The following is a 56680-nucleotide window of genomic DNA, read 5'->3' as shown; positions in this document are numbered from 1 at the left end:
ATTTCCCCGGACAACCGCTGAAGACTCTGGCTCGCCTCGCGCACCAGCCGGTCCCCTTCGTGAATCAAGGAACTGGCCTGCCCCAGGCTGGCCTGGCTTGCATCGACCCGCTGATTGACCTGCACTGTCGCCTGGGTCATCAACTGCATGGCCTGCATTACCTCGCCGGTCTGCCGCCGCTGCGCCCGCACGCCCTGCCCCGTGCGCTCGACCATTCCGGCCAGGGTGCCGGCGGCGACATCCAGTTGGTCCGCATCCCCGCCGATGCGCCCGACCAGATCCCGCAGTGCCTGCAACATCACGCCGATTGCCTCGTTCAATTGCCCCAGTTCATCGCTGCGTCCCAGCCTTGGCAGGCGCCCGTGCAGATCCCCGGCGGCGACCCGCTGTGCCAGCGCCAGCATCTGCCGGACAGGCACGGCGATCGAGCGGCGGATCAACACGCAGGCCGTGATGCTCGACAGCAAGGCCAGCCCGAGCATAAGCGCCAGTTGCAGGTCCAGGTGCCGACGTCGCACTTCCCAGGCCTGGACAGCACGCTCGCGCTCACCATCCAGGGCGGCAATCACCTGCTGAGCCGCGTTGCTCATCGCCGCCTGCTGGCCCAGGGCCTGCTCGCCGCTATCGCTGTAGCGCAGGAACGCCTGGCGGTACTCCTCAAGCGCCGCGGCGGCCTCATCCAGGGCCTGACGACGCTCTCCCTCAAGCCGGGCGGCCAGGCTGCTTAATGCGCTGCCCAGTTCATTGACCCGGTTGATCCAGTCGTCGCGATAGCGCTGCTGCGGATCGAGGGTGAAATACAGCTCGCTGTCACGCAGGTTGGCCAGCCGCTCGCGCAGCGCGGCGGCGTCCTCCAGCAGTTGCATGGCCGCCGTGCCGGGTGACTGGTCCTGCTCCAGCCCGGCATTGATGTCATCCAGCTGATCGAGGAACACCCCGGCAAACCGTTGCCCCGCCCCCTGTGCCAGTTCCTGCATGCGCAGTCGCGCATCCTGGGCTTGCAGGCGGGCCCTGGCATAAGCCTGGAAGCCCTGCAGGTACTCCATGCCAAGCCTGGCGAAATCCCCGTCGACCGACTCGTCGCGCAGCTTCTGCAAGGCCATGGTCACCTGCCCGGCGGACTCGTCAGTGACCAGCAAGGCGAACGCCTTCTCCGCCTGCCGCGCCTCGGCCAGGTGATTCTGCAAACGCTCCAGCTCGCGCAAGCGCTCGCTGTTGGCCTGGCTCACCTGCAACGCGTACCAGGCCGCCAGCCCCATGCCAAGGGTGCATACCAGCACCAGGGCAAAGCCCAGCGACAGCTTGCCGCCCACGCTGAGACGAGCGAACGCGCCGGCGGACGGGATGGTTTCGAACACACTGGAAACGGACAAGGGCATCCTCCTCGCAAAGCCGCGCGTCGTGCGCGGCCGCCCATCCTGCCCGCCTCATTCCCCGCTCCACCAATCGCATCTGGCGATGCGACGCATCGGCCCGCGCCATGTATCGCGTGCCCGGATAGCTGGCATCCGAACAAGCGATTTGTCCGATTCCCGAGGCCCGTGCGAGTTTGCAACGGCTGCCCGAAGGGCGGTCGCCGCGTGCTTCGGCAGATCTGCGCCGCATGCCGGCGACGTGCATAACAAGAAGGAAAACAACCATGTTCCGTTACTTCCCGAGCAACTACGTGTGGAACCTCTCGGTCAACCTGGCCATCGAAATGGGCGCCCGCATCGGCGAAATCGTCGAGATGTGCGAGCCGCTGCAAGAGGCCGCGAAACAGCCTGATGCCGAAGGCACCCGGGCCTTCCGCGAGACCTGGGCGAGGATGGCCGACAAGCTTTGCGAGCTGGCTGCCGAGGACGAAGCCCGCGGCCGGCTGCTGTCCGCCGGTGAGAAATACAACCGTGCGGCCACCTACTACCTGACCTGCGAACGCCTCCAGGCCCACGGTGCCCCCGGGCGCATGGCGCTGTACCAGCGCTTCCTCGATACCTTCGCCCGCGGCATCGCGCTGTCGAAGGAGAATTGCGAACGGGTCGAAATCCCCTACGAGGGCAAGGTGCTCTCCGGCCTCTACGTGCGCGCCGAAGGGGTCAGCGGCCCGGCACCGGTGCTGGTCCAGCTCAACGGCCTGGACTCCACCAAGGAAATGAAATACCGCGTCGGCCTGCCCGCATGGCTGGCCAAGCGTGGCGTGGCCTCGCTGCTGATCGACCAGCCCGGCACCGGCGAAGCCCTGCGCCTGCATGACCTGAAGGCGCGCTACGACGCCGAGCATTGGGCCAGCCGCGTGGTGGACTGGCTGCAGGACCGCGCAGACATCGACCCCAAGCGCATCGGCTGCGAAGGCGTGTCCCTCGGTGGTTACTACTGCCCGCGCGCCGTGGCCTTCGAACCGCGCTTCGCCTGCGGCGTAGTGTGGGGCGCCAACCATGACTGGCGCGATGTGCAGAAACGCCGCCTGGAGCGCGAAGGCAGCTTCCCGGTGCCGCATTACTGGGAGCATGTGCGCTGGGTCTGGGGCGGCAAGGACATCGAGGCGTTCATGCAGATCGCCGAGAACGTCCACCTCGATGGCGTCGTCGAGAAGATCCGCGTGCCCTTCCTGGTCACCCACGGCGAGCAGGACTCGCAGATCCCGCTCAAATGGGCACACCGCACCTACGAGCAACTGGTCAACAGCCCCAAGCGCGAGCTGAAGATCTTCACCTCCCGCGAGGGCGGCGTGCAGCACTCCAGCTTCGACAACTCCATCAATGCGGGCCAGTACATCGCCGACTGGGTCGCCGAAACCCTCGGCGGCCGCACCGCCTGAACCCCGGATAGAACACCATCATGAACATCATCGGACCCGATTACCTGGTCTTCGGCGTGGACAACGTCGCCGACTGCGTGCAGTACATGACCGACTACGGTCTCAAGCCTTGCGATATCGACGAAAGCGGCGGCTGGCTGGAGGCCCTCGATGGCACTGGCGTGCTGATCCGCCCGCGCCACGACCCACGCCTGCCGCCGGCGATGGAAACCGCCACCACCCTGCGCGAAACCGTGTACGGCGTCGCCGACGAAGCCACCCTGCAGGCCATCGAGGCCGAGCTGGGCAAGGACCGCGAAGTGCAGCGCGGCGAGGATGGCGTGCTGCGCTGCGTGGACGACATGGGCTTCGCCCTCGGTTTTCGCATCACCCGGCGCCGAACCCTCGACCTGCCGGGCGAAGCCAGCCATGCCCCGGGCGCGCCGGCAGCGCGTGCGGTCAATGCGCTGGGTGCGAGCAACGACATGCCGGCCTTGCCGCGCAGCCTGTCCCATGTGGTGTATTTCGTGCCGGATCCGGACCGGGCCGAGGCGTTCTACCAGCGCCTGGGCTTCGTCTGCACCGACCGTTTCGCCGACACCGGACCGTTCCTGCGGCCCGGCGGCACCCAGGACCATCACACCCTGTTCCTGATCCAGACCCCGCCGTTCATGAAAGGCATCGAGCACTTCACCTTCCATATGGGCGGGCCGACCGAGGTGCTGGTGGCCGGGACGCGCTTCGTCGAGAAAGGCTATGAGTCGTTCTGGGGCCCGGGACGGCACCAGTTGGGATCGAACTGGTTCTGGTACTTCAACAGCCCCATGGGCTGCCATGTGGAATATGACGCCGACATGGACCTGCACGACGAGCAGTGGACGGCCCGCGTGGCCGCGCCAGGGGCGGATAACTCGCAGTATTTCCTGTTCCACTACCAGGAGAAATGGTTCCCGGGCGGGCCGCCGGCCAAGCATTGAGGGAATGCAAAAAGGGGGGTGTCGGATGACACCCCCCTTTTTTGATGTGTTGCTGATGGCCTCATCGCTGGCAAGCCAGCTCCCACAGGTTACGCGATCCCTGTGGGAGCTGGCTTGCCAGCGATGAGGCCATCAAAAGCAACGTCCATCTTCAGTTCTTCCGCGGCGGCACAACCACCCCAACCTCCTTCGCATACACCTGCCACTGCCGCTTCAAGCGCTCGAACACCTCCGGCTCGCGCGAGGCCAGGTCCTCCAGTTCACCCCGGTCCCGCGCCACATCGAACAGTTGCCAGCGCGTGGGCTGCGGCGCCTGCCCGGGCATCGCCCAGGGGCGCAGCCCGAGCAGCTTCAGGTTGCCTTCGCGGTAATACAGGCTGCCGAACAACTCCCCGGCCAACGGCCGTTCCAGCGCACCCTTGCCCTCCAGCATCGGCAGCATCGAACGCCCGGTGATCGGGTGCTTGCCCTGCTCTTCGGGAACCGCCAGCCCGGCTATCTCGAGGAACGTTGGTGCCAGGTCGTCCACCCGCGCCACGCCATGTTCCACACCCTGGCGCGCCAGCGAGCGAGGCATGTGCACGATCGCCGGCACGCTGATCCCGCCTTCCGCCGTACTGCCCTTGAACAGGCGCAGCGGCGCCGCACTCACCTCGGCCCAGCGCAGCCCGTAGTCGATCTGCGAGCCACGCCGCCCCAGGTTCTCCAGGCTGTTATCGGTATGGGCGCCCGCCGGGTAGAACTGCTCGTGCCGCTCCCCTGCCGCGCCGTTGTCGGACATGAACACCACCAGGGTGTTGTCGTATTGCCCGGTGCTTTTCAGGTAGTCCAGCAGGCGTCCGATGTTGTAGTCGAGGTTGCCGACCATGGCGGCGTAGATCTCCATCTTGCGCGCCTCGACCCGTCGCTGCTGCGGGCTCAATTGTTCCCAGCCCGGCAGGTCCGCCGCCACCGGCAGGCGCTGCGCGGCAACGAAGCCTTCCGGCAGCAGGCCTTTCTCGCGCTGGCGTTCGATGCGCGCCTGGCGGACCTTGTCGTAGCCCTGGTCATACAGCCCGCGAAACTTCTCCAGCCAGGCCTGCGGCGCCTGCAACGGCCAGTGCGGCGCGGTGTAGGCCGCGTAGGCGAAGAACGGCTTGCCGCTGTCCTGGCCCTTGCGCAGGTAGTCGATCAGCTTGTCGGTGTAGAAGTCCGAGGAGTAGAAATTCTCCGGCAACTCCACCGGCTGGCCATTCTCGCGATAGGTAATACGTTCGATCTTCGCCGTCGGTTGCCCCGGTGGCTTGAAGTGCACGCCCCCCCCTTCGAGCAGGGTGAACGACTGCTCGAAACCACGCCGGTCAGGGCCCTGGTCGGGCCCAAGGCCAAGGTGCCACTTGCCGACCATGCTGGTGCGATAACCACCCTCGCGCAGCAGTTCGGCAATCGAATGGGATTGCCGGTTGAGGTAGCCCTCATACCCCGGTTTGCCACGCTGGAACGGCTGGATCGCCTCCTCCATGGTGCCCAGCCCGGCCAGGTGGTTGTCGGTGCCGGACATCAGCATCGCCCGGGTCGGCGAGCAGGTCGGCGCGGCGTACATATGGGTCAGTTGCAGGCCATGGGCGGCCAGTTGGTCGAGGTTGGGCGTGGCGATCTCGCCACCAAACGAACCCAGGTCGGAGTAGCCGAGGTCGTCGGCCAGGATCAGCAGGATATTCGGCCGCTCGGCAGCCACGACAGCGCCGGACACGAGACATGCCAGCGCAGTGAGCAGGAAGGGAAAACGCACGGGAACCTCGCTGTTCTTATTCTTCGAAGATCGCCACGGCGCGAACGAAGCCGGCGGAGGCGTGCTTGATCTTGTACGGGAAGCAGGACACCAGGAAACCGCTGGCCGGCAGGTTGTCGAGATTGGCCAGTTTTTCCATCTGCCCGTAGCCGATATCGCGCCCGGCCTTGTGCCCTTCCCAGATGATCGAAGCATCGCCACTTTCGGCGAAGCGCTGGCGGGTAAAACTGAACGGTGCATCCCAGCTCCAGGCATCGGTACCCACCACCCGCACGCCGCGATCGAGCAGGTACAGGGTGGCCTCGCGGCCCATGCCGACGCCGGCATCCAGGTAGCCCGGCTGGCCGAACAGGCTGCCGGCCCGGGTATTGACCAGAACGATGTCCAGCGGCTGCAGTTCATGGCCGATACGCCGCAACTCGGCTTCGACCTCGGCCGCGCGGACCACATGCCCATCCGGCAGATGACGGAAGTCCAGCTTCACCCCGGGTTGCAGGCACCATTCCAGCGGTAGCTCGTCGATACCGAAGGCCGGCTTGCCGCCGTCGGTGGTCGAGGCGTAGTGCCAGGGCGCGTCCATATGGGTACCGCTGTGGGTAGTGATGGACAGGCGCTCGGCAGCCCAGGACTCGGCGCCCGGCATCTGCTCGATGGCCAGCCCCGGAAACATCGCGGCCATTTCCGGCCAGCCCTGCTGGTGGTCCATGTAGTCGATCTTCGGCAGCAACGGCGGCGGATCGGTGTAAGGGTTGTTGTCCAGGGTCACCGACAGGTCGACCAGGCGGCGTTTGCGACTCGGGGTCATGGGGATTCCTCTCAGGCGGTTGCGGTGAGCGCCCGTGAACCACGGACGCGTTGGGTAAGGTCGAGGGCCTGGCGCACCAGTGCCCTGGCCGTGCCGTCATGCTGGAAACCACGCTGCCGGGCCAGGGGCGTGCGCATCGGCGGGAAGCGTCCGAACAGCGCTTCCAGCGCCGGGTCGGGCTGGTAATCGATCAGGCTGCGGCGTTCCTCACCGAAGACCTGCGCCAGCGCATCCACCACCGCAGCGATGGACAGGTGCAGCACCGGCAGTTGCCACACCCGGCACGGCGCACCAGCGTGCAGTTCGAATTCGGCGGCATGCAGCAGGTTGTCAACGCAGCAGGCCGCCGACATCCACCAGGCCGTGGCCTGGGGCGAGACCGGGCAGGTGTAGCGCTGCCCGGCCGCGAAACGTTGCAACAACTCGCTCATGAACGCCGAACGCAGCCCGGCGCCGTCGCCGGGCCGGGCGACGATGCCGGGCAGGCGCAGGGCGCGGCCATCCACTTCGCCGCGCCGGCCCAGATCGCCGAGCTGCTGTTCGATCATCAGCTTGTGCGCGCCATAGGACAGCGCCGGGCGTGTCGGTTGCTGCTCGTCCATGCGCAACGGCAGGTCAGCGCCGTAGACCGCAACGCTGCTGGCATACACCAGTACCGGCGGGCGTTGCGCATTGCGCAGCAGCTCCAGCAACTGCAGGCTGGCAAGCAGGTTGACCTGGCGGCCGAGCGCGTAGTTTTCCTCGGCCGCGCCGCCCGCGATGCTGACCAGGTGGAAGATCACATCCACCCCGTCGGCCAGCCCCCTGCGCAGCAACGCCGGGTCGGTGATACTGCCGGCCAGATGACGCAGGCGCGGGTCTTCGGCAAAGCCGTCGAGCTGCTGGTCGAGCAAGATCAGCGCCTCGATGCGCCGGCCGCGCAACTGCCCGGCGGCCAACAGGCGCCGGACCAACTGACGCCCCAGGAACCCGCCCGCCCCGGTGACCATTACGCGCATGGCGCACCTGCCTGGACCACCTGCTGGTCGATGGCGCCGAACAGTGGCGAGCCATCCCGGCAGCGGGCCTCCATGCGCACGCGCTCGCCGAAGTGCATGAACGCGGTACGCGGCGAGCCGTGCTCGAGCATTTCCACTGCGCGGCGCTCGGCGATGCAGGCCGAACCGACGCTGCGGTCGGCGTTGGACACCGTGCCCGAACCTATCACGGTGCCGGCGCTAAGACGTCGGGTCAGGGCCGCATGGGCGATCAACTGGTGGAAACCGAAATGCATGGCGCCGCCGTCGGGATGGCCGAACCATTGGCCATTGCGCTGTACATGCAGGGGCAGGTGCACCCGGCCTTCGTGCCAGTCCTCGCCCAGTTCATCCGGGGTGACCGCCACCGGGGCGAAGCTGGAGGACGACTTGGCCTGGACAAAGCCGAAGCCGGTCTTCATTTCCCGGGGCGCCAGGGCACGCAGGCTGACATCGTTGAGCTGCAGGACCAGGCGTACATGCCCGAGCGCCTGTTCGGCGGAGCAGCCCAGGGGCACCTCGTCCACTACTACGGCGAACTCGCCTTCGAAATCGATGCCATGGGCTTCACTGGGCAGCGGGATGTCCTGGCGCGGGCCGAGGAAATCGTCGCCGGCGCCCTGGTACATCAACGGTGTGTCCTCGACGCCTTCGATAGGATCGAGGCGGAAGGCGCGCTGCATCAGCTCGCCATGGCTGAGGAAGCACGAGCCATCCAGCCATTGCCAGGCTCGCGGCAGCGGGGCCATGGCCTGCTGCGGATCGAAGTCGAAGGCAGCGTCCAGCGCGGCGCTGTTCAACGCTTGGTAGCGAGCCAGCAGGCGCGGTTCGAGCTGCGCCCAGTCGTCGATTGCCGCCTGCAAGGTCGCGGCGATATCGCCGGCGTCGACCGCCCGGCGCAAGTCCCGGGATACCAGGTGCAGACGACCGTCGCGGCTGCCATCGGCCAGGGTCGCGAGCTTCATGCCAGCACCTCCTGCAGCGGCTCGGCATAACGCCCGTCGAGGAGGATGAAGACCATCCGCGCCATCGCTTCGGTGCGGTTGCTCCAGGCATGGTTGGTGCCGCGCTGGACCACGATATCGCCGCGCTTGAGGTGCACGTCCTCGTCATCCAGCACCAGCCACACTTCACCTTCGGTGACGATGTCGTAGTCGAGGGTTTCGGTGCGGTGCATCAGCTTGTGGCGGGACTCGCCCGTACCGGTGCCGGCATGGGACTCGCCGATTTCGGCGAACACCGCCGCCGCATCGGCAGCACTGACCTGGTTCTGCACGCTGTCCGGCGGAATATCCACTACGCGGATCAGGCTACCAAGGGCGGACGGGCTGAGCGCCAGCGGCCTGAGGGTCGGGTCCGCGCCATTATCGATCACGGCCGGGCTGGCGTCGCTGCTCCAGACCTCATGGAACACCGTACCGGGCACCGCCTTGAGTTCGAGGCTGGTGGGCACGGCGCCAACCAGTGCCGCCAGGGCCGTGCCGGTGGCGCTATGGCCGGTGACGACACGTTTGAAGGGGGGAAGTGCTTGCATGTGGACTCCGCTATCAGATCTTGTTCGGGGAAGAAGGCAGTGCCGGCATCGGGCTGATGCGCGGCAAGGCCAGGCAGACCAGGGCCAGCAGCAGTTGCGCCAGCGCCACCACGGCCAGGGCACCTGGGAGTGCCTGCGCACTGCCCGAGGTCAGCGCCAGCACCGCCAGCGGGCTAGCGAATTCGCCGGCGAACAGCGCCGCAGTGAAGCCACCGGTGGCGCGCCCGCGCTGGGCCATGCCGGCACGGGACATTACCCAGGTGATCAGGGTCGGCAGCATCAGGCCGATGCCCAGGCCATTTAGGGCGACGGCCGGGGTCAGCCACAGCGCATCCGGCGCCTGGGCCATCAGACCGCCGCCGATGCCCGCGGTAACGAAGGCCAGCGCCAGCACGTGCTGGCGCGCCCAGCCATGCAACAGGCGGAAGCCCAGGGCGCCGAGCATCACGCCCAACTGGTTGGCGCCCATGACCATGCCGATCTGCTGCGGCGATTCGACATGCAGCAAGCCGAGCAGGAAGCCCGCCTGCACCGGCACGATGAACAGGCTGATACCCGCCAGCAGGCTGAACAGGTACAGCGGCAATAGGGCGCCCCACGGAAAGCCGGCGACGTCGCGTTCCAGCCGGACCTCGCTCGCCTCGCCTTCCCAGAGCAGCCAGGCCATCAGCGGCAGCAACAGCAGCCCGACGCCGTACAGCATGTAGGGTGTGCGCCAGCTCTCCTGCCCCAGCGCCCCGCCCACGGCAATGAACAGCGCCGCCGACAACGAGGTGCAGACCATCTGCAAGGCGAACAAGCGTTCGCGCCGGGCGCCCTGGTAGTAATCGCCGATCAGGGTGGTACAGCAGGTCATGATCCCCGCCTCTGCCAGACCCAGGCCGGCACGACTGGCGACGATCGCCGGCAGCGACTCCAGCCACAAGGGCAGCAGGCCGAACAGGCTGTAGAGCAGCATCGAGCCGAGCAGCAGCGGCTTGCGCCCGAGACGGTCGGCGATGATGCCGGCGAAGGGCGCGAGCAAGGCGATCACCAGTGCCGGGATGGTCAGGCTGACCGGGACCAGCACCGAGACCAGCGGATCGTCGCCAAAGTGCGCCTGCATCCGTGGCAACACCGGGGCCAGCAGTACCGCGCCAAGGACCGGCAGGCAACTGCCCAGCAGCAACAACAGGGATTGCGGCAAACCCGCCTGGGCTTCACGACGCATGGGAGACCTCCTGGCGTACGGACGATTCGGTAGGGAGGGACGCCGGACGCACCGGCAGGAGGAAACGCGCCAGGGCCGGCAGCAGCACCAGCGCGCCGACCATGTTCCAGACGAACATGAAGGCCAGCAGCACGCCCATGTCGGCCTGGAACTTGATGGGCGAGAACATCCAGGTGCCGACGCCGATGGCCAGGGTCACGCCGGTCAGCATCACCACCTTGCCGGTGGACACCAGGGCCCGGTAATAGGCCTCGGACAGACTGGCGCCCTGGCGCAGGTGGGCAAGCAGGATGCTCATCACGTACAGCGCGTAATCGACACCGATGCCCACGCCCAGGGCGATCACCGGCAAGGTGGCGACCTTGACCCCGATGCCCAGCCAGACCATCAGCGCTTCGCAGAGGATCGAGGTGAGCATCAGCGGGATCACCGCGCAGAGCGTGGCGCGCCAGGAACGGAAGGTCAGCAGGCACAGCAGGATCACCGCGCCGTAGACCCAGAACAGCATTTCGCGGTTGGCCTCGCGCACAACGATATTGGTCGCCGCCTCGATGCCCGCGTTGCCGGCGGCCAGGAGGAATTTCACCTCGGCGGTGTCATTGGCCGCGACGAAACCCTCCACATGCTGCACCAGCCGGGTCAGGGTCTCGGCCTTGTGATCGGTGAGGTAGACGTACAGCGTCAGCAGGTTGCACGCCTCGTTGTACAAGCCGCGCGGGGCGCTGGCGGTGATCATGTTGAGCATCGCCTGGTTGTTCTGCAGCTCGTACCACTTGGGGTTGCCCTCCGACAACCCGACCAGCATGCGCCGGTTGAGCAGCGCCAGGGAGTTGGTCGAATCCACGCCCGGCAGGCTGCGTAGCTGCCAGTCCAGCTCGTCCACCTTGCGCAGCACGTCGTAGCGCGCACAGGCCCCGGCTGGGGTCTGCACCATGATCGCGAACAGGTCGCTGCTGGCGCCGTAGGCCTGGGTCATGAAGGCGTCGTCACGGTTGTAGCGCGAGTCGGCACGCAGTTCCGGGGCACCGGCGTCGAGGTCACCGATGGCCAGGTGCAGGCTGACCAGGAAACCCAGCACCGCCAGCACCAGGCTGACGCCAATGCACAGGCTTGCCCAGGGCTTGCGGGTGAACAGGTCGAGAAAACGCCAGAACGGATGCCGGGCCTTGCCGCTCTGCTCGGCGCGCTCGCTGCGCAGGCTGATCGCGGCAGCACGGGGGCTGACGCCGACGTACGAGAGCAGCACCGGCAGCAGGATCAGGTTGGTGAAGATCAGCACCGCCACACCGATGCTGGCGATGATGGCCAGGTCCTGGATCACCTTGATCTGGATGATCATCAGCACCGCGAAGCCCACCGCATCGCAGAGCAAGGCGGTGAGGCCGGCGAGGAACAGGCGGCGGAAGGTGAAGCGCGCAGCGACCACACGGTGCATGCCGCGCCCGATGTCCTGCATGATCCCGTTCATCTTCTGCGCGCCATGGCTCATGCCGATGGCGAAGACCAGGAACGGCACCAGCACCGAATAAGGATCGAGCTGGAAATCCAGGAGCGGCAGCAGCCCCAGTTGCCAGACCACCGCAACCAGCGAGCAGATCACCACCAGCAAGGTGCTGCGCACGCAGCGGGTGTAGGCGTAGAGCACCGCCGTGGTGATGAGGATGGCCACGGCGAAGAACACCAGGATCTGTTGCAGGCCATCGATCAGGTCGCCGACTTTCTTGGCGAAGCCGGTGACATGAATAGCGATGCCATCCTTGGCGAACTCGCCGCGCAACGCCTCCAGTTGTCCGGCCAGTACCGCATAGTCCAGCGCCTTGCCGTCCGGGGTGCGGGCCAGCAGCGGGACCTGGATGATGCTGGAGCGCTGGTCGAAGGCCACCAGTTGGCCGATCTCGTTGGACAACTGCACGTTGCGCCGCAGCTCGGCGAGGGACTCGGGGCTGCCGTTGTAGTCGTCGGGGATGACCGGGCCGCCATCGAGTCCGTCCTCGGTCACCGAGACCCAGCGGGTGGCCGGGGTCCATAGCGACTTCATGTAGGCGCGATCGACGCCGGGCAGCAGGTAGATGCGTTCGCTGAGTTTCTGCAGAGTGTCCAGGTAGGCCGTGTCATAGATTTCGCCGCGCGTGTTGGCGACGGCAATGCGCAAGGTATTGCCCAGGCCGGACAGCTCCTTTTGCCGCTCCAGGTAGTTGGCGATATAGGGATGCCCGGTGGGGATCATCTTCTCGAAACTGGCATTGAGCTCCAGGCGCGTGGACTGCCAGCCCAGCACCAGGGTGGTCAGCAGGCACAGCAACAGGACCCAGTGCCGGTGGTTGAACAGGGCCCGCTCGATCAGCGAGCCGGAACGCGGGTCGAACCCGTCCGGGCTGCCCGGGTCGGGATGGCGGCTTGCGCAATTCATGGCGATCACTCCGAAGCGGAAACGGTAGGCGCAGCGACGCGGGACAACCCGGTGAATCCGGCGGTCACCAGGCTGCCGTCGGCGGCCTGGACTACCGCCGCCACCGGCTTGCGCTGCGCGGCAAAGGCGGGCTCCAGGCCACCGACGGCACTGGTGAACAGCCCACCGGACTGATTGCTCAGCAGCACCCGGCCATCGCCGAGGGTAATGGCGTCGCTGAACGACACCGGGGCCAGGGTCGGCAGCGCTTCGGCCTGTTGCGCCCCCGCGGCGAGGACGAAGGCGTTGCCCTTGAGCCCACCGATCAGCAGCGCGCCGTCGGCCCGGGTGGCAAGGGTGAACAGGCTGCCGTGATAAGGACTGGGCAGCGGGTGGAAATGCTCGCCATCGTCGGAACGGGCCAGGTAGCCCTGTTCGCCAGCCAGCACCCAGGACTCGCCCTGGCGCGCCACGGCATACAGATGCAGGCCGTCGGGGTTGTCGATGCGGCCCATCAGCGAGTGCCAACTGGCGCCGCCATCGTCGCTGCGCAGGGCCAGGCCATAGGCACCGACCACCAGCACGCTGCGCTCATCCCTGGCGGCCACGGCGAGGAAGGGTTTGTCCGCGGCTTCGCCGGCGATGCGCTCGGCGGTTTCCAGCCGGGTCACGGCCATCTCGTCATCCGGCGCCTGCTGCGCGGCGCGGCGGGCATCCTCCAGCTCGACGTGCGCGGCACGCTCGCCGTCCAGTTGCAGGCTCCAGCTCTCGCCGCCATCGCGGGTCGCCAGGACCACCCCGGAATGTCCTGTCACCCAGCCGTTTCGGGCATCGGCAAAGGCCACGGCGGTCAGGCCCACCGAGACCGGCACCGCAACCTGGCGCCAGTGCTGGCCGTTGTCGTCGGAGAGCAGGATCAGCCCGCGCTCGCCCACCGCCACCAGCCGCTCGCCGGCCCGGGCCAGGGCGGTGAAGACGGCGCGCTGCGGATGGGCGATCTGCATCGCCGGGCTTTGCAGGACATCGCCGACCGCACGCTGCTGCAGCATGGCCTGGGCCTGGCAAGTGGAAGCCAGCGGCAAGGCGAGGACCAGCAGCAGGCCGCTCGACTGAAGCAATCTGTTCATGTCTACCTCGAAATCCAGTACCGAACGGGAGGGCAGCGCCTGCCCTCCTCCTTCGCGGTCAGCGCACGCCGCGCCCGGCCATTGCCGCCGGGGAGAACTCGGCCGCCTTGTAGCGATCGACCACGGCGTACTGCTGGTCCTTGCCGGCGTAGAGGTTCTGGATGAACCAGGCACCGGAGACCAGGTCGTAGAAGCCCGACGACAACTGGGCCACGGCCGGCAGGTCGGGCATTACCGACGGCAGCGACCACAGGGTCTTGGCCAGTTGGCCGTTGGCATCCCAGCGGTCGCCGAGCATGGCTTGCCAGGTGTCTTCATCGAGGTAGTAGCGGCCCTTGGGCAACTGGTGGCGCTTGCCCGGCGCCAGGTCGGCTTCCACCACCCAGACCCGGTGCAGTTCCCAGCGCACGTAGTCGGGGTTGAGGTGATGCTTGGCGAACAGGTCTTCAGGTTTGGCGGCGGTCTGTACCTTGTTGGTGTTGTAGGGGATGTACATCTCCTGCTTGCCCACCAGCTTCCAGTCGAAGCGGTCCATACGGCCCTGGAACACGCTCAGTTCGTCGAACGACATGACCCCGGCAGTGGCAGGCGTCGGCGTGTCGCAACAGGCGTTGGGCAGCTTGCGCACGCGGCGCTGGCCGGTCAGGTAGACGTGGGCCTGGGACTTGTCGCCGTTGATGTTGGTACGCCCCATGATCTGCTCGCCGGCACGCAGGGCCGGGCCGACGTTGAGCAGGCGGAACAGCCAGTAGTCACCGTCGAAGCTGGCCGCGTTGCCGTCCTGGTAGTAGTAGGGCATCTCCTGCACGGCCTTGCCGTCGGTGGTCATCACCTGGGCGCCGTCGGCGGTCATCAGGTAGTGGCGGAAGTCCATGGCCAGGGACACGCCGCGCCAGTTCAGCAAGTGGTTCCACATGGCCTCGGCACCGTTCTTCGGCAGCGGGAACGGGATGCCGCCATAGGCGCCTTCCGGCACCGGGCCGGCACTGCTCTCTACCAGCTTCGCCTCGCGGGCATTCCTGAGGGTGTTGTCGTAGACCCACTGCGGCGCGGCGGCCGTGCGCCGGGTCGGGTAGACATCGATGCGGTAGCTCTCCGGGTAACGCTTGAACATGGCCTTGGTGCCGTCGCTGAGCCTGGCGGCGTACTGGTCGAGATTCTTCGCGGTGATGCTGTACAGCGGCTTGTCGCCGGCGAACGGATCATTGCGCTTGCCACCCTGTTTGAACGAGGGATCGACCTTGGTGTAGCCGCCGTCCCAGGCCGGGATGCTGCCGTCGGCGTTGCCGGCGCGCTCGGCGCCCAGTGGCGTGAGCTGCTTGCCGAGGTCGTCGGCGCCCGCCGCCACTGCCGGCTGCAGGCCCAGGACTGCGCTGCACAGCAAGGAGGCACAGAAGGTCTTGAGAGCGAAAGGAATGTTCACGGAGATCCCCTCAGAATGTTGTTTTAACCGAGAAGGCCAGGTAGTCCCGGTCTTTCAGTGCTTGTTTGAAGGTGAATCGGGAGAGGGCATCGAGGTTGGTGTCCTCGGGGCCGTAGTAGTGGGTGTAGGTCAGGCCGAAGGTCACCCGGTCGAGGTAGGTGGCGCTGATCCCGACGTTGAAATCGCCGCCGCGGTCCGGGCCGAAGCTGCTGACCACCGCCGACTTGCCCATGGGGAAGTAGCTGATGCCCAGCGGCACGCTGAGGTCGATGCCGGGGAACACCTGGCGGTAGGTCGGGGTGTAGACCAGCTTGAGACCGACCCCGTCGTCGGTGGCACCCGGGTCCAGGGCCGCGCGGTTCTTCGTCACGCTGAGCAGGCGGTTCCAGGCCACCTCGCCGACCAGGCTGGCCTCGTTGGCGACGAAGGACGGGCCCAGCGAGGCGATCATGTTCAGGTTGAGGTGCGCGGTGCGGCCGACGGCATAGAGCGGGTGGTCGTCGTTATCGGCAACCACGCCGGCACCGATGGTCTGGCCATTGGAAACCAGCGGCATGTTCCAGCGCATGGAGGCTTCACCGGCGAAGCTGTATTCATCGATGCTGGTGGCGAAGCTGGCGCCCAGCGCGCGGATGTCTTCCGGATAGACCCAGTAGTACTCGCCGATCTGTCCGCTGGCGTAGTTGGGCCCGCTGGCGCTGGGCTTGAGGTACAGCTTGGGCGACTTGTCGTGGTACTGGATGGCGTACAGGCCGTACTCGACGGTGTCGGCGGTGTAGCGCAACTGCAGGCCGCCCTGCCCCGAGCTTCTCGCGTCCTTGTCCTTGCCGTGGAAGAACGCCGCCGGGCTGTCCGGATTGCCGCCAAGAAACGCCGGGAAGGGTTCGCCGACGATCAGGCGTTCGTTGCCGGTGCCGATGGTGTCGCTGACCGAGAAGTAGCTGCCGGCGCCCGGCAGGCGGGTTTCTTCCCATTCGAACTGGTAGTAGGCGCCGACGGAAAGCGCGTCGGTGAGCTGGTAGGTACCGGACAACTGGCTGACCGGACGGGTGATTTCCTTGAACTGGGTGTTGGGCACCGACACCGCCTTGACCACGTCCACCGGGGCCATGCCGCCGGCAATGCCGTTGGCGCCGAAGAACAGGCTTTCGCCCCAGATCAGGCCGTGGCGACCGAGACGCACCGAGGCGGCGCGGTCGGCGACGTCGCCGTTCCAGTAAACGAAGGCATCCAGCAGTTCGCCGTCGCCGCCGTGCAGATGACGGGTGTCGTCGCTGAACCGGTCGTAGGCCACCGAGCGCACGTTGGCCCGGGACGGGTCGTTGTTGTCGTTGTCCTTCTGGTATTCGGTGTCGTACCAGGCCGCGCCGCTGACCCGGGCGCCGAAGTCGCGGTAGCCGATGTCCAGCTCGGAAAGGATGTCCAGGCGGTTGGAGATCAGGCCCTTGGCGAAGGCACGGTCACCGTCGTCCTGGTTGAGGGCGACCTGGCCGCGGGTGAGCTTGCTGCTCTGGTCCTGGGTGCGCCAGGCGGCGCTGTACTTGAGTGTGTTGTCCCAGCGCAGGCTCAGGTCCGGGTTGCCGGTCTGGATTTCGAATGCCTGGGCGCCGGGAATGCCCATGACCAGCGCCGCAGCGAGCGTCAGGGTGGAAGGCGCACGCCGCGATGCGGCGATGGAGCGAATAGCCATCGAACGAACCCTCTTTTATTGTTTTTGTTGGCATCTTTTCTTGGCCACCACCGGCCGGTAAGGCAGCCGGACCGGTTCTGGGTCGTGTGCCAGGGGTGGCATCGCCCGGCGGGATAGACCGGGCGACGGGCACAGGTTGACCTGCACGGCTGTCTCTGACTAATCGCTTGTCGGGATGCGACCTATCGAGCGGCGCGATACCTCGAAGGCATCGCGCAGGGGGATATCAGGCATCGGCAAAAGCGATACCCGGGCGCATTGACGGCGCGCGAGCGCGACCGGAAGGTATCGGCAAAACAACTACAAGAAGCCCGAGCCATGCGTTTTCACCATCTGGACCTCAACCTGCTGGTTGCCCTGGACGTGCTCCTCGAAGAGCAGAACATCACCCGCACCGCCGAACGCCTGCACATGACCCAGTCCGCCACCAGCGGGGTGCTGGGACGCCTGCGCACCTTCTTCGAAGACGAATTGCTGGTGCAGGTCGGCCGGCGCATGCAGCCGACGCCCTATGCCCTGGAGCTGGCGGGGCCGGTGCGCGAGGTGCTGCTGACGATCAGATCCTCGATCACCGCCAGGCCGGTATTCGACCCGGCCGCCAGCAAGCGGCACTTTCGCCTGGTGACCTCCGATTACCTGATCAGCGTGCTGTTCGCCCAGGTCATTCAACGGATTCACCGGCAAGCGCCAGGGGTTACCTTCGAGATGCTCAGCCCCGGCGACAACAGCTCCGAACTGCTGATCCGCGGCGAGGTGGACCTGATGATCGTGCCCGAGCGCTACCGGATCGACGATCACCCGGCGCAGCTGCTGTTCGAGGAAGACCATGTCTGCGTGGTCTGGCGCGACAACCCGGAGGTCGGCGACAGCCTGAGCCTGGAACAGTACCTGGCCATGGGGCATATCTCGGTGGGCTTCGGCCGCAACCGGCACCTGAGCATCGAGGACTGGATCATGAACCAGTACGGGGTGAAGCGGCGCCTGGAGGTGATCACCAACGACTTCAACACGCTCGCGCAACTGCTGGTCGGCACGCCCCGGCTGGCGACCATGCACCGGCGCCTGGCGCAGCTTTATGCGCGGTACCTGCCGCTGAGGATATTGCCGACACCCATGAAGATTCCGCTGATGGGCGAGTACATGCTGTGGCACCGGAGCATGGACGGGGATCCGATGCTGAAGTGGTTGCGCGGACGGATTCGGGATTGCATTCAGGATATTGATCTGCCGGTGACCTGATGGAGTGACGCGGGCCTGCGCCCACAGGGTCCTGCGCCGACCGCAGAATTCCGGCTCGAACCGATCGACTGTGTGCGGGTTTACCCGCGATGACAGCGGTGAATTCACTACCGCTATCGCTGGCAAGCCAGCTCCCACAGGGTGCTGCGCCGGCCGCAGAATTCCGGCTCGACTCGGTCGACTGTGGGAGCTGGCTTGCCAGCGATTGCAATGGTGAATTCACTGCCGCTATCGCGGGTGAACCCGCACACACAGGGTCCGCGCTGGACCTATCCATCCGGTCAATGCCTAGCCATCGACAGCATCTGATAGTCCCCACCAACACAGCCCCCTAGCCTGCGTCACAAACGACAAGACGAGGCACCACCCCATGACCGCCCTGCACCTGCACTGCGCAACCCTCTTCGACGGCACCAGCCTCGAACCCCGCCAGCACCAGACCCTGATCATCGAAAACGGCCTGGTCCGCCACGTCGGCCCGAGCACCCGGTCCCCGCGCCCGCAACCGGGCGACCGTGAGGTGCACGGCCATTTCGTGATGCCCGGCCTGATAGACGTGCATACCCACCTGGCCTTCGGCAATGCGCAAAGCGAGGAAGACATCGATATCTGGACCAGCGACGAATTCCGCGCCCTGCGGGGCCTGTTCTTCGCCCAGCACGTGCTGGCGGCGGGCGTGACGTCGATGGTCTGCCCCGGCGACAGCGGCCAGCTCAGCATCGCCGTACGCAACACCGTGAACGCCGGCTTGTTCGAAGGGCCACGCATTGCCGCCAGCAGCCGGGTGATCACCAATCGCCAGAGCCTCAACGACTGGTTTCCCAGCCGGGTTGGCGCACCGGAGTACTTCACCGCCGCCCTGGTCACCAGCCGCACCGAGGCCATTGCGCAGATCCGCAAGCAGGCCAAGGACGGCGTGGACCTGATCAAGATCGCCATGGACGGCACTCACCGCCGCGCCAACGGCGAGATCATCGCCGCCTTCACCGCCGACGAGACCCGCGAGATGGTCGAGGAAGCCCACCGCCTCGGCTGCCGGGTGGCGGCCCACGCCTACGGGCGTGAAGCGGTCATGTATGCGGCCAGGGCCGGGGTCGACCTGGTGTTCCATGCCTTCTACATGGACGACGCCTGTATCGAGGCGCTGCTCGAAGCAGGCAGCGTCCTCGCGCCAACCATGACCTTCCCGCAGAACACCGTGGACTTCTGCCAGGCCCATGACCCGGCCATCACCACAGGCTATGCCGGCTACTGCGCCCGCACCCTGGAGTCGGGTACGCCGGTGCTGAAACGGGCCAAGGCCGCCGGTGTCCCGTTCGCCTGCGGCAGTGACAGCGGCTTTGCCGTGACCCCCTATGGCGAGTGGCATGCCCGCGAACTGGAACTGCTGGTACGACGCCTGGACTTCACCCCCGCCGAGGCGCTGTTCGCCGCGACCCATGTCGGCGCGCGCCTGATGCCCCGTGGCGAAACCCTTGGCACCCTGGAATCGGGCAAGCAGGCCGACCTGCTGATCCTCGACGGCTCGCCGCTGGAAGATATCCGTATCCTCCAGGACCGCAGCCGCCTGCTGGCCGTGTACAAGGCCGGCGAACCGGTGAAGTTGCAGCGTACCGCCTACGACCCCAGGCAGGTATCGGACTTCAACTCCCTGAAGTGGACCGATCTCTACACCCGCGACCGCGTGGCCGAGCTGGGCAAATGGAGCCTGTGAACATGAGCATACTCGACGTTGAAACGGCCGCACGGCTGGCGGCGGCCACCCTGCGCCAGGCCCGCGAGCTGGGCATCAAACCCCTGGCTGCGGCGGTACTGGACGCCGCCGGGCATCCACTGGCGGTGCTGCGTGACGAGCAGGCCAGTTTCCTCCGGCCGCGCATCGCCAGCGGCAAGGCCCGCGGCTGCCTGGGCATGGGCGTGGGCGGTCGGGAACTGGCACGACGCGCGCAGGCGATGCCGACGTTCTTCGATGCGATCAACAGCCTCACCGACGGCGAAGTGATTCCGGTGCCCGGCGGGATCCTGCTGCGCGATGCACAGGGGCGGCTGCTCGGGGCGATGGGTGTCAGCGGCGATAGCTCGGATAACGACGAACACTGTGCGCTGCTGGCCATTGCCGCTGTCGGCCTGCGGGGAGACACCGGCGACCCTCAAAGCTGAGCCGCCTGCTCCAGCAACAGCTGACGGAACCAGACGAGCATCGGATCCCCGGCCTGCTGCGGATGCCATTGCAAGGCCTGGGCAGCAGGCGGGAATTCGACAGGCGCCGGTAGCACACGCAACGGGTAACGCTGCGCCAGCGCTTCGGCCTGGCGGCGCAACAGCGTGGCGATACGCGGTGTGCCGACCACGAAATCGGCCATGAGGGCAAAGTTCTGCACGGTGGCCACCACCCTGCGCTCGATGCCGATGTCCCGCAGGTGCTGGGCCTCCAGGGAGAGCGTCTGCCCATCGGCGAACTCGCGCAGAACGTGCTCGCCTTCACGAAAGCGCGCCTCCGTCAGCGCCTGGCCGACCGGCCAATGTGCGGCGCAGACGATGCAGCACAACGCATCGTCGAGCAACGCGGCGTGGGGGTAGGCGGGATTGATCCGGCGTTGCGGCACGATCGCCAGGTCGCTGCGACGGTACTCCAGGGCTTCGGCGACCTGGTCGCCATCACGGGACCGGGACAGCTCGCGCACCACCAACGAAGCGCCGGGCGCGAGACGGCGCAGCGCGCGGCTGACCGCAGGCATCAGGGTCGCCGCCACATAATCCGAGGCCATCAGGGTGAAACGGCGCTCGCAGCGGGCCGGATCGAATTCGGCCGTGGTTTCCACCAGCGCGTCGGTCATCAGCAGCAGTTCGCGGACCCTGGGTGCCAACTGCCGGGCCAGCGCACTGGGCTGCAGACCGCGGCCAACCGGGACCAGCAGCGGATCCTGGAAGTGCTCGCGCAAGCGCCCCAGGGCGGCACTGGTCGCCGACTGACCAAGGTTCAGGCGCTCGGCCGCCCTGCTGACGCTGCTTTCTTCGAGCAGGACATCGAGGGCGACGAGAAGGTTGAGATCGAGGCGGCGATAGCGCATGGACGGGTTATACCTCAACGTTGCCCGCACACGCCCTCGCGTTTAATGCTGGCAGGTATCGCCGTCGGCGATACCTGGCCTGGTTCAGGCCACTGTACCCGGGCCGCTGCCTCTTGCCTCTTCGAGCAACCAATCCACGAAGCCGGAAAGCAGTTGCGTCGGGTCGGCCCGACGCGGGAACAGGGCCACGTATCCGGTCCGGGACACGCTGATGTCCGGCAACGGCGTCATCAGCGTGCCGCGAGCGATGTCGATCTCCAGCATCGGCAGCGGCCCAATGCCGATTCCCAGACCGTCTTCCACGGCCTGGCGGGTCACGAAGAAATGATCGAAGGTTTGCCGCGGATGGCCTTCCAGGTGCTCCAGGCCGGCAGCTTCCAGCCAGCCCAGCCAGTCTCCGGCACGGGTTTCGCTGGCCAGCCAGCGATGCCCTTCGATGTCGCCTGGCTCGCGGATCGGGCGCCGGGAAAACAACGCTGGGCTCATGATCAGCGTGTCGTGGTCTTCCAGCAGTGGCACGACGTGGTGATGCGGCCACAGGTCCGGCCGGGCAGCGCCGCGCCGGATCGCGACGTCGACACCGCCGCGCAGGTCCTCCACCACGCTGGAAACCGTGGTGACCACCACTTCGATGTCCGGATGCCCGGCGTGATAGCGCTCGAGCCTGGGGATCAGCCAGCGCATCGCCAGGCTGGTGGGCGCACTGACCCGAAGGATGCGTCGCACGCTGGGCCTGCCGCAGGCTTCGGCCGCTACGGCGAGGCGATCCAGGGACAGGCCGACTTCAGCGGCAAAGACGCGGGCCATCGGTGTGGCAACCATCCGCCGCCCCTCCTTGATGAACAGGCGCTGGCCCAACCAGTCTTCGAGCGTAGCGATCTGCTGGCTCACGGCCCCTTGGGTCACGCCCAGCTGCAGGGCAGCATCCGCGTAGCTGCCCACCCGGGCCGCCACTTCGAAAACGCGCAATGCGTTGAGGGGTGGAAGACGGCGCATCACTCTTTCCTTTAGAAAATCTAATGTATTCCGTTAGGAGATATGGTTTGTGCAAGTTATTTAACGCATTCACCATCATTGCATGAATACTCAAACCCGGCTTCCAGTGATTCCCAGCGGCACGCCTGCAAAAGCGTCACGCAGCTTGTCGGCAGCCTGCCTGACCCACGCCCTGCATGACGGCTACACCGATGCGCTATATGTGTTCCTGCCGGTCTGGCAAGCGCAGTTCGGCCTCTCCTATGCCGGGCTGGCGGTTATCCGCGCGCTCTATTCCGGAACGATGGGCGGCCTGCAGATACCCGCCGACCGCGCATTGCGCAACTGGTCGCCGCGAGCGGCGCTGATGCTCTCGACCGCACTGGCCTTGGCCGGCCTGCTGCTCATGGCCCTGCCCCTGGGCATGATCGGGCTTTGCGCGGGGCTTGTGCTGGCAGGCATTGGCTCGAGTATCCAGCATCCGCGCAGTTCGATGCTGGTCACCGAAACATACGGGGCAAATTCGCGGCGTCCCTTGGGTATCTACAACTTCTCCGGCGACCTAGGCAAAGCACTGCTGCCTGCGCTGGTGGCGGTGCTGCTACCGGTTATCGACTGGCAAGCGGTGATGGTGCTGATGGCAGCGCTGGGCATCCTGCTGATCATGGCCCTGGCCAGGCTTGCACCGTCGACGCCGATGCAAGCGCAGCGAGCCGCAACGCGTGCCCCGGGGCGCGCCCAGGACGGTCGGGGCTTCGCAATCCTGGCCACGGTCGGCGCCCTGGATACCGCAACGCGCATGGGCTATCTGCTGTTCCTGCCCTTTCTCATCCAGGGCCGCGGTGGCGACTCGCCGACGATCGGGGTCGCCCTGGCCCTGCTCTTCATCGGTGGCGCATTCGGAAAATTCACCTTCGGCTGGCTGGGCGAGCGGATCGGCGTGGTGCGCTGCGTCATGCTCGCCGAGTGCGCAACGGCGCTATTGATCGCGGCGACGCTGGTCACTCCGCTGCTGCCGACACTGCTCCTGCTACCCGTGCTGGGGATCGTGCTCAACGGAACCTCGTCGGTTCTGTACGGCACCGTCCCGGAATTATCGAAAGGCGATACTGGACGCGCTTTCGCGGTGTTCTATACCTGCGTCATCGGCTCCGGCGGTATCGCCCCCATCCTTTTCGGTGCGATCGCCGACCTGAGCAGCCGAGCCACTGCGCTGCTGCTGACCGTGCTCACCGCACTGGCCGTCGTGCCCCTGGTGTCGACGCTGCGCCCGTACCTTCAGACCAGCCCAACTTCGAGGTAAGCATCGATGGACACAACTGCCCATGCACCCGTCATGGTGATCACCGGCGCCAGCCGCGGCATAGGCGCGGCAACGGCCAGACTTGCCGCCACGCGCGGCTACGACGTGGTCATCAGCTACGTTTCCAATGAAGCGGCCGCCCAGGCCGTGGCCCAGGAGGTGCGCGCCGCTGGCAGCCGGGCGCTGCCTGTGCGCGCTGACAGCGCAGACCCGGAACAGGTCGGCCGGCTTTTCGCCGCGGTCGACGAGACCTTTGGTCGACTCGATGTGCTGGTCAACAATGCCGGGATCATTGCCCGGCAGTCACGCCTGGAGGATCTGGATATCGAGCGGATACGACGGATCTTCGCCGTCAACGCCATCGGCCCGATACTCTGCGCGCAGCAAGCGGTCAAGCGCATGTCGCAGCGCCATGGCGGCGCTGGCGGCGTGGTGGTCAATGTATCCTCGGCAGCGGCCAGGCTCGGCAGCCCGAACGAATACATGGACTACGCCGCCTCCAAGGGTGCACTGGAAACCTTCACTACCGGCCTGGCCAAGGAAGTTGCCGGGGAAGGCATTCGCGTCAATTGCGTTCGGGCCGGCCACATCTATACCGAAATGCACGCCAGCGGCGGGGAGCCAGGACGGGTAGACAGGGTCAAGCACACGATTCCGCTAGGCCGGGGTGGCCAGCCGGAAGAGATCGCGCAGGCCATTCTCTGGCTGGCAAGCAGCGAAGCGTCATTCGTGACCGGGGCGTTTCTGGATGCGACAGGGGGGAAATGAAGGGGGTGGTGTCCCAGGGCAGGTTCGAACTGCCAACCTTCCCCTTAGGAGGGGGATGCTCTATCCAATTGAGCTACTGAGACCCTGAGCCGATGACGGGCGTCACGCGGCGGAAGGCGTGCATGTTAACCAGACGGGAGGTATTTGTCATTCCATGGATCGGGCTTTTTGCCTGCCCGAATCCACAAGCTGCGTGCAGGCTTCGTGCAATTTGCAACGGAGCACAAGGCCATCATTGCATGATGCACGGAAGAACCCTGCTCTAATTAACGTAAGTTGTTGATTTTAAAAGATAAAATAAAATTATTCAGATGGCATGCGGCATGCTGGAAGAAATATAACGGAATGTACCCACCCAACAGCCGGATCACGCCCATGACTCACGCCCTGCTCGCCCTGAATGCCCTGGCCCTGACCGCCGTGATCGCCATGGGCCTGTTGCCCGCGAAAACGCCGGTCCATTCGCTGGAATACCGCACTTCGATGCAGGCGCGTCCTGCGGTCATGGGTGAAGCAGAAGGCACGCTGACGCAGGTCAAGGTGAACCAGGAGGAGCGCTACGCTTTCTGAGTCGGCAAGCCAGCTTCGCGCAAGATATCCAAAAGGCGCTGCGCCGCATCGGCCAGGCTGGTGGAGTTATCCAGATCATGCACATCGGCGCCCAGCCCGGCGGAAACCAGGGCGTTGCGCGCCAGACGGGCTTCGATTTCCTCTGCGGATTCCCGCCCGCGATCCTTCAGGCGTCGGGCCAGCACCGCGGCTGAAACGCTGACCAGCACAGGCAGCAGGTGTGGGTATCTGCTGCGGGCCTGTGGCAGGTTGGCCCTAGAGCCGTTGACCACCACCCATTGGCCAGCGGCAAGCCAGCGATCCATCTCAACGGGAATGCCATAACTGAGGCCGTTGGCCTGCCAGTCCAGGGCGAACCCGCCCTGCTCCCGTAGCGCCTGGAATTGCTGAAGCGATACACTGTGCGCCGCTTCGCCCACGGCCTCGGCGGAGCGGGTAATCACCCGCCGCATCACAATCACGCCCAGCGCCTGGAGCGCCGGCCTGGCCTGATCGATGATGCTGTCCTTGCCGGAGCCGGATGGCCCCATCAGGTAGACCAATCTCCCGCCGGCCCTGGGTGGGGTCTCGCCCCTTGCGTCATACTGCATAGCCACTATGCTCATAGATAGGAAAAGCGCAGGTATTTTAGGCGCTTTCCGTTACCTTTTCGCTGGTCAGCGTCGACAGTCAAAAAGGTGGCTGGATCGGGAAGGCGGGAATTGAAACTTTTCAAACCAGTGCTCATTTCTGATAATTGGTACTGGCAAAAAGCCTCCACCCGGTTCAATATTTGTCACAGAATTGACGCCAAGGAACCGGCGACAATGAGGCATTATTGCGACCTCATTCACAATTCAGGTTGAACATTTGACCGTATCGATGGTCCTAGTCTCATCGCGCGGCCAACTTCAAGAACCGCTCCCCCTGAACTAAACCGGTCAATTATATGCGCCCAATGAAACAGGCTATCTACTCAAGCCGAACCGCAGACAAATTCGTCGTCCGCCTGCCAGACGGAATGCGTGAGCGCATTGCCGAGGTTGCGCGTAACCACCACCGCAGCATGAACTCCGAGATCATTGCCCGCCTGGAACAGAGCCTGATCCAGGAAGGTGCACTGGGCGACGAACTGAGCATGCGCCTGGACAGCCCGGAACTGTCCCTGCATGAGCGCGAGCTGCTGCAACGCTTCCGCCAACTGTCCCACCGCCAGCAGAACGCCCTGGTTGCCCTGATCGCCCATGACGTCGAGATGGCCGCGGACGCGTCCTGATCGTCCCGACTGACTTCAGCTCAAAACAAAACGCCCGGCGCAATCGATTGCACCGGGCGTTTTACTTTCTGGATCCGGGGTGTTGCTGAACCCTTTGGGAGCTGGCTTGCCAACGATGAGGCCGGAACAGACAACAAAAAAGCCAGCGCAAAGCTGGCTCTCTTGATTCAACGATGGCTTACAGCAGGAACAGGGTGGCCAGCCCCAGGAAGATGAAGAAGCCACCGCTGTCGGTCACCGCCGTGATCATCACGCTGGAGCCCATTGCCGGGTCGCGACCGAGGCGCGTAAGCGTCATCGGGATAAACACCCCCATGAACGCTGCCAGCAGCAGGTTAAGGGTCATTGCAGCGGTCATCACCACCCCTAGCGACCAACTGCCATAGAGCAGGAAGGCCACCACCCCGATAACGCCACCCCAGATGAGGCCGTTGAGCAGCGATACCGCCAGTTCCTTGCGCATCAACCGGGTAGTGTTGCCCGGAGTGACCTGGTCGAGCGCCATGGCACGGACGATCATGGTGATGGTCTGGTTGCCGGAATTGCCGCCGATACCGGCCACGATCGGCATCAACGCCGCAAGAGCCACCAGTTTCTCGATCGAGCCTTCGAACAGGCCGATCACCCGGGAAGCCACGAAGGCAGTGATAAGGTTGATTGCCAGCCAGGCCCAACGGTTGCGCAGCGAGCGCCAGACCGAGGCGAAGATGTCTTCCTCTTCGCGCAGACCGGCCATGTTCAGCACTTCGGTTTCGCTTTCTTCGCGAATCAGGTCGACCATTTCGTCGATGGTCAGACGACCGATCAGGCGGTCGTTCTTGTCTACTACCGGAGCCGAAACCAGGTCGTAGCGCTCGAACGCCTGGGCTGCGTCGTAGGCGTCCTCGTCAGGATGGAAGCTGACCGGATCGTCGGCCATGACCTCGGCGACCTGCTTGTCCGGGTCATTGACCAACAGACGCTTGATCGGCAGCACGCCTTTGAGGATGCCGTCGTAATCGACGACGAACAGCTTGTCGGTATGGTTGGGCAATTCCTTGAGCCGGCGCAGGTAGCGCAGGACCACTTCGAGGCTGACATCTTCGCGGATGGTGACCATCTCGAAGTCCATCAGCGCACCGACCTGCTCCTCGTCATAGCTCAATGCCGAGCGCACCCGCTCGCGTTGCTGGGCGTCGAGGCTTTCCATCAGTTCGTGGACGACATCCCGGGGCAGCTCGGGAGCAAGGTCGGCCAGTTCGTCGGCGTCCATCTCCTTGGCCGCGGCGAGCAACTCGTGATCGTCCATGTCGGCAATCAGGGTTTCACGCACCGAGTCGGAGACTTCAAGAAGGATATCGCCGTCGCGCTCTGCCTTGACCAACTGCCATACGGTCAGGCGGTCGTCCAGGGGCAAGGCTTCGAGAATATGGGCAACGTCGGCGGAGTGCAGGTCATCGAGCTTGCGTTGCAGCTCGACGAGGTGCTGCCGGTGGACGAAGCTTTCCACGTGATCGTTGTGGGCGCCTTCCTGACGGTGGGTCAGGTCTTCGACCAGGCGCTGGCGCTGCAGCAGCTCGACCACCTGGGCCAGGCGGTCCTGCAGGCTTTCCTGCGTTTTTTTTGCTTCGATTTCAGTCATAGGCGAACTCCACTCCCAGCAGCGGAGCACGCCGGGAGATCAATCAGTCACATCGTGATTGGCAAAACAGGCTTTTAAGTAACTACTGGGTAAGTCCATGGTGGTATTCCACAAGCCCCGGCGGGGCTGACGGGCGCAATCATACACCGCTTGAGCTGCCAGGGGCTGAAAATCTCGGTGAAAACAATCGTTTGCGGAAATGACGAAGGCAAACTCCCGAATCCATCAATGCGACGGCCAGTGCCCGAAAAAGAGCACATCCACTCCCTGAAAAATTAGCACGCGCCGGCGACGCCTGGATGACAAATCATTTATCGGGATCAACAAATTGCGGAAAACAAAAAGCCCGCCATTAAGGCGGGCTCTTCGTCTATATGGTGCACTCGACAGGATTCGAACCTGTGACCGCTCGGTTCGTAGCCGAGTACTCTATCCAGCTGAGCTACGAGTGCAAGGTTGGCGCTTGATGAACCAGATCACCTCTGGTGTATCCGAAACAACTTCCAGAGGAAACGGCTTCTTGGATTATGGTGCACTCGACAGGATTCGAACCTGTGACCGCTCGGTTCGTAGCCGAGTACTCTATCCAGCTGAGCTACGAGTGCAGGGTTGGTACTTGATGGACCAGATCACCTCTGGTTGAAGCCGAAGCAGATTTCAGTGAAACTTGCTTCTTCTATATGGTGCACTCGACAGGATTCGAACCTGTGACCGCTCGGTTCGTAGCCGAGTACTCTATCCAGCTGAGCTACGAGTGCATTTGAAGCCGCGCATTATAGTTCGCTAAATCTTTTTGGCAATCACTTTTTCGTTTAATTTCAACTACTTAGCGATTCATGCCAGATTACAGCGCCCTACATGAATAATGGCGGAGAAGGGGGGATTCGAACCCCCGATACCCTTGTGAGGTATACTCCCTTAGCAGGGGAGCGCCTTCGGCCACTCGGCCACCTCTCCGCAACACGGGGCGTATAATAACCAGAGCCTTCCCCGTTTGCAAACTCTTTTTTGAAAAAAAAACGAGAAAAATTAAAGGGTTGGTTCTTCGTCCTTCTCTTTCTTGATCCGCAGATAGATTTCCTCGCGGTGCACAGCCACTTCCTTCGGTGCGTTGACGCCAATGCGCACCTGGTTTCCTTTGACGCCGAGCACGGTCACGGTAATTTCGCCATCGCCAATAATCAGGCTTTCGGCACACCGACGAGTCAGAATCAGCATACGTTACTCCTCACGGGATTCAGTTCAGGGACAACAGTCTGTAGGTAAAGCGGGCTCGGGACTGCAACCAGGACGGTTGCCGGCCTCTGCCGGAGTATTGACCAGGGTGTGAAGGGGCACACAGGTCGAAAAAAGGAGCGCGGCCTGGCCGCGCCCCCGGGACACCGCTTATTCGCCCGAACGGGCCGGAGCGTCCAGCTCGAAGGCGGTATGCAGAGCGCGTACGGCCAGCTCCAGGTACTTCTCTTCGATTACCACCGAAACCTTGATCTCCGAGGTGGAGATCATCTGGATATTGATGCTCTCCTTGGCCAGGGCTTCGAACATGCGGCTGGCGACGCCCGCGTGGGAGCGCATGCCGACACCGACGATGGAAACCTTGGCGATCTTGGTGTCGCCGATCACTTCCCGGGCACCGATCTGGCTGGCGGTGTTTTCCAGCACCTGCTGCGCCTTGGCGTAGTCGTTGCGGTGCACGGTGAAGGTGAAGTCGGTGGTGTTATCGTGCGAAACGTTCTGCACGATCATGTCGACTTCGATATTGGCGGCGCTGATCGGGCCGAGGATCTTGAAAGCCACGCCCGGAGTGTCCGGTACGCCACGGATGGTCAGCTTGGCTTCATCGCGGTTGAAGGCGATGCCGGAAATGATCGGCTGTTCCATGGATTCCTCTTCATCAATGGTAATGAGGGTACCCGGACCCTCCTGGAAGCTGTGCAGCACGCGCAGCGGAACGTTGTACTTGCCGGCGAACTCGACGGCACGGATCTGCAGGACCTTGGAACCGAGGCTGGCCATTTCCAGCATCTCTTCGAAGGTGATCTTGTCCAGGCGCTGGGCCTGGGATACCACGCGCGGGTCGGTGGTGTAGACACCGTCGACATCGGTGTAGATCTGGCACTCGTCAGCCTTCAGGGCCGCCGCCAGGGCCACGCCGGTGGTGTCGGAACCACCGCGACCGAGGGTGGTGATGTTGCCTTGCTCGTCGACGCCCTGGAAACCGGCGACCACGACCACGCGGCCGGCCTTGAGGTCGCCACGGATCTTCTGGTCGTCGATTTGCAGGATGCGCGCCTTGTTGTGCGCGCTGTCGGTGAGGATCCGCACCTGATTGCCGGTATACGACACCGCCGGGATGCCGCGCTTGATCAGTGCCATGGCGAGCAAGGCAATGGTCACCTGCTCACCGGTGGACACGATCACGTCCAGTTCGCGTGGAACCGGCTGATCGCTGATCTGCTTGGCAAGGTCGATCAGGCGGTTGGTTTCACCGCTCATCGCCGACAGTACAACCACCAGGTCATCGCCGGCTTCGCGGAATTTCTTGACCTTTTCGGCTACCTGCTCGATTCGCTCGATTGTGCCGACCGAGGTACCGCCAAATTTCTGTACGATCAACGCCATTTCAAAGCCGCCTCAGCCCGTGAAGGGCACCCAATAAACAAAACACAACGCCGACGGCCCGCTACTAGACAACGGGCCGTCGGCGCCTCAGACACCCTGCTCTGCGAATGGCACGGCCAGGGCCAGTGCGCCGTCCAGCGCTGCGGCGTCCACGCCACCACCTTGCGCCATGTCCGGACGACCGCCACCCTTGCCACCCACCGCCGCAGCGGCTTGCTTCATCAAATCCCCGGCTTTGAGTTGGCCGGTGAGGTCCTTGGTCACGCCGGCGACCAGTACGACCTTCTCTTCGTGGACACTGCCGAGCAGGATCACTGCGCGGCCGAGCTTGTTCTTCAATTGATCGACCAGGGCCAGCAGGGCCTTGCCGTCCTGGCCGTCCAGGCGTGCAGCCAGGACCTTGACGCCCTTGACGTCCACCGCACTGTTGGCGAGATCGTCGCCGGCGGCGCTGGCAGCCTTGGCCTGCAGTTGCTCCAGCTGTTTTTCCAGCTGGCGGTTGCGCTCCAGCACGGCCGACAGCTTGTCGATCAGGTTGTCACGGCTGCCCTTGACCAGTTGCGCGGCTTCCTTGAGCTGTTCTTCGGCGCCATTGAGGTAGGCCAGTGCCGCAGCACCGGTGACCGCCTCGATACGACGCACGCCGGAGGCCACGCCACCTTCGCTGACGATCTTGAGCAGGCCGATATCACCGGTTCGCTTGGCGTGGATACCACCGCACAGCTCGACCGAGAAGTCGCCCATGCTCAGGACCCGCACGCTGTCGCCGTATTTCTCGCCGAACAGGGCCATGGCGCCCTTCTGCTTGGCGGTGTCGATATCGGTCTCTTCGGTCTGCACCTCGGAGTTCCTGCGGATTTCGCGGTTGACGATCTCTTCCAGGGCCTTGATCTGCTCTGGCTTGACCGCCTCCGGATGGCTGAAGTCGAAACGCAGGCGCTGGCTGTTCACCAGCGAGCCCTTCTGCTGTACGTGCTCGCCCAGGACCTGGCGCAGCGCAGCGTGCAGCAGGTGGGTGGCGGAGTGGTTCAGCGCCGTGGCCTTCTGCACATCGGCATCGACCCTGGCCTCGACCTGGGCACCGACGACGAGCTTGCCGCTGGCGATCACCCCGTGGTGCAGGAAGGCACCGCCGGTCTTGGTGGTGTCGCGCACGTCGAAACGCGCGGCGCCGGCCTGCAGGTAGCCGGTGTCACCGATCTGGCCACCGGACTCCGCGTAGAACGGCGTACGGTCGAGGATCACAACGCCCTCCTCGCCTTCGCCCAGTTGCTCGACCGACTGGCCATCCTTGTACAGGGCGACGATCTTCGCGCTGCCTTCGGTAGCGCTGTAGCCAAGGAACTCGGTGTCCACGTCGACCTTGACCAGGCTGTTGTAGTCCAGGCCGAAGGCGCTGGCAGAGCGGGCGCGCTCGCGCTGCGCTTCCATCTCGCGCTCGAAGCCTTCCTCGTCGATGCTCAGCTCGCGCTCGCGGGCGATGTCGGCGGTCAGGTCCATCGGGAAGCCGTAGGTGTCGTACAGCTTGAAGACCACTTCGCCGGGAATGACGTTGCCCTTGAGGTCGGCCAGGTCCTGTTCGAGGATCTTCAGGCCCTGCTCCAGGGTCTTGGCGAACTGCTCTTCCTCGGTCTTCAGCACACGCTCGATATGCGCCTGCTGGGTTTTCAGCTCGGGGAAGGCGTCGCCCATCTCGGCCACCAGTGCCGCGACGATCTGGTAGAAGAAGCTGCCCTTGGCGCCGAGCTTGTTACCGTGGCGGCAAGCGCGACGAATGATACGGCGCAGCACGTAGCCGCGACCTTCGTTGGACGGCACCACGCCGTCGGCGATCAGGAAGCCGCAGGAACGGATATGGTCGGCCACCACTTTCAGCGAAGGCTGGCCTTCGTCGGTGCAGCCGATGGCCTTGGCCGAAGCGGCCAGCAGGCTCTGGAACAGGTCGATCTCGTAGTTCGAGTGGACGTGCTGCAGGACCGCGCTGATGCGCTCCAGGCCCATGCCGGTGTCCACCGATGGCGCCGGCAGGGGGTGCAGGACACCATCCGCGGTGCGGTTGAACTGCATGAAGACGTTGTTCCAGATCTCGATGTAGCGGTCGCCGTCTTCTTCCGGCGAGCCGGGTGGGCCGCCCCAGATGTCGGCGCCGTGATCGTAGAAGATCTCGGTGCACGGACCGCACGGGCCGGTGTCGCCCATGGTCCAGAAGTTATCGGAGGCGTATGGCGCGCCCTTGTTGTCGCCGATGCGGACCATGCGCTCGGCGGGAACGCCGACTTCCTTGGTCCAGATGTCATAGGCCTCGTCGTCGGTCGCGTAGACGGTGACCCAAAGCTTGTCCTTCGGCAGGTTCAGCCACTTTTCAGAGGTCAGGAAGGTCCAGGCGAAGGTGATCGCATCGCGCTTGAAATAGTCACCGAAGCTGAAGTTGCCCAGCATTTCGAAGAAGGTATGGTGGCGCGCGGTGTAGCCGACGTTTTCCAGGTCGTTGTGCTTGCCGCCGGCACGCACGCATTTCTGGCTGCTCACCGCGCGGGTGTATGCGCGCTTTTCCTGGCCGAGGAAGCAGTCCTTGAACTGGTTCATCCCGGCGTTGGTGAACAGCAGGGTCGGGTCGTTGCCCGGGATCAGGGAGCTGGAGGCGACTCGGGTGTGTCCCTGCTCTTCGAAGAATCGAAGGAAGGCTTCACGGATTTCTGCGCTTTTCATAGGTTCTTCCACGGAAACGGCGGCCTGAGGCAAAAGTGCGCGTCAAAAGACGAAAACGACGGCAAAGGGCCGCATTATAGCCAGCCTGCGTGCCAGTTGTAGTGGGTTTATACGCTGCAAAGGCCCATTCACGGATGAAAAGAAGGTTAATCGAGGCGATTTGCTTAGCAGGCTATGCGTTCATCGGAAAACTGTGTTACAAAAAGCCCGGCCATCACCCATGATGGCAACGTTCTCAGGGCGGGGTGCAATTCCCCACCGGCGGTAATTGCGCCCAGCGCGCATAGCCCGCGAGCGCTTGCAGGCAAGGCTTTGCAAGGTCAGCAGACCCGGTGCGATCCCGGGGCCGACGGTCACAGTCCGGATAAAGAGAGAACGGGATAGGCACCTTGTGTCCGTTCGTCCGCATTTTCGCGAGCGACCATCCCTTTCGATCCAGATGCCCTGTTTCTTATACAAACAGGAGTCCGTTTCAATGCAAGCAACCCCAATCGACAGCAAAGCCCACGGCAACGAGCGTATCGCCTTCGTCCAGGCTTGCTGGCACAAGGATATTGTCGATCAGAGCCGCAAGGGCTTCGTCGAGCAGATGGCCAAGCACGGCTATCAGGCTGGTGATATCGATTTCTACGAAGTCGGCGGCGCCTTCGAGATTCCGCTGCACGCCAAGCTGCTGGCGCGCAGTGGCCGATATGCTGCGATCGTCGCGGCCGGGCTGGTGGTGGATGGCGGCCTGTATCGCCATGAGTTCGTCGCCCAATCGGTGATCAGCGGGCTGATGCAGGTCCAACTGGAGACCGAAGTGCCAGTGTTCTCGGTGGTGCTGACCCCGCATCACTTCCATGCCGGTGATGAGCACCAGAAATTCTTCTTCGAGCACTTCGTGCTCAAGGGCGAGGAAGCGGCGAATACCTGTGCCGATACCTTGTTGAAACTGCGGGCGTTGCGCCGTAGCGAAGTGCCGCAGAAGGTGGCGGTGTAAATGAAGAAGGCCGCGGTGAGAACCGCGGCCTTTTTTGTTGATAGTTGCGGCCCTATCGCTGGCAAGCCAGCTCCCACAGGGTTCTGCAGCGACTCGGACCCTGTGGGAGCTGGCTTGCCAGCGATGAAGCCGGTACTACTGGCCTAGTCCTTCAGCCGAAGCCGGAACGATCAGGATCCCCGCCCGCAGTCCATTCTTCACCTTGGGATTGGGGAAAATGATCCTCGCCCCCTCCTCCTCCACGATCCAGCGCGTCTCGGCCAGATCCTCGGCCAGCAGATAGCCCTTGGACAACTCCGAGAAGTTCTCGATGTCCGCCGGCAGGTGCAGGTGGAAGCTGTCGCTGTGCTTGATGATCTCGCGGGCGACACTGAACAGTTGCAGGCCGTCCAGCTCTTCGGCCGGCACCGGCTCGTTGCCCTCGATGATCTGGATGAGCCGGGTCTCCAGAAGGTCGAGGTTGACCTGCTGGTTCTGCCCGAACGGCCGTGCCTTGCCCAGTTCCAGGGTGAAGGACTCGGCGCCCAGTTGCTCGTAGGTGTAGGCAGTGAAGGTGATCGAGGTCTTGCTCTGCAACAGCACCGCCTCCATGCCGGCAGCCCGCAGGCGCGCCAGCTCGCGGCGGGAATGCTGGCGCCCTTCCTTGTAGGGATAGAGCGCGAACTGCTCGATCTTCGATCCACGGATCGCGGTGTGTAGGTCGTAGTGCAACCGGGTACGTCCCGGGATGCTGAAAAAGGTCGCCGCCAGATGCTCCAGGTCCCCGGCGCGCAGGGCCTCCGGACCGCTGGACAGTTCATGCCGCCCGTTGAACAGGCGATTCACGTCCTGCTCGATATAGCGCTCGCCCTTGCGCATCGCCTCGGGGTTGCCGAACAGGAACAGGACCCGGGCCCTCGGGTGGATCTCGCCCTTGGCGATCCGCCCGAGCAGATCGTCGAGCAGTTCGATGGGCGCGGTCTCGTTGCCGTGGATACCGGCGGACAACAGCAGGTCGAGGCCGTTGTCCTGCGACTCCGGCGGCCGCACCTCCAGCGCGCCCTCGGCAAGCCAGCGCAGGCGTACACCTTGCACCGTGGCCTGGGTCTTCTCGGCCGGCTCGCGTTCGAACAGGGTCAGATCAAGCAGTTTGCCGAGGGAGAGCATGGGGCGATTCCTTAGTGATGATGTCCGCAATCGGGACCATGGACGTGATCGTCATCGTCGCCGACATCCGCCGGCTCCATTTCCAGTTGCAGGCTGACCAGGTTGGTCGCCAGCGGACGCAGCAGCAGGTTGGCGTACTCGGTATCGCCTTCCTCGACATCGACGCCGATCAGCAACTGCCCGCGGCCGTCCTGCTGGATCCACACTTCCTTGCCCTGCCAGATCACCGCAAAGCGGTTGGTGGAGGCTTCGCGCTGGTTGCCATCTTCGTCTTCAAGGATCAGTTGCAGGGCGTCGGACATTTTCGGGTGCTCTTTCAGGGGTTGAGTTGGAACGGATAGACCGAACCCAATTTGAGGATATGGGTCAGCTCATCCAGCGCCGTACGGCATTCCACCAGCAACTGCGGGTCGGCCAGGTCGTTTTCGACGAGGCGGTCGCGGTAGTGCCTGTCGACCCATTGGGTCAGGGTGTCGTACAACGGGGCGGTCATGATAACCCCTGGATTGACCGCCGCCAGTTCCGTTTCATTGAGCGCGACACGCAGCCGCAGGCAAGCCGGGCCACCACCGTTCTGCATGCTCTGCTTGAGGTCGAATACCCGCACCTCGGAAATCGCACCGCCCTGGCGGGTCAGGCTGTTCAGGTAGGCCCAGACCCGCTCGTTGTTGCGGCATTCCTCCGGCACCACCAGCAGCATGGAACCGTCGTCGCGGCTCAGCAGCTGGCTGTTGAATAGGTAGGAACGCACCGCGTCCTCCACCGTCACCTGGGCCCGCGGCACGCAGATCGCCTTGAAACTGCCGCCGCGCCTGGCCAGTTTGTCCTTCAGTTCGGCGAGCACGCGCTCGGTCTCGAGGAAGGCATCCTCGTGGTAGAACAGCACCTCGCCATTGCCCACGGCGATCACGTCGTTATGGAACACGCCCTGGTCGATCACCGCCGGATTCTGCTGAGCATAGACCACGCCGTCATCGCTCAGGCCGTGCAGGCGGGCCACGGCTTGCGAGGCTTCCAGGGTCTGGCGCGCCGGGTACTTCTGCGGCGCAGGGTAGCGGGTGTCGAACGCGCTGCGGCCGAAGACGAAGAACTCCACCCCCGGTTCGCCGTAGGCACGGCAGAAGCGGGTGTGGTTGGCCGCGCCTTCGTCACCGAACTGGGCAACCGCCGGCAACGCCGCGTGGTGGGCGAAGTACTGCTGATTGGCGAACATGGCGCCCAGCACCCGGCTGGTGGTCGGGTGCTCGATGCTGCGGTGGTACTTGCAGTTCAGGTTGGCCGCGGTGAAATGCACGCGACCGTCGGCGGTGTCGGCGCTCGGGCTGACGGTGGCGGCGTTGGCAACCCACATGCTCGACGCCGAGCAACTCGCCACCAGCAGCGGCATGGCGTCTTTCGCCGCGCGCTGGATCACCTCGGCATCGTTGCCGCTGAAGCCGAGGCGACGCAGCGCCGCCACGTCCGGGCGCTCCTGCGGCGCCAGCACGCCCTGCTTGAAGCCCATGTCGGCCAGGGCCTTCATCTTGGCCAGGCCCTGACGCGCCGCTTCCCGCGGGTTGGAACCCTGCTGGCTGTTGCTTTGCGAGGCCACGTTGCCGTAGGACAGGCCGCCGTAGTTATGGGTCGGTCCGACCAACCCATCAAAATTCACTTCAAACGATTTCATCGGTCAAGGCTCCGTGAACCTGTTGTTATAGGGCGACGCCGGGGGTCAGCGTGGCAGGCAGGACCAGGCTGGCGGTCTCCAGGGAGGCGACCGGGTAGGCGCAATAGTCCGCCGCGTAGTAGGCACTGGCGCGGTGGTTGCCGCTGGCACCGACACCGCCGAACGGCGCGCTGCTGGCGGCGCCGGTCAGTTGCTTGTTCCAGTTGACGATGCCGGCACGGCTTTCCAGCCAGAACTGCTGGTAGCGCGCATGGGAGTCGGACAGCAGGCCGGCGGCGAGGCCGTAGCGGGTGTTGTTGGCTTCGGCGATGGCAGCCGGGAAGTCGGCATAACGGATCACTTGCAGCAGCGGGCCGAAGAACTCTTCATCGGGCCGATCAGCCACTGCGCTGACGTCGAGGATGCCCGGGGTCAGCAGCGCGGCAGTCGCCTGTGGCTGGGTCATTTCCAGCAAGGCGCTGGCGCCGTTGGCCACCAGCTTCGCCTGGGCATCCATCAGCACCCTGGCCGCATCGAGCGACACGACGGAACCCATGAACGGCGCCGGTTGCTGGTCGAAAGCGCCCACGGAAATGTTCTTGCTGACCTCCACCAGGCGCGCCAGCAGACGGTCGCCCCAGGCGCCCTGCGGCACCAGCAGGCGGCGCGCGCAGGTGCAGCGCTGGCCGGCGGAGATGAAGGCCGACTGGATGATGGTGTAGACCGCCGCGTCCAGGTCCTTGACCTCGTCCACCACCAGCGGGTTGTTGCCGCCCATTTCCAGGGCAAGGATCTTCTCCGGACGCCCGGAGAACTGCTGGTGCAGGAGATTGCCGGTGCGGCTGGAGCCGGTGAAGAACAGCCCGTCGATACCCGGATCGGCAGCAAGGGCCACGCCGGTTTCCCGCGCCCCCTGGACCAGGTTCAGCACGCCCGCCGGAAGGCCGGCATCGATCCAGCACTTGACGGTCAGCTCGGCGACCTTGGGCGTCAGTTCGCTTGGCTTGAACACCACCGCATTGCCCGCCAGCAGTGCCGGAACGATATGGCCATTGGGCAGGTGGCCGGGGAAGTTGTACGGGCCGAACACCGCCACTACGCCGTGGGGCTTGTGACGCAGCACGGCAGTGGCGTCGGCCAGCGGGCCGCTCTTCTCGCCCGTGCGCTCACGGTAGCTCTGTACCGAAATGGCGACCTTGTTGACCATGCTGGTCACCTCGGTGGCTGCTTCCCACAGTGGCTTGCCGGTTTCCTCGCCGATGCAGCGGGCCAGTTCGTCCGCGTTGGCCTTCAGTTGCGCGGCGAAGGCTTCCAGCACGGCGATGCGCATGTCCAGGGACTGCCGCGCCCAACCGGGGAACGCCTGGCGTGCGGCGGCGACGGCCTGCTCTACCTGCCCGGCATTGGCGCCCTGCCCCGCCCAGATCACCGCCTGGGTGACCGGGTTCAAGGATTGCAGGGCACCGCCCTGGCCGGCCAGCCACTGGCCTGCGATGTAATGAGTGGTCATTGGTTGGCCTCCCGGGGCGCGGACAGTGCAACGGCGCGTACCTGGTCGCCGACGCTCAGGCGCAGGCGCTTGGCGGTCTGCGGATCGACCACCAGGGTACCGGCCGCCAGGCGCGCGGGCGCTGCGGCGATGCGGCAGTCCTCGCGCTTGCGGTTGTGGATGATGAAAGGCGTAGCGTCATCGCCCGGGGTACCGATCGCCAGCACCAGCGCCTGGCTGTCACGTACCGCACGGATCCTGCGGGTTTCGCATTCGATGGCCGGGCCGGCGTCGAAGATGTCGACATAACCCTGGTAGCTGAAGCCTTCGCTCTTGAGCATCGACAGCGCAGGCTCGGTATCGCTGTGTACGCGACCGATCACATTGCGCGCCGCCTCGGAGAGGAAGCAGGTGTACAGCGGGAACTTGGGCATCAGCTCGGCGATGAAGGCCTTGTTGCCGACACCGGTGAGGTAGTCGGCCTGGCTGAACTCCATCTTGAAGAAATGCCGGCCCAGGCTTTCCCAGAATGGCGAGCGGCCCTGCTCGTCGGACATGCCGCGCATCTCGGCGATGATCTTGTTGCCGAACAGCTCGGGGAACTCGGCGATGAACAGCATCCGCGCCTTGGACAGCAGGCGACCGTTGAGGCCGCTGCGGCTGTCGGCACGCAGGAACAGCGAGCACAGCTCGGAGTTGCCGGTCAGGTCGTTGGCCAGGAACAGCGTCGGGATTTCCCGGTAGATGTTCAGTTCCTGCGAGGCACTGACGGTCAGGCCGACCCGGTAGTTGTACCAGGGTTCGCGCAGGCCGACGGCGCCGGCGATGGCGGAGATGCCAACCACGTCGCCGGCGTCGTTCTCCAGCACGAACAGGTAGTCGGCGTCGCCCCGCTCGGCCTCGCCACGGAAGGTCTTCTCGGCCCAGCCGACCCGATGGGCCAAGCGTTCTTCGTTGGCCGGCAAGGTGGTCAGGCCGGTGCCAGTGCTGCGCGCCAGCTCGATCAGCGCCGGCAGGTCACTGCTGCGTACGGGACGAACGATCATGCTATCTCCTCGGGCAGGCGCACTATGGGCGCCCGCGAAACTCAGTCAGTATCAAACCGCGACCAGGCGCACGCTGGCGCCTTCGCCGACGCCAAGGGCCTCGACGGCGTCCTGGCTCAGGTAAACGGGTTTGCCCGGCACCCAGTCCAGTTCCAGCAATACCGCGCGGTAGTCCTGCAACTGGCCGTTGGTCACCAGGTACTGGCGGCCGCCCTTGGTCGGCTGCTCCTGCAGCCTGACCGGCACGACCCGGCTCTGGGCGATCGAACGGATGCCGGAGACCCGTGCATGCAGGGTCGGGCCGCCGTCGAAAATATCGATGTAGTGATCGGTCTCGAAGCCTTCGCGCATCAGGATGTCGAAGGTGATCTGCGCCCGCGGGTGGACCTGGCCCATGGCTTCCTGGGCGGCGTCCGGCAGCAGCGGCACGTAGATCGGGTAGTGCGGCATCAGCTCGGCGAGGAAGGTACGGCTCTTCAGGCCGCACAGGCGCTCGGCCTCGGCGTAGTTGAGATCGAAGAAGTTGCGCCCGATCGCGTCCCAGAACGGCGAATCGCCGTTCTCGTCGCTGTAGCCGACGATTTCGGTCACCACCGAGTCGGCGAAGCGCTCCGGGTGCGAAGCCATGAACAGCAGGCGCCCGCGGGAGTTGAGCTCGGCCCAGGCAGTGTTCACCAGTTCCGGCAGCACGTAGAAGCTGGTCAGCAGGCTGTTGCCGGTGAGGTCATGGCACTGGGAAAGCACATGGATCTTGTTGTGGATCTTCAATTCCCGGGAAGCGTGAACGAAGGTCTCGTTACGGAAACTGTAGAACGGCTCGGAGTAGCCCGCCGAGGCGACGATGGCCGAACAACCGACCAGCTTGCCGGTGGCCAGGTCTTCCAGGACGAAGAAATAACTTTCTTCGCCGTTGAAACTGACTTCGGCGGCGAAGGACGTTTCCGAGGCGGAAATCTTGTCGCCCAGGCGACCGGCATCGTCCGGCAGGGACGTGACACCAATGGGACTGTCCGCAGCCAGACGCTGTACTTCATCCAGGTCAGCCATTTGCGCGGGGCGCATCACCAGCATGGTGTCACTCCTTTCGGATATACGGGCCGACGTGTCGGCGCAAAAAAAGCGGCGTGTGCGCATTGGGCACAGGCCACGGAAATCGGTTCGCTGGCCGGGCAGGCCAGCGAAGGTGCAGCGGGGTGAATCAGGCCTGGGTCAGCTTGGCGGCAGCGCGCTCGAAGCGGTCCAGACCTTCGTCGATATCGGCATCCTCGACCACCAGGCTCGGGGCGAAGCGGACCACGTCCGGGCCGGCCTGCAGGACCATCAGGCCCTCTTGCTCGGCGGCGTTGAACACGTCCTTGGCCTTGCCTTTCCAGGCGTCGGTGAGTACACAGCCGATCAGCAGACCCAGGCCACGGACCTGACTGAACAAACCGTACTTCTCGCCGATCTGTTGCAGGCGCGACTTGAAGCGCTCGTGCTTGGCCTTCACGCCGTTGAGCACTTCAGGGGTATTGACGATATCCAGCACGGCATTGGCGACGGCGCAGGCCAGCGGGTTGCCACCATAGGTGGTGCCGTGGGTGCCGACGGCCAGGTGCCTGGCCAGTTCGTCGGTGGTCAGGATCGCGCCGATCGGGAAACCGCCGCCCAGGCTCTTGGCGCTGGACAGGATGTCAGGCACCACGCCGTAGTGCTGGTAGGCATACAGCTCGCCGGTACGACCGACGCCGGTCTGCACTTCGTCGAAGATCAGCAGCGCGTTGTACTGGTCGCACAGGGCACGTGCGCCCTCCAGGTAGGCCTTGTCGGCCGGGACCACACCGCTCTCACCCTGGATCGGCTCGATGACCACGGCGCAGGTCTTGTCGGAGATCTGCGCTTTCAGCGCTTCCAGGTCGTTGTACGGCACATGGCTGATGCCGGTGATCTTCGGACCGAAGCCATCGGAGTACTTTGGCTGGCCGCCGACGCTCACGGTGAACAGGGTGCGCCCGTGGAAGCTGTTGACGGTGGCGATGATCTCGTACTTTTCCGGACCGAAGCGGTCATGGGCGACCCGACGGGCCAGCTTGAACGCAGCCTCGTTGGCCTCGGCGCCGGAGTTGCAGAAGAAGGCGCGGTCGGCGAAGGTCGCATCCACCAGCTTGCGTGCCAGTTGCAGGGCCGGCTCGTTGGTGAAGACGTTGGAAACGTGCCACAGCTTGTTGGCCTGTTCGGTCAGCGCGCTGACCAGCGCCGGATGGGCATGCCCCAGCACGTTAACGGCGATGCCGCCGGCGAAATCGATCAGCTCTCGACCCGACTGGTCCCAGACTCGGGAACCGGCGCCACGCACGGGAATGAAGGCGGCTGGTGCGTAGTTGGGAACCATTACCTGGTCGAAATCGGCGCGTTGCACCGGAGCTTGCTCAACGGACATCGGAGTCTCCTGAAGAGGAACGCCTGCCTGGAACTGGCGAGCGATGGGGGGATTGTAAGGAGAGATGAACACTTGGCCTTGTCGCCAAGCGACAACTTCTTATAGCGCCAAACCCTGTTTTTCCAAGGCTTTCGGCAATGCGACATATAGCTTCGCAAAGGCGCAGTTTAAACGGTGCGGGGGCTTGGCGGGGAGAGAGTTGGAGGCGGGAAAGACAGGAAATTCAAGGTGTTTGATGATTGGTGGGGTGCCAGCTGGGTTTTCTATGGATTTGAGGGCCCTATCGCTGGCAAGCCAGCTCCCACAGGGACCGGGTGCACCGCTGGACCTGTGGGAGCTGGCTTGCCAGCGATGAGGCTCTGAAGGTCAACCGCGCTCGGCGGGAACGGAGGAGAGTTCGAACGGCGAACTGCTGCGCCGCTGGTTGCGGTCTTCCCGCGGCGTGGCGCCGAAGAAGTTGCGGTAGGCACTGGAGAAGTGCGGCCCCGACGAGAAGCCGCAGGACAAACCGATCTGGATGATCGACTTGCTGGTCTGCATCAGCATCTGCCGCGCCTTGTTCAGGCGCAGCTCCAGGTAGTACTGGCTCGGCACCCGGTTCAGGTACTGCTTGAAGATCCGCTCCAGCTGCCGGCGCGAGACGCAGACGTGCTGGGCAATCTCGTCGGTGGTCAGTGGCTCTTCGATATTGGCTTCCATCAACAGCACAGCCTGGGTCAGCTTCGGATGGCTGGAGCCCAGGCGGTTCTGCAGCGGAATGCGCTGGCGCTCGCCGCCTTCGCGGATGCGTTCGACCACCAGCTCCTCGGATACCGCCCCCGCCAGCTCGGCGCCGTGATCCCGGGCCAGCACCGCCAACAGCAGGTCCACTACCGACATGCCGCCACAAGCGGTCAGGCGATCGCGATCCCAATCGAACAAATGGCTGGTGGCAATCACCTTGGGGAAGCGCTCGGCGAAATCGTCCTGCCAGCGCCAGTGCACTGCGGCACGATAGCCATCCAGCAAGCCCAACTGCGCCAGAGGATAAACCCCGGCCGACAGGCCACCAACCACGCAACCGGAGCGCACCAGTTGCTTGAGCGCCGCCCCCAGTGCCGCGCCCACCGCCAGCGGCGGCTCGTCAGCGAGCAGGAACAGCTTCTGGCAGTTGTCCAGGCGCCCGTTCCACGGCTCGCCCGGCAAACGCCAATCGCCTTCGTTCGGTGCCTCGGCCTGAAGGAAAGCCAGATCGTAGACCACCTCCGGGTGGACCTTCTGCGCCACCCGCAACACCTCTTCAGCCAGCGCAAGGGTCAGGGCCTTGGTGCTGGGCCAGATGAGAAAACCGATTCGCTGGGTGGTCATGAGGTGAGGTCCGGAACTGGTGTCCGCAATGATAGGCGGACTTAAGCAAACGTGGCACACGCTGCGCAAGCGGCGCAGCATGACCTATTTTGGTGCAAAGAGGCAGCCTTAAGCCAACACCAGTTATTTCAGGCTGCCGGACAGGAACTGCTGCAGCCGCTCGGACTGCGGGTTGACCAGCACCTCGCGCGGGTTGCCACTCTCCTCCACCAGGCCTTTGTGCAGGAACACCAACTGGTTGGACACCTCGCGGGCAAAGCCCATTTCGTGGGTCACCACCACCATGGTCCGGCCTTCCTGCGCCAGGGCCTGCATGACTTTGAGCACGTCGCCCACCAGTTCCGGGTCCAACGCCGAGGTCGGCTCGTCGAACAGCATGACTTCAGGCTCCATGGCCAGGGCCCGGGCGATCGCCACACGCTGCTGCTCGCCGCCGGACATATGGCCGGGATAGGCGTCCTTGCGGTGCGCCACGCCGACCTTGGCCAGGTAATGCTCGGCCTTTTCCAGCGCTTCCTTCTTGTTCACGCCGAGCACATGCACCGGCGCCTCGATGATGTTTTCCAGGGCAGTCATGTGCGACCACAGGTTGAAGTGCTGGAACACCATCGACAGCCGCGAGCGCATGCGCTGCAGCTGCTTCGGGTCGGCAGCCTTGAGCGCGCCATCCTTGTTCGCCACCAGCTTCAGCTCTTCGTTGTTGAGCAGGATCTTGCCGGCATGGGGCTGTTCCAGCAGGTTGATGCAACGCAGGAACGTGCTCTTGCCCGAGCCGCTGGAGCCGATGATGCTGATCACGTCGCCGGCCTTGGCGGCCAGGGACACACCCTTGAGCACTTCATGGCTGCCGTAGCGCTTGTGCAGGTCCTGGATTTCGAGTTTGTACATTGCTGTCGGTCTCATAAGGCCCGGGGCGCGCCAGCACGCCCGGAGCGAATCAGTTAGCCGCGGGGCTCAACCCTTGCGCGGCGCCAGGTAGCCGAGCCAGCGGCGCTCGGCGAGCTTGAACAGGCGGACCAGGATGAAGGTCAGGCACAGGTAGAACGCGCCGGCGGTGATATAGGCCTCGAACGGCAGGTAGTACTGGGCGTTGACGGTCCGTGCGGCACCGGTGATGTCGATCAGGGTGACAATGGACGCGAGACTGGTGGTCTGCAGCATCATGATCACTTCGTTGCTGTACTGCGGCAGCGCCCGGCGCAAGGCCGAAGGCAGGAGGATGCGGCGGTACATCTTGTAGCGCGACATGCCCACAGCCTTGGCCGCCTCGATCTCGCCGTGGGGCGTGGCCTTGAGGCTGCCGGCGATGATTTCCGCGGTGTAGGCGCTGGTGTTGATGGCAAAGGCCAGGCAGGCGCAGAAGGTCGCGCTGGACAGCCAGGGCCAGAGGAAACTCTCGCGCACCACGGCGAACTGGGCCAGGCCGTAGTAGATCAGGAACAGCTGGACCAGCATCGGCGTACCACGGATCACGTAGGTGTAGAGCCAGGCGGCGAAATTCACCAAGGGCTGTTTCGACACCCGCATCAACCCCAGCGGAATCGCCGCGAGCAGGCCGAAGAACAGGGAAATCGCCAGCAGCTTGAGAGTGGTCAGCAGGCCGCCCCAATACAGCGGCAACGCTTCCCAGATGACGTTGTAGTCGAAAATCATAGTTCAGCCGCCTTTACGCCAACCGAGTAGCGCTTTTCCAGGTAACGCAGGGCCAGCAGCGAGACGCTGGTGATCACCAGGTACATCGCGGCCACCGCCAGGAAGAAGGTGAAAGGCTCGCGGGTGGCATCGGCCGCCTGCTTGGCCTTGAACATCATGTCCTGCAGGCCCACCACCGAAATCAGCGCAGTAGCCTTGGTCAGCACCAGCCAGTTGTTGGTGAAGCCGGGAATCGCCAGGCGGATCATCTGCGGCACCAGCACGCGGAAGAACACCTGCACGTTGCTCATGCCGTAGGCCATGCCGGCCTCGGCCTGGCCTTTCGGGATTGCCATGAAGGCGCCACGGAAGGTTTCCGACAGATAGGCACCGAAAATGAAGCCCAGGGTGCCGATGCCGGCAATCAGGGGATTGAGGTCGATGTAATCGTCATAACCCACCAGCGGGGCGACGCGATTGAGGATGTCCTGACCACCGTAGAAGATCAGCAGGATCAGGACCAGATCGGGAATGCCGCGAATGACCGTGGCATACAGATCGCCGAGCCAGGCCAGCCAGCGTACCGGCGACAGCCGCAACGCCACGCCGATCAGGCCAAGCACGATGGCCAGGGCCATGGACGACAAGGCGAGCTGTAGCGTCAGCCATGCTCCATCGAGGATGACTGCCCCGTAGCCTTTCAACATGATGAGGTCCTCGACCTTAGGGATGAAAAAATGGTGCAAGCCTCAGCGCTTCTGCTGCTTGCACCATTGCACAGGTGATACGGACAGCGGTTACTTGGGTTCCGGACCGTAGATATCGAAGTTGAAGTACTTGTCCTGGATTTCCTTGTACTTGCCGCTGGCGCGGATGCCGTCGATGGCAGCATTGATGCGTTCCAGGTTTTCCTTGTCGCCCTTGCGCACGGCGATACCGATGCCGTCGCCGAAGTACTTGGCGTCGGTGAAGGCCGGGCCGGTGAAGGCGTAGCCCTTGCCAGCGTCGGTCTTCAGGAAGCCGTCTTCCAGCAGCGTAGCATCGGCCACGGTGCCATCCAGGCGGCCGGCGGTGATGTCCAGGTAGATTTCGTTCTGGGTGCCATACGGAACGATGGTGGCACCTTTCGGAGCCAGCACTTCCTTGGCGAAGCGGTCATGGATCGAGCCGCGCTGCACGCCGATCTTCTTGCCTTGCAGTTCGGCCAGGCTGTCGCTGACGGTGGTGCCGTCCTTCATGACCAGGCGGGCCGGGGTGAGGTAGTAACGCTTGGTGAAATCGACCGATTTCTTGCGATCTTCAGTGATCGACATGGACGACAGGATGGCGTCGATCTTGCGCACCTTAAGCGCCGGAATCAGGCCGTCGAACTCCTGCTCGACCCAGGTGCACTTGACCTTCATCTGCTCGCAAAGGGCGTTGCCGATGTCGTAGTCGAAGCCGACGATGCTGCCATCCGGAGCTTTCGAGGCGAAGGGTGGGTAAGCGGCTTCGATGCCGATGCGCAGCGGTTTTTCGTCAGCCACGGACACTAGGGAAAACACGGACAGCGCCAGTGCGCCAAGCAATGCGAGTTTCTTCATCTGGGAACTCCAATCGGTAAAGGGCAATGCCAGGCAGTACGACTGCCCACTATGCGAATGAGTACAACGCAGAGCTGCGCGGGACCGGACCACGGGTCAGGCGTCACGAGCGAGTGATCGGCATTTTAACGACAGCTCGGAAGCCGATATTTCTTCAAAGCGACAAGTAGTTACAGAAGCCTTTGAAGAGCGGCCGGGAGATATTGACAGTTTCGGAGGAATATGCAAAAGCGAAAAACAAATAACCAATGACTGAAGCAATAACCGGGCCCATTATTGGCAAAGCCTTGTATCACGGCAAGTCCAGCCGTTTGGGTGTCGGAAATTTCATCTTTCCATGCACCATGAGCGAGCGAAGCCGTTTCCTTCCGCCCCGTTTTTGTACGAAAGCCGTGTGGGAAAGGTTACCGATGAAAGTCGAAGTAACAAAAAAGCCCAAGGTCCCGGAGGCTGGTTGCCTACGGGGCCTTGGGCTTTTTTCTCTCAATTTTTGTGTTGGGGCTGATGGCCCTATCGCTGCGGTGCGGCGATCCGACAAGCCAGCTCCCACAGTGACCGCGCCGGCCAAAGGTCTTGTAATCAACACAAACCCTGTGGGAGCTGGCTTGCCAGCGATGAGGCCATCAGCACCGGCTCAAAGCATCAAGCCACATTCATGGTCTTGTGCGTCTCCACCAGGTGCGCCACCACACCCGGGTCGGCCAGGGTCGAGATATCGCCCAGGGAGTCGTACTCGGCCGTGGCGATCTTGCGCAGGATGCGGCGCATGATCTTGCCCGAGCGGGTCTTCGGCAGCCCCGGCGCCCACTGGATGACGTCCGGCGAAGCGATCGGCCCGATCTCCTTGCGCACCCAGTTCTTCAGTTCAAGACGCAGCGCCTCGCTCGGCTCTTCGCCACCATTGAGGGTGACGTAGACGTAGATGCCCTGCCCCTTGATGTCGTGCGGCACGCCGACCACCGCCGCCTCGGCGACCTTCGGGTGGGCGACCATGGCGCTTTCGATCTCGGCCGTACCCATGCGGTGCCCGGACACGTTGAGCACGTCGTCAACGCGCCCGGTGATCCAGTAGTAGCCATCCTCGTCGCGACGGGCACCGTCACCGGTGAAGTACATGCCACGGAAGGTCTTGAAGTAGGTGTCGACGAAGCGGTCGTGGTCGCCATACAGCGAACGCGCCTGACCCGGCCAGGAATCGAGGATCACCAGGTTGCCCTCGGCAGCGCCTTCGATCAGGTTGCCCAGGTTGTCCACCAGCGCCGGTACCACGCCGAAGAACGGACGGGTTGCGGAGCCCGGCTTCAGGGCAGTAGCGCCGGGCAGCGGGCTGATGAGGATGCCGCCGGTCTCGGTCTGCCACCAGGTATCGACGATAGGGCAACGCTCCTTGCCGACGGTCTGGTGGTACCAGTTCCAGGCTTCGGGGTTGATCGGCTCGCCCACCGAGCCCAGCAGGCGCAGGCTCGAACCGTCGGCGCCGGCAACGGCGGCCTGACCTTCGGCCATCATGGCGCGGATCGCGGTCGGCGCGGTGTAGAGGACGTTGACCTTGTGCTTGTCGATGATCTTCGACACACGGGTGATGTCCGGATAGTTCGGCACGCCTTCGAACAGCAGCGTGGTGGCGCCGTTGGCCAGCGGCCCGTAGACGATATAGCTGTGGCCGGTGACCCAGCCCACGTCGGCGGTGCACCAGTAGATCTCGCCCGGACGGTAGTCGAATACGCGCTCGTGGGTCATCGAGGCGTATACCAGGTAGCCGCCGGTGGTATGCAGCACGCCCTTGGGCTTGCCGGTGGACCCGGAGGTGTAAAGGATGAACAGTGCTTCCTCGGCACCCATCTCCTTCGGCGCGCAGACGCTGCCGGCCACTTTCATCAGGTCTTCGTACCAGATGTCGCGGTGCTGGTTCCACTTGATATCGGCCCCGGTGCGCTTGCACACGATGACCTTCTGGATGCTGCTGGTCTCGGGGTTGGTCAGGGCGTCATCGACGTTGGCCTTGAGCGCCGTGCGACGACCGCCGCGCAGGCCTTCGTCGGCGGTGATGACGACCTTGGACTTGCAGTCGATGATGCGACCGGCGAGGGCCTCCGGGGAGAAGCCACCGAAGACCACCGAGTGGATTGCGCCGATGCGGGCACAGGCCAGCATGGCGACCACGGCCTCGGGGATCATCGGCATGTAGATGGTGACCACGTCGCCACGGTGCACGTCCTGGCCACGCAAGGCGTTGGCGAACTTGCACACCTGCTCGTGCAGCTCGCGATAGGTGATGTTGCGGTGTTCGGAAGGGTCATCGCCTTCCCAGATGATTGCGACCTGGTCGCCACGTTCTTCCAGGTGCCGGTCGAGGCAGTTGTAGGATACGTTCAGGGTGCCGTCGGCGAACCACTTGATATCGACATGGTGGTCGTCGAAGGAGGTCTGCTTGACCTTGGTGAAGGGCTTGATCCAGTCGAGGCGCTGGGCCTGCTCACGCCAGAAGCCGTCCGGGTTGACCACTGACTTCTGGTACATGGCCTTGTAGGTAGCCTCGTCGGTCAGGGTATTCGCCGCAACCTCGGGACGAACGGGGTACAGGGAAGCCGCACTCATCTTTGTTACCTCGGTGTAATAGTTGTTTTTGTATGACCTCGTTTTAACTGTACCAGAGCCATCCAGACCATTCGACGTTGGTAGTAACGGCATGGTCTTTTCGCCACTTCTGACCGAAAAGCCGCTCTGGCACGGGCGTTCCGCTGTATCGACGAGACATTGCCAGGCTTTTCCCGGCGATTGTTACGGATTCTGCCAACAGTGTTTATCAAAACGCTGGCTGTTTCAGTTTGATGTCAGCCCCTAGAATTCACCTCGCCAGCAACGGCAACGAGATTAACGTTTGGTAACAGCCCCCACGAAGGCAGTTAATCCCGGAATAACATTCCGTTTTTACTTTGCAACAACGTAGCGCCACAAGCGCTACGCCCCCTTATTCGACCTTGAACAGGTAAATTTAAGATGAAAGCTTTACTGGTTTTGGTACTCGGCAGTGTTTGCGGCGCGGCCATGGCCGCCGAACAGGCAAATAACGGCGCCGAGCAGATTCCGGTTGAACAGTACAGTTACTCGCAACACCTGGATATCGCCAAAGTCCTGTCCATGAGCGAAATCCCGAACGTCTGCGAAGTCGTTCCGGCGCGTATGACCTATGAAGATTCCCAAGGCCGGAAACACATCCTCGAATACCGCGTCATGGGTAATGGCTGCTCCAACGGCTAACACTTGGTTCAGCGCTGGCGCGCCTCTTTTTCGATAAAGAGGCGCCATGCCAGAACTAATGAAACTTTAATAAACTCCGACTATTCAATCACTCGGCAGACTTGCCGACCGCATAATCACGCAACTTGTTGGCAATGGTCGTATGCGACACACCAAGACGTTTGCCCAATGCCCGGCTGGTTGGATATTCATGCTGCAAGGTTTCGAGCACCGCCTTTTCGAACCGCCCGACAATCTGCCCCAGGTCGCCCTCCAGGGAGAACTCGCCCAAGGGGTGCCTCGCACCATAGTCCGGCAGGCGGATATGCTCGGCCTTGACCACTCCCCCATCGCACAGCGATACCGCCTGGAACAGGACGTTTTCCAGTTGGCGCACATTGCCCGGCCAGTGATATTGGCCAAGGCGCTCCAGCGCCGCCGGGGCCAGGCGCGGTAGCGGGCAGCCGATCTGGCGACTGGCCTGGTCGAGGAAATGCTCCACTAGCGGCGAGAGGCCATCGAGGCATTCACGCAACGGCGGAATATGCAGAGACAGCACGTTGAGGCGGTGATACAGGTCCTGCCGGAACTCGCCACGGGCACACAATTCGGACAGATCCACTTGGGTCGCGCAGATAACCCTGACATCCAGATACACCTCCTCGTCGCTGCCGACACGCCGGAAGCAGCCGTCCTGCAGGAATCGCAGCAGCTTTACCTGCAAGCGTGGACTCATCTCGTCGACGCCATCGAGGAAGAGCGTGCCCCCGGCGGTCAGTTCAAGCAGGCCGAGCTTGCCCTCGGCGCGGGCGCCTTCGAAGGCGCCTGGGCCATAGCCGAACAGTTCGGTCTCGGCCATGGATTCAGGCAGCCCGGCGCAGTTCAGCGCCATCAGCGGCGCCTGTCCGCGCGGGCTGGCCAGGTGACAGGCACGGGCCAGCAACTCCTTGCCGGTCCCGGTTTCGCCTTCGATCAGCAACGGCGCATCCAGCGGCGCCATGCGCCGCGCCTCGCGCACCACTGCCGCCATTACCCGCGAACTCTGGAAGATGCTGTCGAAGCCACGCAGTTCCTGCTTGCGCACGTTGTAGATACGCTCGCCAATGCGGTCGGCGCGGTGCAGGGTGAGCACCGCACCGGCCAGGGCCTCGCTGTCGTCGTGTTCGGATTGCAGCGGGGCGATATCGGCGAGGAATACATCGTTCTTGATCTTCACCCGCAAGCCGTTGATCCGGGCCTTGTTGGCCCGCACCAGTTCCGGCAGATCGAAGTCCTCGGCGTAGCGTGACAGCGGGATGCCTGGCACCTCATCGACCCGGACGCCAAGCAACTGCGCAGCCGCACGGTTGGCCGCGACGATGGACCCGCCCATATCGATGGACAGCACCGGAAAGTCGAGGGCACCGAGCAGCGCGTTCAACTCCATGTGCCGCCGCTCGCTGGGCATCAGGCCGACGCGCTTGACCCCGAACACCCCGGTGATCGCCTCGAACTTGGGCCGCAGCGCCTGGAACTGCAGGTTGATCAGGTTCGGGCAGTGCAGATAGATGGCATTGCCATGTTCACCACCGACCTCGCCGCGAGCGACGTTTATGCCGTATTCCACCAGCAGGTTGAGGATGTCCCGCAAGATGCCGATGCGGTTCTGGCAGTGCACTTTGATACGCATGAAAAGTCCTGCAAGGGAGGTGGACGCGGCGATTTTTCTGCTGGACCGCCGGAAAATTTGTAAATAATACGTTACAAAACCCGGGATTCCCAGCGCTTAGCGAGCACGTGTTTCCGCGCCAGCGCGCTTTCCGTAAAGCCTGCGTTACAAAATTCGTTCGTTCACCCTGTCTGTACCCCTTCCCCACCGCTGCAATTCACGGAGCCAGGCGCTATCTCTAAAGGCATGGCGCAAGCCGCACACAACAATAAAGCCCTCAGCAGGAGAGCAGCATGAAACAGACGCAATACGTGGCCCGCGAGCCCGATGCGAACGGTTTTATCGATTACCCGCCGCACGAACATGCGGTGTGGAACACCCTGATCACCCGCCAGTTGAAAGTGATCGAGGGCCGCGCGTGTCAGGAATACCTGGACGGCATCGAACAGCTCGACCTGCCCCACGATCGCATTCCGCAGCTTTCGGAAATCAATGCGGTGCTCGGCGCCACCACCGGCTGGCAAGTCGCCCGGGTGCCGGCGCTGATCCCCTTCCAGACCTTTTTCGAACTGCTGGCCAGCAAGCGCTTTCCGGTCGCTACCTTCATTCGCACGGAAGAAGAGCTGGATTACCTGCAGGAACCGGACATCTTCCATGAAATCTTCGGCCACTGCCCGCTGCTGACCAACCCCTGGTTCGCCGAATTCACCCATACCTATGGCAAGCTCGGCCTGGCCGCAACCAAGGAGCAGCGCGTGTACCTGGCGCGCCTGTACTGGATGACCATCGAGTTCGGCCTGATCGATACCCCGCAAGGCCGGCGCATCTATGGTGGCGGCATCCTGTCTTCGCCAAAGGAGACGGTCTACAGTCTTTCCAGCGAGCCGGAACACCAGCCGTTCGATCCACTGGAAGCCATGCGCACCCCGTATCGCATCGATATCCTGCAGCCAGTGTATTTCACCCTGCCGAACCTCAAGCGCCTGTTCGACCTGGCCCACGAGGACATCATGGGCATGGTCGAGCACGCCATGCAGCTTGGCCTGCACGCACCCAGGTTTCCACCCAAGGCGGCCTGAGCCGCCCTGCACACCTATAACAATCCACGGAAAAGAGATCCTTATGAACGCCTTGTCCCAAGCCCACTGCGAAGCCTGCCGCGCCGATGCGCCGAAAGTCAGCGATGAAGAACTGCCGGAACTGATCCGCATGATTCCGGACTGGAACATCGAAGTCCGCGACTCGATCATGCAGCTGGAGAAAGTCTTCCTGTTCAAGAACTTCAAGCACGCCCTGGCCTTTACCAATGCGGTAGGCGAGATCTCCGAGGCCGAGGGCCATCACCCGGGCCTGCTGACCGAATGGGGCAAGGTCACCGTGACCTGGTGGAGCCACTCGATCAAGGGCCTGCATCGCAACGACTTCATCATGGCTGCGCGCACCGACGAGGTCGCCAAGACCGCCGAAGGGCGCAAGTGATGCATTTCCAGGCCATCACCCGGATTCCGGGTGATCCCATCCTCGGTTTGATGGAGGCCTACGCCAAGGATCCGAACCCGGCGAAATTCGACCTGGGCGTGGGCGTCTTCAAGGATGCCCAGGGCCTGACACCGGTGCCCCGGGCAGTGAAGATCGCGGAACAGCGCCTGGTGGATCGCCAGTCGAGCAAGAGTTACGTCGGCGGCCATGGCGATGCCGCCTTTGGACGCCTGCTCTGCCAACTGGTGCTGGGCAAGGACTCTGCGCTGGCCGGTGCCACCCAGACACCCGGCGGCACCGGCGCCCTGCGCCTGGCGGCAGAGTTCATCCAGCGCTGCCTGCCGGGGCGCGGGATCTGGCTGAGCGATCCGACCTGGCCGATCCACGAGACCATCTTCGCCGGAGCCGGGCTGAAGGTCGGGCATTATCCCTATGTCGGCGCGGACAATCGCCTCGATGTGTCGGGCATGCTCGCTGCGCTGGAAGCGGCGCCCGAGGGTGATATCGTCCTGCTCCATGCCTGCTGCCACAACCCGACCGGCTTCGACCTGTCGCGGGATGACTGGGGCCGGGTGCTGGAAGTAGTGAAGCGGCGTTCGTTGCTGCCGCTGATCGACTTTGCCTACCAAGGCTTTGGCGACGGGCTGGACGAGGATGCCTGGGCAGTGCGCTTGTTCGCCGCCGAGCTGCCCGAATTGCTGGTCACCAGTTCCTGCTCGAAGAACTTCGGCCTGTATCGCGAGCGTACCGGCGCCCTGCTGGCTTGCTGTGCCGATACTGAGAAGCTGCTGGATGTACGCAGCCAGCTGGCGTTCATAGCGCGCAACCTGTGGTCAACACCGCCGGATCATGGCGCGGCGGTGGTGGCGGAGATTCTTGCTGATCCCGAGCTGAAAAGCCTGTGGACCAGCGAGGTCGAGGCCATGCGCCAGCGCATCGCACGCTTGCGCAACGGGCTGGTCGAAGCCCTGGTGCCACACGGATTGAGCGAGCGCTTTGCGCATATTGCCGAACAGCGCGGGATGTTTTCCTACACCGGGCTGTCGCCAGACCAGGTCGCGGCGCTGCGCGAGCGGCACAGCGTGTATATGGTCGGGACCGGGCGGGCCAATGTGGCGGGGGCGGATGAAGCCCGGCTGGATGTGCTGGCTGCGGCTATTGCCGACGTCTGTCGCTGAATTTGCACTGCTGCTGATGGCCTCATCGCCGGCAACGCCGGCTCCCACAAGGTTCGGCGGTGTTCACAATACCTGTGGGAGCCGGCGTTGCCGGCGATGAGGCCATCAAGACCAGCACTAATGTTGTAAATTTCCTACCAATCAGCAGGAAAACCTCAATCCGTCATCCAGACTGCGGTATCCTGCCCCCGGCTTCACCGGAGCCGACGCGCTTTTTGGCGTGAACTTCCCACCTACGACCACCTTGCGAGGAACGACGAGATGCATGAAATCCCGAATCTTCCCTTCCCAAGCCTGAACCAAGTCGAGCAGAAGCCGGCCCCCATCAACGCTGAACCCGCGCAGTCGGCGGATCAGCAAGGCGACGAATCGCCGAGCGCCGACCAGGAATAACCGCGCACCACAGGACGTGTGGAAACCTCGGTCGATCGACCGGTTTTCACACGCTCAAGAACACTTCCTCCTCTTCGCTGCATTCCCCTCAATAATCGACCTTGCCGCGCCCGGCCTTGATCGCGCCGCGTTTGCTCTTGCCGTCCAGACGACGGGTTTTCGAGCCGAGGGTGGGTTTGGTCGGGCGGCGTTTCTTTTCCACTTTCACCGCCGCCAGGATCAGTTCACGCAGACGCTCGAGGGCGTCGGCGCGGTTCTGTTCCTGGGTGCGGTATTGCTGGGCCTTGATGATGATCACGCCGTCGCGGGTGATGCGGCTGTCGCTGAGCTGGAGCAAGCGCTCCTTGTAGAACGGCGGCAGGGAGGAGGCCTGGCTGTCGAAGCGCAGGTGCACGGCGCTGGAAACCTTGTTGACGTTCTGCCCGCCGGCGCCCTGGGCGCGGATGGCGTTCAACTCGATTTCTTCGTCGGGGATGTGGACGCTGTTGGAGAGTTGGAGCATTCGGAGGGGACCGGGTGGGAGATGCAAGCAGGATACCCGGTGTTGTCTGGACAATCATCGCTGCGTTGCCGCGGTCCGACAAGCCAGCTCCCACAGGTTACTCGATCGCTGTGGGAGCTGGCTTGCCAGCGATTGCGGCCTACTTGGTAGCGGGAGCTGCAACAGCTTCAGCCGTCATCCGCTTGCTCTTGAGCATGTAGCAGACCCACATCACCCCGAGCCAGATCGGCATGGCATACACCGACACCTGGATCCCCGGAATCATCAGCATGATGCCAAGAATGAACACCACCCAGGCCAGGCAGAAGTAGTTGCCGAACGGATACCACAGTGCCTTGAACAGCGGTTTCTGGCCGGTACGGTCCAGGTGCTGGCGGAATTTCAGGTGCGAATAGCTGATCATCGCCCAGTTGATCACCAGGGTCGCGACCACCAGCGACATCAGCAGTTCCAGCGCATGCTGCGGGATGAAGTAGTTGAGCAGAACGGCCACCAGGGTCACCGCGGCCGACGCCAGGATCGAACGCACCGGCACGCCGCGCTTGTCGATCTTCGCCAGGCTGGCCGGTGCGTCGCCCTGCTCGGCCATGCCGTAGAGCATACGGGCGTTGCAGTAGGTGCCGCTGTTGTACACCGACAGCGCTGCGGTCAGTACCACGAAGTTGAGGATATGCGCCGCGACATTGCTGCCCAGCATCGAGAAGACCTGGACAAACGGGCTGCCGCTGTACGAACCGCCGGCCGCGTCGATATTGGCCACCAGGCTGTTCCACGGGGTCAGCGACAGCAGTACCACCAGCGCACCGATGTAGAAGATCAGGATGCGGTAGATGACCTGGTTGATGGCTTTCGGGATCACGGTCTTCGGCTTGTCCGCTTCGGCCGCAGTGAAACCGAGCATTTCCAGGCCGCCAAAGGAGAACATGATGATCGCCAGGGCCATCACCAGCCCGCTGACACCATTAGGGAAGAAGCCACCGTGTTCCCACAGGTTGCTGACCGAGGCGTCCGGACCGCCGCTGCCGCTTACCAGCAGGTAGCTGCCCAGGCCGATCATGCCGACGATGGCCAGTACCTTGATGATGGCGAACCAGAACTCGGCCTCGCCGAACACCTTGACGTTGGCCAGGTTGATCGCGTTGATCAGGATGAAGAACGCCGCCGCCGACGCCCAGGTCGGAATCTCGGGCCACCAGTAGTGGATGTACTTGCCGACCGCGGTCAGTTCCGACATCCCCACCAGGATGTACAGCATCCAGCAGTTCCAGCCCGACAGGAAACCGGCGAAACCGCCCCAGTACTTGTGGGCGAAATGGCTGAAGGAGCCGGCCACAGGCTCTTCGACGATCATCTCGCCGAGCTGGCGCATGATCATGAAGGCAATGAAGCCGCAAATGGCATAGCCGAGGATCATCGACGGCCCCGCCGACTTCATCACCCCGGCCGAACCGAGGAACAGGCCGGTACCGATGGCGCCACCGAGGGCAATCAGCTGGATATGGCGATTCTTCAGGCCGCGCTTGAGCTCACCTGAATGCGGAGTTGTTCCACTCATGAACGAAGTCACCTGTTGTTTTTATCTGTGACGGGATCGGACCCGCCTCGCTCGTGGCGCGGCGGAATTGGCAAGGTGGTTACCTTGGGCCGGACGCGGCGGTTTCCGCGGACGAGCCCGGAAGATCAGCCTGGCGTCAGCCAGAATGCGCGGTACGCAGAAGGGTCACAGGTAAAACGCGGCGCCCTGTATACCCTTGCATTGACGCAGGGGTCAACACGCCGCGTAACGTTTTGATAACGACACGTCGCGTTCCCGCGGGAGAGATGGAGCCTGGGGGAGTGAATGGCGTACATCGCGCCCTCCGTTTTTGTTCTGTTTCTGTCCCGCTCTGCGGCGGGTCAGGCACTTGGCTGTCGGCCACATCAAGCCCGGTTTTCGGGGGCTTGGGCAAGAGGTTGACGTAAGCGTAAAGGGGGATCGAGAGAGGCTTTCGGCAAGGAATGTTTACAGGCTTCGACGGAGGCGGGATTGGGTAAAGAAAGAGCCAATTGGCGTAAGGATTTTTTTACAAGTTGGTTCAAAATATTTCCAGGCACTGGCTG

The 56680-nt window shown here is 63.8% G+C and carries 50 protein-coding genes, 5 tRNA genes and 1 riboswitch (1 of these 56 cut by a window edge); of the genes, 15 read left to right on the top strand and 40 right to left on the bottom strand.

The features are described 5' to 3' along the window. Nucleotides 1-1379: the 5' portion of a methyl-accepting chemotaxis protein gene (locus tag N7650_RS07355; protein ID WP_279897670.1), read on the bottom strand. It extends 574 nt beyond the left edge of the window; the window shows 1379 of its 1953 coding nt (coding positions 1-1379); its start codon is at nt 1377-1379; the stop codon falls past the left edge of the window. A gap of 260 nt (nt 1380-1639) precedes the next feature. On the opposite strand from N7650_RS07355, the gene N7650_RS07350 reads away from it, so the two are divergent. After that, the gene (locus N7650_RS07350; RefSeq protein WP_279897668.1) at nt 1640-2797 is read left to right on the top strand and encodes a prolyl oligopeptidase family serine peptidase; all 1158 of its coding nucleotides are present in this window, start codon (nt 1640-1642) and stop codon (nt 2795-2797) included. Nucleotides 2798-2817: 20 nt separating this feature from the next. Continuing rightward, on the top strand, nt 2818-3753 hold the full coding sequence (locus N7650_RS07345) for a VOC family protein (RefSeq protein ID WP_009402994.1): 936 nt from the start codon (nt 2818-2820) through the stop codon (nt 3751-3753). A gap of 151 nt (nt 3754-3904) precedes the next feature. Here N7650_RS07345 and N7650_RS07340 read toward each other — a convergent pair whose 3' ends face one another. Genes N7650_RS07340 through N7650_RS07295 form a run of 10 tightly spaced genes read right to left on the bottom strand, consistent with a single transcriptional unit; the run spans nt 3905 to nt 16718 of the window. Then, nucleotides 3905-5524, bottom strand: coding sequence for a sulfatase-like hydrolase/transferase (locus N7650_RS07340; RefSeq protein ID WP_279897667.1), 1620 nt, complete (start codon nt 5522-5524; stop codon nt 3905-3907). Between the two features lie 16 nt (nt 5525-5540). Then, nucleotides 5541-6329 (bottom strand): cyclase family protein, encoded by a 789-nt coding sequence (locus tag N7650_RS07335; protein ID WP_009402996.1) that lies wholly within the window; start codon nt 6327-6329, stop codon nt 5541-5543. An 11-nt stretch (nt 6330-6340) separates the two neighbouring features. Next, a complete protein-coding gene (locus N7650_RS07330) occupies nt 6341-7327 on the bottom strand; it encodes an NAD-dependent epimerase/dehydratase family protein (protein ID WP_037061290.1) in 987 nt (328 codons plus the stop codon). Then, nucleotides 7318-8310, bottom strand: coding sequence for a fumarylacetoacetate hydrolase family protein (locus tag N7650_RS07325; RefSeq protein ID WP_009402998.1), 993 nt, complete (start codon nt 8308-8310; stop codon nt 7318-7320). The genes N7650_RS07330 and N7650_RS07325 overlap by 10 nt, the downstream gene beginning before the upstream one ends. Further along, nucleotides 8307-8879 (bottom strand): cupin domain-containing protein, encoded by a 573-nt coding sequence (locus N7650_RS07320; RefSeq protein WP_279897665.1) that lies wholly within the window; start codon nt 8877-8879, stop codon nt 8307-8309. The genes N7650_RS07325 and N7650_RS07320 overlap by 4 nt, the downstream gene beginning before the upstream one ends. A gap of 13 nt (nt 8880-8892) precedes the next feature. Continuing rightward, nucleotides 8893-10089, bottom strand: a complete 1197-nt coding sequence (locus N7650_RS07315; protein ID WP_279897664.1) for an MFS transporter — start codon at nt 10087-10089, stop codon at nt 8893-8895. Then, nucleotides 10079-12499 (bottom strand): MMPL family transporter, encoded by a 2421-nt coding sequence (locus N7650_RS07310; RefSeq protein WP_279897663.1) that lies wholly within the window; start codon nt 12497-12499, stop codon nt 10079-10081. Before N7650_RS07310 ends, N7650_RS07315 begins: the two co-directional genes overlap by 11 nt. A gap of 5 nt (nt 12500-12504) precedes the next feature. Continuing rightward, the gene (locus N7650_RS07305) at nt 12505-13605 is read right to left on the bottom strand and encodes a YCF48-related protein (protein WP_009403002.1); all 1101 of its coding nucleotides are present in this window, start codon (nt 13603-13605) and stop codon (nt 12505-12507) included. A gap of 58 nt (nt 13606-13663) precedes the next feature. Continuing rightward, nucleotides 13664-15028: a DUF1329 domain-containing protein gene (locus tag N7650_RS07300; RefSeq protein ID WP_009403004.1), complete on the bottom strand. Its 1365-nt coding sequence runs from the start codon at nt 15026-15028 to the stop codon at nt 13664-13666. Between the two features lie 10 nt (nt 15029-15038). Beyond that, nucleotides 15039-16718 carry a DUF1302 domain-containing protein gene (locus N7650_RS07295; protein ID WP_279897662.1) on the bottom strand — a complete coding sequence of 560 codons (1680 nt, stop codon included), beginning with the start codon at nt 16716-16718 and terminating at the stop codon, nt 15039-15041. Between the two features lie 318 nt (nt 16719-17036). Here N7650_RS07295 and N7650_RS07290 point away from each other — a divergent pair, with 318 nt between their 5' ends. The 3 genes from N7650_RS07290 to N7650_RS07280 all read left to right on the top strand — a co-directional run bounded on the left by N7650_RS07290 (nt 17037) and on the right by N7650_RS07280 (nt 20117). Next, nucleotides 17037-17957 carry a LysR family transcriptional regulator gene (locus N7650_RS07290; protein ID WP_279897661.1) on the top strand — a complete coding sequence of 307 codons (921 nt, stop codon included), beginning with the start codon at nt 17037-17039 and terminating at the stop codon, nt 17955-17957. Between the two features lie 370 nt (nt 17958-18327). Beyond that, on the top strand, nt 18328-19671 hold the full coding sequence (locus tag N7650_RS07285) for an amidohydrolase family protein (protein WP_009403009.1): 1344 nt from the start codon (nt 18328-18330) through the stop codon (nt 19669-19671). Nucleotides 19672-19673: 2 nt separating this feature from the next. Next, nucleotides 19674-20117, top strand: a complete 444-nt coding sequence (locus tag N7650_RS07280; protein ID WP_279897660.1) for a heme-binding protein — start codon at nt 19674-19676, stop codon at nt 20115-20117. On the opposite strand, the gene N7650_RS07275 is transcribed toward N7650_RS07280, so the two are convergent. Beyond that, nucleotides 20108-21028: a LysR family transcriptional regulator gene (locus N7650_RS07275; protein ID WP_279897659.1), complete on the bottom strand. Its 921-nt coding sequence runs from the start codon at nt 21026-21028 to the stop codon at nt 20108-20110. The two genes, N7650_RS07280 and N7650_RS07275, sit on opposite strands and share 10 nt — an antisense overlap. Nucleotides 21029-21112: 84 nt before the next feature. Continuing rightward, entirely contained in the window at nt 21113-22024 is a 912-nt protein-coding gene (locus N7650_RS07270; protein WP_279897658.1) for a LysR substrate-binding domain-containing protein, read from the bottom strand. Between the two features lie 82 nt (nt 22025-22106). On the opposite strand from N7650_RS07270, the gene N7650_RS07265 reads away from it, so the two are divergent. Both N7650_RS07265 and N7650_RS07260 read left to right on the top strand, forming a co-directional pair. Beyond that, nucleotides 22107-23306 carry an MFS transporter gene (locus N7650_RS07265; RefSeq protein ID WP_051032720.1) on the top strand — a complete coding sequence of 400 codons (1200 nt, stop codon included), beginning with the start codon at nt 22107-22109 and terminating at the stop codon, nt 23304-23306. A 6-nt stretch (nt 23307-23312) separates the two neighbouring features. Further along, nucleotides 23313-24074, top strand: a complete 762-nt coding sequence (locus tag N7650_RS07260; protein ID WP_279897657.1) for an SDR family oxidoreductase — start codon at nt 23313-23315, stop codon at nt 24072-24074. A gap of 6 nt (nt 24075-24080) precedes the next feature. Here the strand turns inward: N7650_RS07260 and N7650_RS07255 are convergent. Further along, nucleotides 24081-24157 (bottom strand) — tRNA-Arg (locus N7650_RS07255). A gap of 292 nt (nt 24158-24449) precedes the next feature. Between N7650_RS07255 and N7650_RS07250 the strand changes: the two genes are divergently transcribed. Continuing rightward, nucleotides 24450-24644, top strand: coding sequence for a hypothetical protein (locus N7650_RS07250; protein WP_279897655.1), 195 nt, complete (start codon nt 24450-24452; stop codon nt 24642-24644). Here the strand turns inward: N7650_RS07250 and phnN are convergent. Then, nucleotides 24632-25234: a phosphonate metabolism protein/1,5-bisphosphokinase (PRPP-forming) PhnN gene (phnN, locus tag N7650_RS07245; protein WP_279897654.1), complete on the bottom strand. Its 603-nt coding sequence runs from the start codon at nt 25232-25234 to the stop codon at nt 24632-24634. The genes N7650_RS07250 and phnN overlap by 13 nt on opposite strands. Before the next feature lie 338 nt (nt 25235-25572). Between phnN and N7650_RS07240 the strand changes: the two genes are divergently transcribed. After that, nucleotides 25573-25899 (top strand): Arc family DNA-binding protein, encoded by a 327-nt coding sequence (locus N7650_RS07240; RefSeq protein ID WP_003254499.1) that lies wholly within the window; start codon nt 25573-25575, stop codon nt 25897-25899. Nucleotides 25900-26077: 178 nt separating this feature from the next. On the opposite strand, the gene mgtE is transcribed toward N7650_RS07240, so the two are convergent. The 8 genes from mgtE to alaS form a co-directional block, all read right to left on the bottom strand. Then, entirely contained in the window at nt 26078-27520 is a 1443-nt protein-coding gene (gene mgtE / locus N7650_RS07235; RefSeq protein WP_009399023.1) for a magnesium transporter, read from the bottom strand. A gap of 375 nt (nt 27521-27895) precedes the next feature. Beyond that, a tRNA-Arg gene (locus tag N7650_RS07230) sits at nt 27896-27972 on the bottom strand. A gap of 76 nt (nt 27973-28048) precedes the next feature. Continuing rightward, nucleotides 28049-28125 (bottom strand) — tRNA-Arg (locus N7650_RS07225). 76 nt (nt 28126-28201) lie between these two features. Continuing rightward, nucleotides 28202-28278: transfer RNA gene (locus N7650_RS07220), tRNA-Arg, on the bottom strand. 108 nt (nt 28279-28386) lie between these two features. Continuing rightward, nucleotides 28387-28477 (bottom strand) — tRNA-Ser (locus tag N7650_RS07215). Nucleotides 28478-28549: 72 nt separating this feature from the next. Beyond that, nucleotides 28550-28738 (bottom strand): carbon storage regulator CsrA, encoded by a 189-nt coding sequence (gene csrA / locus N7650_RS07210; RefSeq protein ID WP_009399024.1) that lies wholly within the window; start codon nt 28736-28738, stop codon nt 28550-28552. A gap of 168 nt (nt 28739-28906) precedes the next feature. Beyond that, a complete protein-coding gene (locus N7650_RS07205; protein ID WP_009399025.1) occupies nt 28907-30142 on the bottom strand; it encodes an aspartate kinase in 1236 nt (411 codons plus the stop codon). Between the two features lie 87 nt (nt 30143-30229). After that, on the bottom strand, nt 30230-32851 hold the full coding sequence (alaS, locus tag N7650_RS07200; protein WP_009399026.1) for an alanine--tRNA ligase: 2622 nt from the start codon (nt 32849-32851) through the stop codon (nt 30230-30232). A 227-nt stretch (nt 32852-33078) separates the two neighbouring features. Next, a riboswitch (FMN riboswitch) is annotated at nt 33079-33232 on the top strand. A 94-nt stretch (nt 33233-33326) separates the two neighbouring features. Between alaS and N7650_RS07195 the strand changes: the two genes are divergently transcribed. Continuing rightward, complete coding sequence (locus N7650_RS07195; RefSeq protein ID WP_009399028.1) at nt 33327-33833, top strand: 6,7-dimethyl-8-ribityllumazine synthase; 507 nt, start codon at nt 33327-33329, stop codon at nt 33831-33833. 135 nt (nt 33834-33968) lie between these two features. On the opposite strand, the gene astE is transcribed toward N7650_RS07195, so the two are convergent. The 13 genes from astE to acs all read right to left on the bottom strand — a co-directional run bounded on the left by astE (nt 33969) and on the right by acs (nt 48738). Next, nucleotides 33969-34979: a succinylglutamate desuccinylase gene (gene astE, locus N7650_RS07190; RefSeq protein ID WP_279897652.1), complete on the bottom strand. Its 1011-nt coding sequence runs from the start codon at nt 34977-34979 to the stop codon at nt 33969-33971. An 11-nt stretch (nt 34980-34990) separates the two neighbouring features. Continuing rightward, the gene (locus N7650_RS07185) at nt 34991-35281 is read right to left on the bottom strand and encodes a hypothetical protein (protein ID WP_009399032.1); all 291 of its coding nucleotides are present in this window, start codon (nt 35279-35281) and stop codon (nt 34991-34993) included. Between the two features lie 14 nt (nt 35282-35295). After that, nucleotides 35296-36645, bottom strand: a complete 1350-nt coding sequence (gene astB, locus N7650_RS07180; protein WP_279897651.1) for an N-succinylarginine dihydrolase — start codon at nt 36643-36645, stop codon at nt 35296-35298. Between the two features lie 25 nt (nt 36646-36670). Next, on the bottom strand, nt 36671-38134 hold the full coding sequence (astD, locus tag N7650_RS07175) for a succinylglutamate-semialdehyde dehydrogenase (protein ID WP_279897650.1): 1464 nt from the start codon (nt 38132-38134) through the stop codon (nt 36671-36673). After that, the gene (gene astA, locus N7650_RS07170; protein ID WP_279897649.1) at nt 38131-39159 is read right to left on the bottom strand and encodes an arginine N-succinyltransferase; all 1029 of its coding nucleotides are present in this window, start codon (nt 39157-39159) and stop codon (nt 38131-38133) included. The genes astD and astA overlap by 4 nt, the downstream gene beginning before the upstream one ends. A 51-nt stretch (nt 39160-39210) precedes the next feature. Then, nucleotides 39211-40230, bottom strand: coding sequence for an arginine/ornithine succinyltransferase subunit alpha (gene aruF / locus N7650_RS07165; protein ID WP_279897648.1), 1020 nt, complete (start codon nt 40228-40230; stop codon nt 39211-39213). Between the two features lie 127 nt (nt 40231-40357). Beyond that, entirely contained in the window at nt 40358-41578 is a 1221-nt protein-coding gene (locus N7650_RS07160; protein ID WP_279897647.1) for an aspartate aminotransferase family protein, read from the bottom strand. Nucleotides 41579-41944: 366 nt separating this feature from the next. After that, nucleotides 41945-42925, bottom strand: a complete 981-nt coding sequence (gene argR / locus N7650_RS07155; RefSeq protein ID WP_009399047.1) for a transcriptional regulator ArgR — start codon at nt 42923-42925, stop codon at nt 41945-41947. Nucleotides 42926-43048: 123 nt separating this feature from the next. After that, on the bottom strand, nt 43049-43813 hold the full coding sequence (locus N7650_RS07150; protein ID WP_009399049.1) for an ATP-binding cassette domain-containing protein: 765 nt from the start codon (nt 43811-43813) through the stop codon (nt 43049-43051). A 66-nt stretch (nt 43814-43879) separates the two neighbouring features. After that, nucleotides 43880-44578 carry an ABC transporter permease gene (locus N7650_RS07145; protein WP_009399050.1) on the bottom strand — a complete coding sequence of 233 codons (699 nt, stop codon included), beginning with the start codon at nt 44576-44578 and terminating at the stop codon, nt 43880-43882. Continuing rightward, on the bottom strand, nt 44575-45264 hold the full coding sequence (locus tag N7650_RS07140; RefSeq protein WP_009399056.1) for an ABC transporter permease: 690 nt from the start codon (nt 45262-45264) through the stop codon (nt 44575-44577). Before N7650_RS07140 ends, N7650_RS07145 begins: the two co-directional genes overlap by 4 nt. Before the next feature lie 90 nt (nt 45265-45354). Further along, nucleotides 45355-46140, bottom strand: a complete 786-nt coding sequence (locus N7650_RS07135; RefSeq protein ID WP_064301968.1) for an ABC transporter substrate-binding protein — start codon at nt 46138-46140, stop codon at nt 45355-45357. A gap of 642 nt (nt 46141-46782) precedes the next feature. Next, nucleotides 46783-48738 carry an acetate--CoA ligase gene (acs, locus tag N7650_RS07130; RefSeq protein ID WP_009404949.1) on the bottom strand — a complete coding sequence of 652 codons (1956 nt, stop codon included), beginning with the start codon at nt 48736-48738 and terminating at the stop codon, nt 46783-46785. A gap of 402 nt (nt 48739-49140) precedes the next feature. Between acs and N7650_RS07125 the strand changes: the two genes are divergently transcribed. Next, entirely contained in the window at nt 49141-49401 is a 261-nt protein-coding gene (locus tag N7650_RS07125; RefSeq protein WP_009404950.1) for a DUF2790 domain-containing protein, read from the top strand. A gap of 88 nt (nt 49402-49489) precedes the next feature. Here the strand turns inward: N7650_RS07125 and N7650_RS07120 are convergent, their stop codons facing one another. Next, nucleotides 49490-51049, bottom strand: a complete 1560-nt coding sequence (locus N7650_RS07120; RefSeq protein WP_009404951.1) for a sigma-54-dependent phenylalanine hydroxylase transcriptional regulator PhhR — start codon at nt 51047-51049, stop codon at nt 49490-49492. Nucleotides 51050-51321: 272 nt separating this feature from the next. Between N7650_RS07120 and phhA the strand changes: the two genes are divergently transcribed. The 4 genes from phhA to N7650_RS07100 all read left to right on the top strand — a co-directional run bounded on the left by phhA (nt 51322) and on the right by N7650_RS07100 (nt 54078). Further along, entirely contained in the window at nt 51322-52107 is a 786-nt protein-coding gene (phhA, locus tag N7650_RS07115) for a phenylalanine 4-monooxygenase (RefSeq protein WP_009405103.1), read from the top strand. 43 nt (nt 52108-52150) lie between these two features. Beyond that, nucleotides 52151-52507, top strand: a complete 357-nt coding sequence (locus N7650_RS07110; RefSeq protein WP_009405104.1) for a 4a-hydroxytetrahydrobiopterin dehydratase — start codon at nt 52151-52153, stop codon at nt 52505-52507. Then, a complete protein-coding gene (locus N7650_RS07105) occupies nt 52507-53685 on the top strand; it encodes an aspartate/tyrosine/aromatic aminotransferase (protein WP_279897643.1) in 1179 nt (392 codons plus the stop codon). Before N7650_RS07110 ends, N7650_RS07105 begins: the two co-directional genes overlap by 1 nt. A 261-nt stretch (nt 53686-53946) precedes the next feature. Next, nucleotides 53947-54078 (top strand): hypothetical protein, encoded by a 132-nt coding sequence (locus N7650_RS07100; protein ID WP_009405108.1) that lies wholly within the window; start codon nt 53947-53949, stop codon nt 54076-54078. A gap of 88 nt (nt 54079-54166) precedes the next feature. On the opposite strand, the gene arfB is transcribed toward N7650_RS07100, so the two are convergent. From arfB to N7650_RS07085, 3 genes are all read right to left on the bottom strand, one after another. Beyond that, on the bottom strand, nt 54167-54580 hold the full coding sequence (arfB, locus tag N7650_RS07095) for an alternative ribosome rescue aminoacyl-tRNA hydrolase ArfB (protein WP_009405109.1): 414 nt from the start codon (nt 54578-54580) through the stop codon (nt 54167-54169). 139 nt (nt 54581-54719) lie between these two features. Then, a complete protein-coding gene (locus N7650_RS07090; protein WP_009405110.1) occupies nt 54720-56135 on the bottom strand; it encodes an amino acid permease in 1416 nt (471 codons plus the stop codon). 365 nt (nt 56136-56500) lie between these two features. After that, nucleotides 56501-56680 (bottom strand): hypothetical protein (locus N7650_RS07085; protein WP_279897640.1); only part of this gene is annotated, 180 nt, incomplete at its 5' end.

Source organism: Pseudomonas sp. GD04058, assembly GCF_029836855.1.
Classification (GTDB): Bacteria; Pseudomonadota; Gammaproteobacteria; order Pseudomonadales; family Pseudomonadaceae; genus Aquipseudomonas; species Aquipseudomonas bharatica.
Note: the sequence above shows the minus strand (reverse complement) of the source record. Positions and strands in the feature narration are given on the sequence as shown.

Excerpts from the sequence above, each read along its gene's own strand:
- N7650_RS07310 (WP_279897663.1), bottom strand. The coding sequence starts at position 12,499 with ATGAATTGCGCAAGCCGCCATCCCGACCCGGGCAGCCCGGACGGGTTC.
- N7650_RS07315 (WP_279897664.1), bottom strand. The coding sequence starts at position 10,089 with ATGCGTCGTGAAGCCCAGGCGGGTTTGCCGCAATCCCTGTTGTTGCTG.
- N7650_RS07325 (WP_009402998.1), bottom strand. The coding sequence starts at position 8,310 with ATGAAGCTCGCGACCCTGGCCGATGGCAGCCGCGACGGTCGTCTGCAC.
- N7650_RS07320 (WP_279897665.1), bottom strand. The coding sequence starts at position 8,879 with ATGCAAGCACTTCCCCCCTTCAAACGTGTCGTCACCGGCCATAGCGCC.
- N7650_RS07150 (WP_009399049.1), bottom strand. The coding sequence starts at position 43,813 with ATGTACAAACTCGAAATCCAGGACCTGCACAAGCGCTACGGCAGCCAT.
- N7650_RS07250 (WP_279897655.1), top strand. The coding sequence starts at position 24,450 with ATGACTCACGCCCTGCTCGCCCTGAATGCCCTGGCCCTGACCGCCGTG.
- astB (WP_279897651.1), bottom strand. The coding sequence starts at position 36,645 with ATGAAATCGTTTGAAGTGAATTTTGATGGGTTGGTCGGACCGACCCAT.
- argR (WP_009399047.1), bottom strand. The coding sequence starts at position 42,925 with ATGACCACCCAGCGAATCGGTTTTCTCATCTGGCCCAGCACCAAGGCC.
- N7650_RS07110 (WP_009405104.1), top strand. The coding sequence starts at position 52,151 with ATGAACGCCTTGTCCCAAGCCCACTGCGAAGCCTGCCGCGCCGATGCG.
- N7650_RS07160 (WP_279897647.1), bottom strand. The coding sequence starts at position 41,578 with ATGTCCGTTGAGCAAGCTCCGGTGCAACGCGCCGATTTCGACCAGGTA.
- N7650_RS07140 (WP_009399056.1), bottom strand. The coding sequence starts at position 45,264 with ATGTTGAAAGGCTACGGGGCAGTCATCCTCGATGGAGCATGGCTGACG.
- N7650_RS07330 (WP_037061290.1), bottom strand. The coding sequence starts at position 7,327 with ATGCGCGTAATGGTCACCGGGGCGGGCGGGTTCCTGGGGCGTCAGTTG.
- N7650_RS07275 (WP_279897659.1), bottom strand. The coding sequence starts at position 21,028 with ATGCGCTATCGCCGCCTCGATCTCAACCTTCTCGTCGCCCTCGATGTC.
- N7650_RS07290 (WP_279897661.1), top strand. The coding sequence starts at position 17,037 with ATGCGTTTTCACCATCTGGACCTCAACCTGCTGGTTGCCCTGGACGTG.
- N7650_RS07240 (WP_003254499.1), top strand. The coding sequence starts at position 25,573 with ATGCGCCCAATGAAACAGGCTATCTACTCAAGCCGAACCGCAGACAAA.
- phhA (WP_009405103.1), top strand. The coding sequence starts at position 51,322 with ATGAAACAGACGCAATACGTGGCCCGCGAGCCCGATGCGAACGGTTTT.
- N7650_RS07185 (WP_009399032.1), bottom strand. The coding sequence starts at position 35,281 with ATGTCCGACGCCCTGCAACTGATCCTTGAAGACGAAGATGGCAACCAG.
- N7650_RS07270 (WP_279897658.1), bottom strand. The coding sequence starts at position 22,024 with ATGCGCCGTCTTCCACCCCTCAACGCATTGCGCGTTTTCGAAGTGGCG.
- N7650_RS07285 (WP_009403009.1), top strand. The coding sequence starts at position 18,328 with ATGACCGCCCTGCACCTGCACTGCGCAACCCTCTTCGACGGCACCAGC.
- N7650_RS07100 (WP_009405108.1), top strand. The coding sequence starts at position 53,947 with ATGCATGAAATCCCGAATCTTCCCTTCCCAAGCCTGAACCAAGTCGAG.
- alaS (WP_009399026.1), bottom strand. The coding sequence starts at position 32,851 with ATGAAAAGCGCAGAAATCCGTGAAGCCTTCCTTCGATTCTTCGAAGAG.
- arfB (WP_009405109.1), bottom strand. The coding sequence starts at position 54,580 with ATGCTCCAACTCTCCAACAGCGTCCACATCCCCGACGAAGAAATCGAG.
- N7650_RS07305 (WP_009403002.1), bottom strand. The coding sequence starts at position 13,605 with ATGAACAGATTGCTTCAGTCGAGCGGCCTGCTGCTGGTCCTCGCCTTG.
- N7650_RS07280 (WP_279897660.1), top strand. The coding sequence starts at position 19,674 with ATGAGCATACTCGACGTTGAAACGGCCGCACGGCTGGCGGCGGCCACC.
- N7650_RS07350 (WP_279897668.1), top strand. The coding sequence starts at position 1,640 with ATGTTCCGTTACTTCCCGAGCAACTACGTGTGGAACCTCTCGGTCAAC.
- mgtE (WP_009399023.1), bottom strand. The coding sequence starts at position 27,520 with ATGACTGAAATCGAAGCAAAAAAAACGCAGGAAAGCCTGCAGGACCGC.
- N7650_RS07335 (WP_009402996.1), bottom strand. The coding sequence starts at position 6,329 with ATGACCCCGAGTCGCAAACGCCGCCTGGTCGACCTGTCGGTGACCCTG.
- N7650_RS07195 (WP_009399028.1), top strand. The coding sequence starts at position 33,327 with ATGCAAGCAACCCCAATCGACAGCAAAGCCCACGGCAACGAGCGTATC.
- N7650_RS07265 (WP_051032720.1), top strand. The coding sequence starts at position 22,107 with ATGAATACTCAAACCCGGCTTCCAGTGATTCCCAGCGGCACGCCTGCA.
- N7650_RS07105 (WP_279897643.1), top strand. The coding sequence starts at position 52,507 with ATGCATTTCCAGGCCATCACCCGGATTCCGGGTGATCCCATCCTCGGT.
- phnN (WP_279897654.1), bottom strand. The coding sequence starts at position 25,234 with ATGCAGTATGACGCAAGGGGCGAGACCCCACCCAGGGCCGGCGGGAGA.
- N7650_RS07120 (WP_009404951.1), bottom strand. The coding sequence starts at position 51,049 with ATGCGTATCAAAGTGCACTGCCAGAACCGCATCGGCATCTTGCGGGAC.
- N7650_RS07205 (WP_009399025.1), bottom strand. The coding sequence starts at position 30,142 with ATGGCGTTGATCGTACAGAAATTTGGCGGTACCTCGGTCGGCACAATC.
- astA (WP_279897649.1), bottom strand. The coding sequence starts at position 39,159 with ATGATCGTTCGTCCCGTACGCAGCAGTGACCTGCCGGCGCTGATCGAG.
- N7650_RS07295 (WP_279897662.1), bottom strand. The coding sequence starts at position 16,718 with ATGGCTATTCGCTCCATCGCCGCATCGCGGCGTGCGCCTTCCACCCTG.
- N7650_RS07145 (WP_009399050.1), bottom strand. The coding sequence starts at position 44,578 with ATGATTTTCGACTACAACGTCATCTGGGAAGCGTTGCCGCTGTATTGG.
- astE (WP_279897652.1), bottom strand. The coding sequence starts at position 34,979 with ATGCTCTCCCTCGGCAAACTGCTTGATCTGACCCTGTTCGAACGCGAG.
- N7650_RS07125 (WP_009404950.1), top strand. The coding sequence starts at position 49,141 with ATGAAAGCTTTACTGGTTTTGGTACTCGGCAGTGTTTGCGGCGCGGCC.
- aruF (WP_279897648.1), bottom strand. The coding sequence starts at position 40,230 with ATGCTGGTGATGCGCCCCGCGCAAATGGCTGACCTGGATGAAGTACAG.
- acs (WP_009404949.1), bottom strand. The coding sequence starts at position 48,738 with ATGAGTGCGGCTTCCCTGTACCCCGTTCGTCCCGAGGTTGCGGCGAAT.
- N7650_RS07135 (WP_064301968.1), bottom strand. The coding sequence starts at position 46,140 with ATGAAGAAACTCGCATTGCTTGGCGCACTGGCGCTGTCCGTGTTTTCC.
- astD (WP_279897650.1), bottom strand. The coding sequence starts at position 38,134 with ATGACCACTCATTACATCGCAGGCCAGTGGCTGGCCGGCCAGGGCGGT.
- N7650_RS07345 (WP_009402994.1), top strand. The coding sequence starts at position 2,818 with ATGAACATCATCGGACCCGATTACCTGGTCTTCGGCGTGGACAACGTC.
- N7650_RS07090 (WP_009405110.1), bottom strand. The coding sequence starts at position 56,135 with ATGAGTGGAACAACTCCGCATTCAGGTGAGCTCAAGCGCGGCCTGAAG.
- csrA (WP_009399024.1), bottom strand. The coding sequence starts at position 28,738 with ATGCTGATTCTGACTCGTCGGTGTGCCGAAAGCCTGATTATTGGCGAT.
- N7650_RS07260 (WP_279897657.1), top strand. The coding sequence starts at position 23,313 with ATGGACACAACTGCCCATGCACCCGTCATGGTGATCACCGGCGCCAGC.